Origin of the sequence: Sphingomonas sp., from assembly GCF_041661885.1 — a bacterium.
GTDB lineage: Bacteria > Pseudomonadota > Alphaproteobacteria > Sphingomonadales > Sphingomonadaceae > Sphingomonas.
The window spans coordinates 1-56633 of the sequence record NZ_JBAZTL010000002.1 but is presented as its reverse complement, the minus strand read 5'-3'; the positions used below and the strand labels follow the sequence as shown (position 1 = coordinate 56633).

The following is a 56633-nucleotide window of genomic DNA, read 5'->3' as shown; positions in this document are numbered from 1 at the left end:
CCGGCGCGACGCGCGGTTTCGAGGTTGGGGGTCAGCACCATCAACGGCACGCCCGGCCGCTCGCGCGCGACGCGGCGCGCGGTGGAGCCCGAGGCGGTGAAGCAGATGATCGCGGCGGCATCGACGGTGTGCGCGATGTTCTTGGCGGCTTCCGACAAGGCGTCGGCGGTGGTCGGGTCGGACCGGATTACCGTGAAGTGGATGCGCTCGCCATGCGTCGGGTCGCGTTCGACCGCCTCGCCGATCGCGTTCATCATCGCGACCGATTCGGTCGGCCACGCCCCCGCCGCGCTCTCCGCCGAGAGCATGATCGCGTCCGCCCCGTCATAGATGGCGGTGGCGACGTCGGACACTTCGGCGCGGGTGGGGGAGGGCGAGGTAATCATCGATTCGAGCATTTGCGTCGCCACCACCACCGGGCGCCCGAGGCGACGTGACACTTCGATGATGCGCTTCTGCAGTGGCGGCACGCTTTCAGGCGGCAATTCGACGCCGAGATCGCCGCGCGCGACCATCACGCCGTCGCACGCCTCGACGATTTCCTCGAGCCGGTCGATCGCCGAGGGCTTTTCGATCTTGGCGAGAAGGGCTGTCTTGCCGCCAATCAACTTGCGCGCCTCGGCCAGATCCTCGGGCCGCTGCACGAAACTCAAGGCGATCCAGTCGACCCCCTGGTCGACCGCAAAGGCGAGGTCGCTGCGGTCTTTCTCGGTCAGCGCCGCCATTGGCAGCACCACGTCGGGGACGTTCAGCCCCTTGCTGTTGGACAGCGCGCCCCCGACCACCACCTCGGTGACGATCGTGTCGGGGGTGTGGCTGGTGACGCGCAGCACCAATTTGCCGTCGTCGAGCAGCAGGCGCGCGCCGGGCTCGATCGCGGCGAAGATTTCCTTGTGCGGCAATTCGACCCGGGTCGCATCGCCGGGCGTCGTGTCGCGGTCGAGCGTGAAGGTCGCGCCCTTTTCGAGCGTGACGCGCCCGCCTTCGAATTTGCCGACGCGCAGCTTTGGCCCCTGCAGATCGGCAAGGATGGTCGATGGGCGGCGATATTGCTGCTCCAGCGCGCGGATCGCCTGGATCACCGCGACCTTCGATTGCTGGTCGCCGTGGCTCATATTGATGCGGAACGCGTCGGCGCCGGCTTCGAACAGCGCGGCGATCATTTCGGGGGTGCTGCTCGCGGGGCCGAGCGTCGCAAGGATGCGGACCTTACGCGAACGTGGGGCTATTGCCTGTATCATGTATTAATTCTCGCCCTGGGGATGGCTTGTGCGCGTGCTGCTCTAACCCCTATTTCGGGCCGATCAACCGTGGAGCGACGATAATGACCGATTTGGAGACTCTCGACGATGCTGTGGCGGCGGCGGCGTTCCGGCGGCTGGTGCGGCACCTGCGCCACCGCGACGACGCGCAAAACATTGATTTGATGGGGCTGGCCGGCTTCTGCCGCAATTGCCTGTCGGACTGGATCGAGGAAGCCGACGGCACGCTGACCAGGGATGCCGCGCGCGAGGTGATTTATGGGATGCCCTATGCGCAGTGGAAAGCCGAGCATCAGGGCGAGGCGACGCCCGAGCAGCTTGAGCGGATGCGCCAAAGCGTCGCGAAGAATGCGTGACGGCGGCCTTTCGCTGTCCTAAAGCGCCCGCCTTTCACTGATTCATATGCGGGGAACATTACCGTGAGCGACATCATCGCCGCCGACCAATTGCGCCTTCTGATCGAACGGATCGAACGCCTCGAAGAGGAAAAGAAGGGCATCGCCGACGACATCAAGGACGTGTACGGCGAAGCCAAATCAACCGGCTTCGACGTCAAGACCATGCGAGCCATTATTCGCCTGCGAAAGATGGAGAAGCATCATCGCGAAGAGGCGGAGATGATGATGGAAACCTACCTGGCCGCCCTTGGCATGAAATAGGACTATTGCTTCTGCTCCAGCGCGGCTTGATATGCCTCAATAGCATCCGGGTCGCCTGCGAGAAGTTGGTCGATAAAGGCTTTTGTTTCGACCAGAGCCAGATTGGTATTCGTCATGATATATTCGACGGTGGCCGCGAGCCAAGAAAGGCCCGAGGCGACGGCGTGCAACTCCTCATCGCTGACGTCCAAGTCGTTTTCGGGGCGTGGGTGCGTGATGCGGTTGCGGATCGAAACGGCGCGCCGAAAATTGGACCATCCTGTGCCAGTGAAATCTACGGCGAGTTCCGGGCAGATAATTTGAGTTTGGACAACGATTAACCGGACGGCGGTTGGTAATGGCACGCTTCGCGCTTGTGCAAGGAGCTTGCCGTTCTCAGTAACAACATAGGTCTGCTCGCTTAACGCGAAATCTGCCAAGGGTGATAGCTCGTCAAAATCTCGCAGGGCTTCCCGGACGTGTTCGCGTGCGAGCCATATCTCACCTTCGATGGCGGCCAGGCTTGCGCGGACTACGTCTCGGCGGGCGGTCTGTGTGTCGGCAAGGTTGAGGCGCTCGCGTGCCGCAATGACGTCCCCAATCAAGATCCTGATGAGGTGTATGGTGCGATTGCGCTCTTTTTCTTTCGACATATGATCGTCCCGTTACAAACCGTTGCGGATGGCAAGGGTTGCCGAACCGAACGACGACCGAGTATGGCGCGACATTCGCGATCGAGGACATAATGGCAGGCCATTCCAAATATAAGAACATCATGTACCGCAAGGGCGCGCAGGATAAGAAGCGCTCGGGCATGTTTTCCAAGCTCAGCCGCGAAATCACCGTGGCGGCCAAGATGGGCCTGCCCGATCCGGACATGAACCCGCGCCTGCGCATGGCGATCAACGCCGCCAAGGCGCAGTCGATGCCCAAGGACAATATTCAGCGCGCGGTCGACAAGGCATCGAAGGGCGATACCGAGAATTATGAGGAAATCCGCTATGAAGGCTTCGGCCCCGGCGGCGTTTCGCTCATTATCGAGGCGCTGACCGACAACCGCAACCGCACCGCCACCAACGTGCGCATCGGGATGACGCGCAACGGCGGCAACATGGGGGCGTCGGGCTCGGTCAGCCACGCATTCGACCGGATGGGGCTGATCAACTATCCGGCAAGTGCTGGCGATTCCGAAACCGTGTTCGAGGCCGCGCTCGAAGCCGGGGCGGAGGACGTGGCGTCGAGCGAGGACGGCCACGAGATCTGGACCGCGAGCGACCAGCTTCACGAAGTCGTTACAGCGCTTACCCCGGTGCTCGGCGAACCCGAGGGTGCCAAGCTCGCCTGGCGTCCGCAGACGATGGTGGAAGTCGGCGAGGAAGATGCCGAGACGCTGTTCAAGCTGATCGACGCGCTCGACGACGATGACGATGTGCAGACCGTGTGGGGCAATTACGAAGTGTCCGACGCGATTATGGAAAAGCTCGGATGACCGTCTTTCCCCTCCCGCTTGCGGGAGGGGCCAGGGGAGGGCATGGCTTGCCCGTGCTGAAACGCCCTCTCCTTACGTCATGCCGGGCTCGCCCCGGCATCCACCGTGCCGCTTATCCTGTGGCCGATGGTCTCGGCAATCAGTGGACCCCGGGACAAGCCCGGGGTGACGGCGCGCGCGTCGCAAGCGCCGCTTCTCCCCTTTCTTCTCCGCGCCTCCACGCCTCCGCGCGGACCAAACCTTGTTTCGCGCCTTCGCGCCTTCGCGCAGGCCCAAAACAATGCTGATCCTGGGTCTCGACCCAGGTCTCGGCATTACCGGCTGGGGTTTGATCCGCGCCGAGGGCAACCGGCTGAGCCATGTCGCCAATGGCAAGCTCAAGACCGACACCGCCGCCCCGCTCCCGCGCCGCCTCGCGCATCTCGACGCGATGCTGAGCGCATTGCTGATCGATCACGCGCCCGATGCGTGCGCGGTCGAGGAAGTGTTCGTCAACGCCAACCCGCAATCGACGCTGAAGCTCGGCCAGGCGCGCGGCGTGGTGTTGTGCGCGGGTGCGCGCGCCGGGCTGGAGGTCGGCGAATATGCCACGCGGCTCATCAAGAAAGCGGTAGTCGGCGTCGGGGGGGCTGAAAAGGTGCAGGTCCATGCGATGGTCGGCCGCTTGCTGCCCGGCGTGAAGATCGACGGGCCCGATGCGGCGGACGCGCTGGCGGTGGCGATCTGCCATGCGCACCATCTGGCGAGCGCGCGGCGCATCCCCTGATTGCGCTTCCCCCGATTTCGCTTTCCTACCCCGTCCTGTTCCGGTTACGTACCGGGCGTGCTCGTTCCTTTCGCCTCCCGCTCCGCACTGGCCCGGTCGCCGTCCGCCGCGCGCCCTGTAAAAACGTGCGGGGGAGCAAAAGAGGGGGACGTAGTGTGGACTTTGTGGACTTCCGCGTCGGCTTTGGCACCGCCCAGGCCATGAACGCGCCGTCGCGATGATCGCGCATCTCAAAGGCCGCCTGGATGCGACCGGGCTCGATCATGCCGTCGTCGATGTCGGCGGCGTCGGCTATCTCGTCGGCTGCTCGTCGCGCACGCTGAGCGCGATTGGCCCGGTCGGTGAGGCGGTGATGCTGCATACCGAGATGCTGGTCGCCGAGGATTTTATCCGCCTGGTCGGCTTCGCGACCGCGTCGGAGCGTGACTGGTTCCGCTTGTTGACCGGTGTGCAGGGCGTGGGCGCACGCGTCGCGCTGGCGATCCTGTCGGCGCTCGACCCCGCTGATCTGTCGCGCGCGATCGCCGCGCAGGACAAGGCGATGGTCGCCCGCGCCAATGGCGTGGGGCCAAAACTCGCCGAACGCATCGTGCGCGAATTGAAGGACAAGATCGGCGGCGTCGCCATCGGCAGCGCGGGGGTGACGGTCGCCCCGGTCGGTGCGGGCGCGGATGCGGTGTCGGCGCTGCTCAACCTCGGCTTCCGCCCCGCCGAAGCCAGCGGTGCCGTAGCGGCGGCGGAGGAGGAATTGGGCGGCGGTGCCACGCTCGATGCGCTGGTGCGGCTGGCCCTGCGCAAGGCGGCGAAGTGACCTCGCTGGACGCTGTCGGCGTGATGGACTATAACGAGAACATGGACCCGTTGAACCTGTCGCTGCCGACCGAGCTTCAAGCCTATGTCGATGCGCGCGTCGCTGCCGAGGGGTTTTCCGATTCCGCTGCGTTTCTTCGTGATTTGATCCGGCGCGACCAGGACGAACACGCCGCGGACGTTCGCCGGGTCCAGGCTTTGATCCAGGAAGGGATCGATTCAGGGATAGTGGACGCTGAGCCTGAAGACATTTTGGACGAGATCATCGCGGACCTTCATCGGCGGCATGGTTAGGCTTCGCGTCAGCGCGGGGGCGCGTCGCGACCTTGATCGGATCGGTGAAGTCGGGGTTCGTGACCACGGACTCGCCGCTTCTGCGGCATATGTTGAAGGTTTCCGACGCCTGTTTCGTCTTCTGCGCGAGCAGCCATTTGCGGGTCAGGAGCGGGTGGAACTCGGGCAAGGGGTGCGGTCCTTGTCATATCGTCCGCACCGCATCCTGTATCGGGTGGAGGGCGACACGGTCATCATCGACCGGATCATTCATCAAGCGCGCGACGTGGCACGAGCGTTGCGGGAGGACCAGTGACGTCGTGACTCGAAATAAACACATGAAAATTGGCCTCTTAATCTCGCTGTGCGTTGGCCTGCTCGTCGTCGGCACCCGTTATTTCATGAGCGACTACCTTAATGTTGATCGTTGTCTCGACGCTGGGGGTGCATGGCATGGGGTGACGTGCATCGGCGCTCGCCCATGACCGATAACCCCCTCCTCACCCCCGCCCGCACCGCCGAGGACGTCGACGCGGCACTTCGCCCGAAATCGCTCGACGATTTCGTCGGGCAGAAGGCGGCGCGAGAAAACCTCCGCATCTTCATCGCCGCCGCCCGCGCGCGCGGCGATGCGCTCGATCATGTGCTGTTCTTCGGGCCCCCCGGCCTTGGCAAGACCACGCTGGCGCAGATTGTCGCCCGCGAAATGGGCGTTGGATTCCGCGCCACCTCGGGCCCGGTAATCGCCAAATCGGGCGATCTCGCCGCCCTGCTCACCAATCTCGAAGATGGCGACGTGCTGTTCATCGACGAGATCCACCGGCTGCAACCGGCGGTCGAGGAAGTGCTCTACCCGGCTATGGAGGACCGCGCACTCGATTTGATGATCGGTGAGGGGCCAAGCGCGCGCAGCGTGCGGATCGATTTGCCGCGCTTCACGCTGATTGGCGCGACCACGCGGCAGGGCTTGCTGACCACCCCCTTGCGCGATCGTTTCGGTATTCCGGTGCGACTGTCTTTCTACACGGTCGAGGAATTGACCAGCGTGGTCACGCGTGCGGCGGGGCTGCTCGGCCTCGCCATTTCGTCCGATGGCGCGACCGAGGTGGCGCGCCGTTCGCGGGGAACGCCGCGCATCGCCGGGCGGCTGCTGCGGCGCGTGCGCGACTTTGCCCATGCGGCGGGGCACGATGTGGTCGATGCCCGCGCCGCCGACGCCGCGCTCAACCGGCTCGAAGTGGACCGGCTCGGGCTCGACGCGATGGACCGACGCTATCTGATGATGATCGCCGACATTTATCGCGGTGGTCCGGTCGGCGTCGAGACGCTTGCGGCGGGCTTGAGCGAACCGCGCGACACAATCGAGGAAGTGATCGAGCCGTATCTGATCCAGCTTGGGCTGGTGGCGCGGACGGCGCGTGGGCGCTGCCTCAATGCGGGGGGGTGGAAGCATCTCGGCCTCACCCCGCCCGAAGGCGCGCAGGAGAGTTTGTTCGATGTTTAGCACTCCCCTCCCGCACGCGAGTTCGAGGTCGGTCATGCCCCCGGCATGACCTGAACGATGCGGGGCATCGTTCACCTCGAACTGGGCTGGGGGAGGGCAGTGCGAAACCGCTGCGGTCCTTCCCAACCCCTCCCGCAAGCAGGAAGGGAATAAGAAAGCACACCCAAACAAAACTTGTGCGTCGCACGATAGCCAAGCCCCGCACCAATCTGTTAGCCCCGTCGCATGACCGCTGCTGCCTCCGCTCGCGAAATCCTCCGTCGTCTGCATGACGTGATGGCCTCGCGCACGCCCGCGCAGGCGAAGCTCAACGCCGTGGTCAACATTGTCGGCGAAGCGATGGCGAGCGAGGTGTGCTCGATCTACCTGCTGCGCGAGGGTGTGCTCGAACTTTACGCCACGCGCGGCCTGGCGCAGGAGGCGGTGCACGTCACCAAGCTCGCGCTCGGCGAGGGGTTGGTCGGCACGATCGCGCAAAATGTCGAAACGCTGAATTTGGACGAGGCGGCGAGCCACCCCGATTTCGTCCACAACCCCGAAACCGGCGAGGAGCGCTTCCGCAGCTTTGCCGGTGTGCCGATCATCCGGCGGGAACGCGCGGTGGGCGTGCTGTCGGTCCAGCATGTCGATCCGCGCAAATATGACGAGGTCGAGATCGAGGCCTTGCAAACCGTGGCGATGGTGCTGAGCGAACTCATCACCAATGCCGAACTGGTCGATGCCAGCGGGGCCGCGACGATGCGCCCGCAATCGACCGCGCCGATGCGCATTGCCGGCCTGAAGCTCGTCGATGGCATGGCGAGCGGTTATGCCGTGTTTCACCAGCCGCGCGTCCATGTCGAACATATCGTCGCCGAGGATACCGAGGCCGAGCGCCACCGCGTCTATGCCGCGTTCGACAAGATGCGCGAGCAGATCGAGCGGATCGCCGCGCAAGCCGAATTCGGCGTGGGCGGCGAGCATGAAGAGGTGCTCGAGACCTACAAAATGTTCGCCTATGACGAAGGCTGGGCGCGGCGCATCAACGAAGCGATCGATTCCGGGCTGACGGCGGAAGCCGCGATCGAGCGCGTGCAGCAACGCACACGGATGCGGATGCGCCAGATCGACGATCCCTTGCTGGCCGATCGGATGCACGATCTTGAGGATTTGTCCAACCGGCTGTTGCGAATCGTCTCGGGCCAGATGGGCACCGCCGCGCAAATGGGCTTGCGGCAGGACACCATCCTGATCGCGCGCAATTTGGGGCCAGCCGAATTGCTCGAATATGATAGGCGGCGGCTGAAAGGCGTGCTGCTCGAAGAAGGGTCGCTCACCGCGCACGTCACCATCGTCGCGCGGGCGATGGGGGTGCCGGTGCTTGGCCGCGTGCGCGACGTGCGGCGCTTGGTCGGCGAGGGCGATCTGCTCTTGCTCGATGTCACTGCGGGCAATGTCTTTGCGCGGCCATCGGCGGCGATGGAAGGGGCGTTCGAAGCCGCGCTCGAATTGCGGCAAAAGCGTCGCGCGGTGTTCGCCGCGCTCAAGAGCGAGGCACCCGTTACCAGGGACGGGCACCGGCTGGCGGTGTTGGTCAATGCGGGGCTGCGCGACGATGTGTCCGCGCTTGATGTGACGGGGGCCGACGGCATCGGGCTGTTTCGTACCGAATTCCAGTTCCTCGTCTCGGCCACCTTGCCCTCGCGCGAGCGCCAGCAGCGGCTGTACCGTGACGTGCTCGATGCGGCGGGCGATCGCCCGGTGGTGTTCCGCACGGTCGATATCGGTGGCGACAAGGCGCTGCCCTATCTCAACAAGGAAGATGCCGACGAGGAAAATCCGGCGATGGGCTGGCGCGCGCTGCGCCTGGCGCTGGAGCGCGGCGGGTTGATGAAGGTGCAGGCGCGCGCGCTGCTGGAGGCGGCGGCGGGGCGCACGCTCAACGTAATGTTTCCGATGGTGAGCGAGCCGTGGGAATTTGACGAAGCGCGCGCACTGTTCGAGGCGCAGCGCGACTGGCTCCGCACGCGTGGCAAGAAGCTGCCGACCGACATCCGCTATGGCGCGATGCTCGAAGTGCCGGCGCTGGCCGAACAGCTCGACTTGCTGCTGCCCAACATCTCCTTCCTATCGGTTGGCACCAACGATCTGACCCAATTTCTGTTTGCCGCCGATCGCGCCAATCCCAAGCTTGCCGAACGCTATGACTGGCTGAGCGCGGCGATCCTGCGCTTCCTGCTCAAACTGGTCGAACCGAGCCGCGCGGCGGGGGTACAGTTGACGGTTTGTGGTGAAATGGGCGGGCGTCCGCTTGAGGCGATGGCGTTGATCGGGCTCGGCATCGACCGGCTGTCGATCACTCCGGCGGCGGTCGGCCCGATCAAGGCGATGGTGCGCTCGCTCGATCGCGCCGGGTTGATGCGGCATATGACCGAGCTGTTGAAAGCACCGCCGCGCGACATGCGTGGTGCGCTTTTGGCCTGGGCGACCGAAAACGGCGTTGAACTGGCGTGATCGGGGGGCGGAGGACGCGACGGGCCGTTGACTTGTCCGCCCCCCTTTGTGAGACACGAACGCAGGGCAGGAGACAGATTGGGCCGCACCGATCCTGCCGGAGAGACGCATGACCGATCCGTTACCGTCCGAAGAGGCGACGCTGTTCCCCAAGACCGCCGGGGAAAAACTGCGTGAGGCGCGCGAGACACTAGGCCTGTCGCTGGCGGAGATTGCAGCGCGGACGCGCGTGCCGGTGCGCCAGCTTGAGGCGATCGAACTCGGCAATTACGCGGCGTTGCCATCGATCACGTATTCGGTCGGTTTCGCCAAGGCCTATGCGCGCGCGGTTGGCCTTGATGAAGTGGGAATCGCGCGCGAAGTGCGGGGTGCAAGCGATCAACCAAATGCGGTGCGGCGGACCGAATATGAGGCGTATGAGATCGACGAGCCGTCGCGCGTGCCGACGCGGGGCCTTGCTGTCGGTACGTTGATCGTCGCGGTGCTGCTGTTGATCGCGGTCGGAATATTCTATGGCACCACGCTCTTCCGTGGTGAGGAAAGCGTACCCGTCGTTCCCGCGCCCGAAGCGACCGCCCCGTTGGTCGCGGCTCCGGTCGCGACGTCGGCGCCCGCCATGCCGACCGGTGCGGTGGTGCTGACGGCGACCGACGAAGTGTGGCTGAAAGTGTATGACAAAGCAGGCAAGACGCTGTTCATCGGCACGCTGAAGGCGGGCGATACTTACGCCGTGCCCGGCGATGCGGTCGGCCCGATGATCAATGTCGGGCGACCCGATAAATTGCAGGTGACGGTTGGCGGAACGCCCGTCGCGCCGCTCGGCGATGGAAAGGTGGCGATCAAGGACGTGCCGGTCGATGCCGCGACTTTGGGGGCACGCGCTGCGCCACAGCCGGGGCAGACTCCCGCTGCCGTGCCCGCCCGTGCCGCATCGGTTACGCCACCGCGCGCGGCGGCGCTCAGTCACCGTGACCGCGCGGGGAGCAGCTCGGCGGCGCCGTTGAATATCGCGGCTCCGGCACCGATTGCGCCCGAGCCAAACGTTCCCGCGGCTGGCGCGACCCCGACACCATGACGGGCACGACGGCACTGTTCACAATACCATCGATTTTGTTTGCACCGGGGGGTGTTCCATGCGTTCGTATCTGATTTCTGCAATGCTTGTGGCTGGAGCCGTATCGGCGCCGCAGTCCGCCAATGCCCAACGTAGCGCAGGTGCCGCGATCGAGGGTCGGGTCGACCGGTTAGAGGGTGAGATGCGCGCGGTGCAGCGCAAGGTTTTCCCGGGCGGCGGCGGGCAATATGTCCAGCCCGACAACCAGCCTGCCAATCCCGAGACGATCCTGTCGGGTTCGCCGAGCAGCCCGGTCGTCAATCTCACGGCACGGGTTGATTCGCTGGAAACACAATTGAGCGGAATGACCGCGCAGATCGAAACCAACCAGCATCGCCTGCAATTGCTGGAAGGGCGGATCAAGACGCTCGAAGCTAATGCCGCGGCAGCGGCAGCGGCTGCTGCTGCGGCGGCCGCGGCTGCACCAGCACCGATTGAGGCACCCGGTGCCATCGATCGCCCGGCTCCAACGCGCCCCGTTGCGGATCGGCCCGCCGACAAGCCGGCGGCGGCCAAGCCGGTTGTGGCCAAGGGCGGGGTGACACCGCCGCCGGTGGTGCGCACCGTTGCCGCCAAGGATCCCGAACGGGGCGCGAAGCTCGCCGCGATCGATCGGCCCGAAACGGGGGACGCCGCCGAGGACACCTATCTCTTTGGCTACCGGCTGTGGGCGGCCAAACTCTACCCTGAGGCCGAGGCGCAATTCACGATCGTCACCACCAAATTCCCGACGCACAAGCGCGCGAGCTATGCCCAGAATTTGCTGGGTCGGTCGTATCTGGACGATGGCAAGCCGTCGCTCGCCAGCCTCGCCTTCTACGACAATTACAAGAAATGGCCCGACGGGGATCGCGCGCCCGAAAGCCTTTATTACCTCGCTCAGGCGCTGGTGAAGCTCGACAAACCCGCCGCGCAGGTGTGCAAGGTCTATACCGAGCTGACGCGGACCTATGGGGCCAAGGTTGAGGCCGACCCCAAGATGAAGGCAGGCGTCGCCAAGGGGCGCGCAGCCGCGAATTGTTCGTGAAATGAGCGCGCTCGACCGTGCCGCGGTCGAGCGTTTCGGCGGTGATCTGGCGCATGTGCTGGGCGGGATCGTCCCGCCCGATGCACCGATCGCGCTGGCAGTGTCGGGCGGGCCCGACAGCATGGCGATGCTCGCGCTCGCCGCTGCTGCCTTTCCGGGGCAAGTCCGCGCCGCCACGGTCGATCACCGCTTGCGCGCCGCCGCCGCCGCCGAGGCGCAGATGGTCGCCGATTGGTGCGCAACGGCCGGGGTGCCCCATAGCACGCTGGTAGTGGCAGAGCCGATCGGCGCTGCGTCGGTGCAGGCGCGCGCGCGGGCGCTGCGCTATGATCTGTTGGTGCGCTGGGCGGTGGAGGTGGGCGCGACCTGCCTTGCGACCGCACATCATGCCGACGATCAGGCCGAAACCTTCCTGATGCGCGCTGCGCGGGGCTCGGGTGTGGCCGGGCTGGCGGGCATCCGTGTCCGACAGCGCCGCGAAGGGGTTGACCTCGTTCGCCCGTTGCTCGGCTGGCGCGTGACGGAATTGCGCGCCTTGGCAATCGCGGCGGCGCTGCCCTTCGTCGATGACCCCAGCAATGCCGATCCGCATTATGACCGCACGCGGTTTCGCGCGCTGCTCCGCGATACGCCGTGGCTTGATCCCGCGCAGATCGCACGGTCGGCTGGTTATGTCGCCGAAGCCGATGCGACGCTGCAGGAGATCGAGGCGTGGCTGTGGACGACGCGAAAGGTTGTGCCCGAGGAGGTTGGGGCGCCTGATCTGCAAAGCTGGCTCGACCTGGCCGATCTGCCGCGCGAGCTGAAGCGGCGGATGTGCCGTTCCGCGATCCGCTCGGTCCGCGCGGTCAATGGCATCACCCGTCCGGTCTTTGACGACTCGACCAACATCGAACCGCTGCTCGACGCGCTCGCGGCGGGCAAGGCCGCGACTCAGGCCGGAATCATGGTGTCGGTGCGCGGAAAAGTGTGGCGTTTCGCCCCGCAACCGCCGCGTCGCGCACTCTGATCGACGAATTTGCTTGGCACATTCCATTGCCATTAATCCTCGCGCGCCTATCTTGAGAGATCGAGAAAGGTACGTTTCCGCATGAACGACAACGACAAGCAGCCCGGCTCCGACATTGGCGGGCCAAACCCGTGGATGAAGTCACTGCTCATCTGGGTTGGCATTCTGGTCGCGCTGGCATTGTTCGTCACGCTGATCGGCAATCGTGAGCCTGGCCCGGCGGCGGCGCAGATCCCCTATTCGGCGTTCCTCGACAAGGTCGAGAGCGGCGCGGTCCACGACGTCAACATCGCGGGCGAGGTCGTCACGGGCACGTATAACGACACCACCAAATTCCGTACCTACGCACCGCAGGACCCGCGCCTGACTGATCGCTTGCGTGGAAAGGGCGTAATCATCAGCGCCAAGCCCGAAGAAGGCGCGCCGATCTGGCAGATCCTGCTGGTCAATTCGCTGCCCTTCTTCCTGTTCCTGGGGCTTGGCTATTTCGTGATGCGCCAGATGCAGAAGAGCACCGGATCGGGCGCAATGGGCTTCGGCAAAAGCCGCGCCAAGATGCTGACGCAGAAGGAAGGCCGCGTGACCTTCGATGATGTTGCCGGCATCGACGAAGCGCGCGAGGAACTGCAGGAAATCGTCGAGTTCCTGAAGGACCCGACCAAGTTCGCGCGTCTCGGCGGCAAGATTCCCAAGGGCGCGTTGCTGGTCGGTTCGCCCGGCACCGGTAAGACGCTGCTCGCCCGCGCCATTGCGGGTGAGGCGGGCGTGCCGTTCTTCACCATTTCTGGGTCTGATTTCGTCGAGATGTTCGTCGGTGTCGGCGCGAGCCGCGTGCGCGACATGTTTGAACAAGCCAAAAAGTCGGCACCGTGCATTGTCTTCATCGACGAAATCGATGCGGTCGGCCGTCACCGTGGTGCGGGCCTCGGCAATGGTAATGACGAGCGCGAGCAGACGCTCAACCAGTTGCTGGTCGAGATGGATGGGTTCGAGGCGAACGAAGGCATCATCATCATCGCCGCCACCAACCGGCCCGACGTGCTTGATCCGGCCTTGCTGCGTCCGGGTCGGTTCGATCGCCAAGTTGTCGTGCCCCGGCCCGACATCGAAGGCCGCGTGAAAATCCTCCAGGTCCATATGAAGAAGGTGCCGTTGGCCCCCGATGTCGACGCGCGTGTCATCGCGCGCGGCACGCCCGGTTTTTCGGGTGCCGATCTTGCCAATCTCGTCAACGAGGCCGCTTTGCTGGCCGCGCGCAAGGGCAAGCGCTTGGTCGCGATGAGCGAGTTCGAAGAGGCCAAGGACAAGGTCATGATGGGCGCCGAGCGGCGCTCGATGGTGATGACCGACGAAGAAAAGCGCATGACCGCCTATCACGAGGCCGGCCATGCGATCGTGTCGATCCACGAAGCCGCGTCGGACCCGATCCACAAGGCGACGATTATCCCGCGTGGTCGGGCGCTTGGCATGGTGATGCGCCTGCCGGAGCGCGATTCGTACAGCTATCACCGCGACAAGATGTACGCCAACCTCGCCGTGTCGATGGGCGGGCGCGTCGCCGAGGAAGTGATCTTCGGCTATGACAAGGTGTCCTCGGGCGCGTCGTCGGACATTCAATATGCCACGGGTCTGGCGCGCGACATGGTCACCAAATGGGGCATGTCCGACAAGGTTGGCCCGGTCGAATATGCGCAGCCGGAAGGGGAATCGTTCCTCGGCTATTCCAACTCGCAGCCGGTGCGCATGTCCAACCAGACCGCGCAATTGATTGACGATGAGATCAAGGCAATCGTCCAGGGCGGGCTCGACCGCGCCAAGCATTTGCTGACCGAGCATATCGACCAGCTTCACCTGCTGGCGGGCGCTTTGCTCGAATATGAAACCTTGTCGGGCGATGAGATCCTGAAGCTTGTCGCCGAGGGCAGCATCAGCCGCGACGATGGCCCCAAATCACCATCGGTGCCCGGGGCTGGCACCTCGATCCCCAAGACGCGGCGGCCGCAAGGTGGCGGTGGCTTCGGTAATTCGGCACCTGCCGGGGCCTGAGGCGAGCCGCGATTGAGAAACAGCCGCGCCCCATCCGTCGGGGCGCGGCGTTCCTGAATGCGATAGCTTTTGCGGGAGGCACTCCGCTCGTGATACCGGCTGCGTTATGACCGATGCCACGATTCTGCTCGCCGACATGGCCACCCGCGCCCGTGCCGCGGCACGCACGCTGGCGACGCTGCCGACCGAGGCGAAGGCGCGGGCGTTGCGCGCGGCGGCGCAGGCGCTGCGCGAGGCCGCGCCGACGATCCTCGCCGCCAATGCCCGCGACATGGCCAAAGCAGACGACGCCGGCCTGTCGAACGCGATGCTCGACCGGCTCAAGCTCGACGAGGGGCGTGTCGCGGCGATGGCCGATGGCGTGGCGGCGGTGGCGGGGCTTGCCGATCCGGTCGGCGCGATCATCGATGAGAGCGAGCGCCCCAACGGCTTGCGTTTGCGCCGCGTGCGCGTGCCAATCGGGGTGATCGGCATCATCTATGAAAGCCGCCCCAATGTAACCGCCGATGCCGCCGCGCTTGCCGTGATGGCGGGCAATGCGGTGATTCTGCGCGGCGGATCGGAAGCCATTGAAAGCAACCGCGCGATCCACGCCGCCTTGGTGGCGGGGCTGGTGGGGGAGGGTATTCCCGCAGACGCGGCCCAGCTCGTTCTCACCACCGACCGCGCGGCGGTTGGAGCGATGCTCGCGGCGGACGGGTCTTCGGGCGCGGGTGCGATCGATCTGATCGTGCCGCGCGGCGGCAAGGGGTTGGTCGCGCGCGTCCAGGCCGAAGCACGCGTGCCCGTGCTCGCGCATCTCGATGGCATCAACCACATCTATGTCGATGCCTCGGCCGATCCGGCGATGGCGCGCGCGATCGTGGTCGATGCCAAGATGCGGCGCACCGGCGTGTGCGGCGCGATGGAAACCTTGTTGATCGATCGCGCTTATCCCGATCCGGCGGGTCTGGTCGCCGCGCTGGCCGATGCGGGCTGCGAAGTGCGCGGGGGGCCAGGCTTGCGCGCGCTGGTGCCGGGTCTCGTGCCGACGACCGACACCGATTGGGACACGGAGTATCTCGAGGCGATTGCTTCGGCAGGGCTGGTCGATGGGCTGGAGGGGGCGTTGCGCTTCATCGCCCGGCACAGTTCGCACCACACCGACGCGATCGTTGCGGAGGACGAAAGCGTGGCGACGCGCTTCCTGGCCGAAGTCGACAGCGCAATCGTATTGTGGAACGCCTCGACGCAATTTGCCGATGGTGGCGAATTTGGGCTTGGTGCCGAAATCGGCATCGCTACCGGGCGGCTGCACGCGCGCGGCCCGGTCGCGCTCGAAGGGCTGACGACGTATAAATGGGTCGGCTATGGCACCGGGCAGGTGCGCGGTTGAAGACGGCGACACGGACGCGCATCGGCATCCTTGGCGGTTCGTTCAATCCGGCACATGCGGGGCACCGCGCGATCAGCCTCGCCGCACTCGAGGCGCTCGCGCTTGACGAAGTGTGGTGGCTGGTGTCGCCCGGCAACCCGTTGAAGGAAAAGAGCAGCGACATGGCCCCGTTCGCCGCGCGCTTCGCCTCGGCCGCTCGGGTGGCGCGCCACGCGCCGATCCGGGTGAGCGCAATCGAGCAGCATCTCGGCACGCGCTACACCGTCGACACCGTCACCAAATTGCGACGGATCTACCCCAAGAAGCAGTTCATTTGGCTGATGGGCGCGGACAATCTGGCCCAATTCCATCAGTGGAAAGGGTGGCGCCGGATCGCGTGTGAGGTTCCGATTGCGGTTATCGCGCGTCCGGGGTATGAACATGCTGCTCTCGCGGCTCCCGCGATGGGCTGGTTGCGGCGCGCACGTCGGCCCGCACACCAGGCGAAGAACTGGACGCAGTGGAGATTGCCGGCACTCGTGCTGTTGCGCTTCCGCCCCGACCCGCACTCCGCGACGCAGCTTCGTGCTGCCGACCCCGCCTGGCAGCGGCATTTCCTGCCAGATGATCCGTCCCCACCTTCTGCATAGGAATCGTCTTGGCCTCATCTTCTCCTGTTTATCGCGCGTCCGAACCCGATGAGGTCGAGGCGCTGCATCGGCTCGTGCTCGCGTCGCTCGACGACGATCAGGCGGTCGACACCATCTCGATCCCGCTTGCCGGCAAATCGAGCATTGCGGATTACATGGTCATCGCCAGCGGGCGTTCGACTCGCCAGGTCGCGTCGATGGCGCAGAAGCTCGCCGAAAAGATCAAGGCCGAGCTTGGCCGCCCAACCCGCATCGAAGGCCTGCCGACCGCCGATTGGGTGTTGCTCGATGCTGGCGATGTGATCGTGCATCTGTTCCGCCCTGAAGTGCGCACCTTCTACAATCTGGAGCGGATGTGGGCGTTCGGCGATGCGCCGACGCCGCCGGTCGTGCCGACGATTGCGGATTGACCGCTTCATTTCCTGCTTCCCCGGCGAAGAGGTGGGTTAAGGCGTCTCGCAACGGAGTGAACAATGCTGCTCCACATCGTCGCCCGTGGTCGGATCGGGCGCGGGCCCGAGGCCGAACTGGTCGAGCGCTACGTCAAGCGGCTGGCCTGGCCGTATAAGATGACCGAATTGCCCGATGTCGGCGGCAAGATGCCGGCAGTCGAGCCCGGCACGCGCGTGGTGATGCTCGATGAAACGGGGCAAGTGCTACCCTCGCGTGATTTTGCGGCGATGCTGGAGAAATGGCGCGATGGCGGGGTGCGCGAGGCGCGCTTCCTGATTGGTGCCGCCGACGGCTTTGACGATGCACAGCGCGCGCAGGCTAACCTGTTGCTCAGCTTCGGGCGCGCGACCTGGCCGCATTTGCTGGCGCGCGCGATGCTCGCCGAACAATTGTGGCGCGCGACCAGCATTCTTGCCAATCACCCCTATCACCGCGAGGGGTAAGCGGATGCGGGGGCGGTCTTTCCTGATTGCGGCGGTGGCGGCGCTGGCTGGTGCGGGGGTGGCACCCGCCCAGGACACCGCTGACCAACGCCAGCGACTGGCCGAGGCCAAGGCGCAATCGGCCGCCGCCGCCGCGCGTTCGGTCGGGCTGGAACGCGCCGCCGCGATCGAACGCGACCAGGCCGCGCAGGCGCGCGCGCAAGAAGCTGCCGTCGCCGCGCGCATTCAACAGGCCGAAGCTGACATTGCCGCCGGGCAAGCGCGGATCGCGATCATTGACCGGTTGCTGGCCGATCAGCGCGCGCGGCTCGCCGTGAAGCAAGCGCCGGTCGCGCGCCTGATGGCGGCGCTGCAATCGCTCGCGCGGCGTCCCGCGGTCATCAGTATGGTTCAGCCTGGATCGGTCGATGATCTCGTTCATGTCCGCGCGGTGTTGTCGAGCACATTGCCGGTCATTCGAGCGCGCACCGCCGACGTTCGCGCCGATCTTGCGCGGACGCGCGCACTTCAGGAACAGGCCGCGTTGGCGACGCGGGCGCTGGCCGAAAGTCGTACGCGGCTGGAGGCGCAACGGTTGGCGCTCACCCGGTTGGAGGCGGAGCACCGTCTGCGCTCGCGTACGCTCGGGCGCGACGCGTTGTTCGAATCCGACCGGGCCATCGCGCTTGGCGAAAAAGCGCGCGATATCGTCGATCTGATGGATTCGATCGGCAATCAGGCGGCGACCCGCGAGAGCCTGCAATCGCTCCCGGGGCCGTTGCCGCGCCCGCCGCGACCGGGCGAAGTCGCCGCGCCGATCGACCCAATGCACTGGTCGCACGCGACCCCGCCGTATCGCCTGCCGGTTCGGGGCAGGGTCGTAACCGGCCTTGGCGAGGTGTCGGGCGCGGGCGTGCGATCGCGCGGGTTGACGATCGCGCCGCTCGCGGGTGCGCAAATCGTCGCCCCCGCCGCCGGGCGCATCGCCTTTGCCGGGCCGTTTCGCGATTATGGGGCGATCGTCATCATCGATCATGGCGGCGGCTGGACGTCGTTGGTGGCGGGGCTCGGCAGTGTCAGCGTGCGGATCGGCGAAGCGGTTGGGCAGGGCGCACCGATCGGCCAGGCCGCGCGCGGCGACGCTCCGCGCGTGACGGTTGAACTGCGCCGACGCGATCGTGCGGTCGACATGACCGCGCTGATCGGCTGAGTCACCTTCGGTTCAGGGCCACCATGCTTTGATCTGCGACGAAACCCCGCTACGGTGTGGCGATACCCTCTTGCTCGTATGAGTATCGAAACGATGTCGCGCTTCACCACCTCGCTGCTCCAGGCTTCCGCAATCGCTGCGGTGTTGGCGGTCGTCCCCATCGGCACCAGCGCGATGGCGGCGGTTGACACCGGCACCTATCGCGAAATGTCCGTGTTTCTGGATGTGTTCAACCGCGTGAAGGCGGAATATGTCGACAAGGTCGACGACAAGGTGCTGGTCAAGGGCGCGATCCAAGGGATGCTCGCCGCGCTCGATCCGCACAGCGCCTATGAAACCGGGCTCGATTACGACAATCTCAAGATCCAGACGCTTGGCAGCTATGGTGGTCTCGGGCTCACCGTCACGATGGAGGATGGCGCGGTCAAGGTGATGTCGCCGCAGCCCGATGCCCCCGGCGCGCGTGCCGGCATCAAGTCCGGCGACTATATCACCCATATCGACGGCAAATTGATCTTCGGCGATTCGCTCGACGAATCGATCCAGAAGATGCGCGGCGCGCCGGGCACCAAGGTTGCGCTCACACTGCTGCGCCCGGGCCGCGACAAGCCGATCGAGGTTATGCTGGTGCGCGAGAAGATCGTGCAGAAGCCCGTCAAATGGAGCGTCAAGGACGGCGTTGGCGTCATCACCCTTACCGCCTTTTCGGAACATACCGGGGAGGCGGTTACCGGCGCGATCCACGGGATCGTCAAGCAGCTTGGCCATGATCCGCTGGGGTATGTGATCGACTTGCGCGACAATGGCGGGGGCTTGCGCGACGAATCGATCGCGGTTGCCGACAATTTCCTCAGCACCGGCGAAATCGTCTCGCAGCGCGGGCGCGACAAGGCCGATATCGAGCCGTTCTACGCCGAATCCTATGTGAAGGGCGATCTGTCGCATGGCCTGCCGATCATCGTGCTGACCAACGCCGGAACGGCGTCCGCCTCGGAAATCGTTGCAGGCGCACTGCAGGATCATCACCGCGCGTTGGTGATGGGCGAGCGCTCGTTCGGCAAGGGATCGGTGCAGACGGTGATCGATCTGGGCGACAATGCCGCGCTGCGGCTGACCACCTCGCGTTATTATACCCCCTCGGGCCGGTCGGTGCAGGAAGGCGGGATCGAGCCCGATATTGCCGTGCCGCAGCTTTCCGACCCCGATTACAAATCGCGGCCGGTGTTCCGCGAGGATGATTTGCGGCGGCATCTCATCAACGAGGTAAAGGCCAATAACGGGGCGCTGGAGGAGGATGGCAAGGCCGATCCGCGCTTTGCCGCGACCGCCGAAGAGTTGAAAACCAAGGGGGTCGAGGATTTTCAGCTCAGCTATGCGTTGAAGACGCTCGCCCGGTTGTCCTCCACCCAACACACCGTCACGGCGGCGAAGTAAGTCATGATTCAGGACCGTTTCCGCGCCGCACGCTTGCTGGCGTTGCTCATTCCGGTGGCGTTGCTCGGCGGGGCGCTGGCCTTTCAATATATCGGCAAGCTCTATCCGTGCGAGATGTGCTGGTGGCAACGTTATCCGCACATCGCGGCATTGGTGCTGGCGGTGCTTGCGTTCGTCGTGCCCGGACGCGCGGCGCGGACCGCGTTCGTCGGGCTGGCGGCATTGGCGATTTTTGTGAGCGGCCTGATCGGCGTCTATCATGCCGGCGTCGAATATCATTGGTGGGCGGGCCTCACCGCCTGCACCTCCACGGTATCGGGGCCCATCACGCTCGACAGCATCATGAACGCGCCGATCATCCGGTGCGACGTGGCGCAGTGGACGTTGTTCCATGTTTCGCTCGCCGGGTACAATGCGCTCTTTTCGATCGCGGGCGCGCTCACCATCTTTGCCTTGATGCGAAAGAAGGCAGCATGACTCGCTGGAAACCCGGTGACCCGAAGCGCGCGACCGCAGCGATGGTGCGGGTCGATCAGGCAGGCGAATATGGCGCGACGCGTATCTATGCGGGGCAGCTCGCAGTGCTGGGCGACCGCAGCCCGGCGGCGCGCGCGATTGCCGGTATGGCCAATCAGGAAGAACGTCACCGTGCCTTCTTCGATGCGATGATGGCACGGCGCGGTGTGCGCCCGACCGTGCTGCAGCCGTTTTGGGATGTCGCTGGTTTCGCGCTCGGTGCGGTGACGGCGGCGATGGGCCCGGAAGCCGCGATGGCCTGCACCGCCGCCGTCGAAACCGAGATCGACAAACATTATGCCGAGCAACGCGATGTGCTAGGCGACAGCGATCCCGAGCTTTCGGCGGCGATCCGCGATTTTCAGGCCGAAGAGGTCGAGCATCGCGAAACGGCGCTGGCGGCGGGCGCGGAAAATGCGGTGGGATATCCGCTGCTCAGCGGGGTTATCCGGCTGGGGTGCAAGGTCGCCATCGCGACCGCGAAACGGATTTGACGGGAGACAGGATCATGGCGAACCTGACGACGAAGACAGTGCTGGCGGCGACATTGCTCACGGGAATCGGCATTGGGGGCATCGCGCCTGCACCGCTTGCGGCGCAGAATGTGCCGGTGCCGACCCTGGTGATCTACGGTACGCAAAAATGCCCGACCGATGCCGATGGTAATGAAATCGTGGTGTGCGTCCGCCGTAAGCCCGGCGAGCAGTTCCGTATCCCGAAGGAATTGCGCGAATTGAAGGTCACGCCCGAAAATGAGAGCTGGGCCGCCAAGGCCGCAGCCAATGATCGGGTCGGCGCATCGGGCATCGGCAGTTGCTCGACCGTCGGTGCAGGCGGGGCAAGCGGGTGTTTCGCGCAGGCAGGGCAGCGCTACAAGCGGGAAAAGCAGGAAGCCAAGGCCGATCAACGTGCGATCGAAGCGTCTTTGCCGTAATCGTTTGAACGGGCAAGTTCGCGAGATGGTATCCGGAGTTGGGCTGATGGGGAGTGCCCCTGCGCTTCCCCTTGGGCGCGTGCTTGGCCAATGGTTGTTCGCCTGATTCCATGAGCGAGCCTGATCCGACCGTTCGCGCACCCCATGCGGTGGCGCTCTTGCTGTTTTCGCTCGTCTGGCTGTCGTGCGTGTGGTTTGGCTCGTTCGAGTTCAACCCCAATAACGCGACGCGGCTGTTTGGCGCGCTCGCGCTGGTCGAACGTGGCGAGGCGACGATCGATCGCTATCAGACGTTGACGATCGACAAGGCGCAGTTCGCAACCAAGACGGGCACGCATTACTATATGGACAAGGCCCCCGGCATGACGCTGATGGCGGCCCCAATTGTGTGGGCGACCGATCACCTGGCGGGTGCACAATCCTATGACGAGGTGATCGACATCACCAATCCGCGCCTCGCGGATTTTCTGCGCCTGCGCTTGTGGTTGGCGGTGGCGTTCGGGTCGGCGGTGTTGACTGCGTTTGCGAGCGTGCTGCTGTTCGATCTTGGCACCGGTATTACCGGCAGCCCCGCCGCCGGGTTGTTTGCGGCGTTGGGCTACGCATTGGGTTCGGTGGTGTGGGGTTGGTCAACCACGATGTTCGGGCACGCCTCGGTCGCGGCGCTGTTGCTGATCGCGACCTGGGCAATCTGGCGCGGAACAGCGGGCGCGAAGGAACTTGGGCGGTGGCGCTATCCGGTGATGGCCGGGGTGGCACTCGGATGGGCGGTGGCGGTCGAATTTCAGGCGGCGTTGGGTGGCCTGGCGATCGGGCTGTGGGCGCTGTGGCGCAGTCGCTCGGCAGCTTGGCCGGTGCGTTGGCGGTTGTATTTGCTGGCGGTCGGCGCGGCGTTGATCGCGGTGCTGCCGATGCTGGCCTATAATCAATTCGCCTTCGGTACGCCGTTCATGACCGGGTATCGCGGCGTGGTTGGGTTCAGCGGCATGAACCAGGGTTTGTTTGGCCTGACCTACCCAAAGCCGGAAGCGCTCTTCGGCATCACGATCGAACCGCGACGCGGGTTGTTGTGGGTGGCTCCCGTGCTGACGCTGGGGCTGGTCGGGCTGGTGTATCTGGTGCTGGATCGCCGCACGCGCGATCTTGGCGTGGTGGCGGTCGCGGTGATCGTCATCGTGTTCTCGTTGAATGCGTCTTATGCCTATTGGGACGGCGGCGCCTCGACCGGGCCGCGCCATTCGGTGCCGGCCATTCCCTTCCTGGCGCTCGGTCTGGCGGTCTTTTACGCATCGCTGCGATCCGTGGTTGCAAAGCGCGCGGCGGCGGCGCTGCTGGGGCTGTCGATGGTCGTCAACCTCGTGATCGCGGCGACCGACATTTTCGCACCCGAAACCATGACGACCCCAGTGTGGACGCGCAATTTTGTCGGGCTGTTCGCACACGGCAAGCTCAACACGCTGCCCAATTTTTATTGGGGGTGGCAGCCGTGGTTCGGCTTTGCCTTGTATCTGGATATCGCGCTGCCGATGCTGGCGTTGATCCTGTGGTGGACGCGGCGGGCCGAGCAGGATCGACGGATCAAGCCGTCAGAATAAGCGGCCACCATTGGGCACGGGCAGACCGGGGTGGATCAGCACCACTTCACCATCCTCGTCGGGAAAGCCGAGCGTCAACACCTCGGACATAACGGGCCCGATTTGGCGTGGGGGAAAGTTGACCACCGCCGCAACCTGCCGTCCGGGCAATTCCTCCAGCGTATAGCGTTTGGTGATCTGCGCCGACGATCGCTTGATCCCGATTTCCGGCCCGAAATCGATCCGCAGCCGATACGCCGGCTTGCGGGCTTCGGGGAAGGGCAATGCCTCGATGATCGTCCCGACGCGAATGTCGAGCTTCAGGAAATCGTCGAAGGTGGCGCGCTCAGAAATCGACATCGTCATAGTGTTTTGGTGCGACGATGCCTTCCATCCGCTCGGACAGCAGCGGGCGGAAGCTCGGGCGGCTCTTGAACCCGCGATACCATTTGGCGGTCTGTTCGTGATTCTTCCAGTCGATCCCGCCAAGATAATCCGCGACCGAAATCTGCGCGGCGGCGGCAAGGTCGGCCAGACTCATCGTCGACCCCGCCATCCAGTTGTGATGGTCGAGCAGATAATCGGTATAATCGAGATGGCGTACCGCTGCCTTCATCGCGTCGCGCAGCTTGCGCGCGTCGGGCGGCTCCTTGGTGACCAGGCGTTTTTCCATCCGCTCGTGCAGCAGCGGCGCCACGATATCGGCGAAGAACTGTGAATCGAACCAGGCAACCAGACGGCGAATTTCGGCACGGTTGACCGCCGTGCCGTTGAGCATGGCGTTTTTTTCGACGGTTTCTTCAAGATATTCACAAATCGCCATCGAATCCATCAGGCGAATCCCGCGTTGCGGGTCGGTCATCACCGGCACTTGGCCGGCCGGGTTCATGTCGAGAAATTCGTCGCGTTGCTCCCACGGATTTTCGCGAACCAGTTCACACCCGACGCCCTTTTCGCCGAGCAGCAGGCGCACCTTGCGCGAAAACGGGCAGAGCGGGAATTGATAGAGTTGCCACATGTGGTCTGTCGTAGAAGCTGAGCGACGACGGGGGAAGATGGCTTGGCGCGGGATTCGCTCGGTCGATCCCGCTTGGGCCCAAGCACGGCGCCAGTTTTAGCGCAGCGAATCGATCTCGGCGCGGGTCTGGTCGAGCAGATGGCGAATCCGGTCGGACGTGCGCTTGAGTTCCGCGCTCATGCTTGCGACATCCTGCATTGCGCGACCCGTGGCGGCGACGGCACTGCGGGCGCTTTCGTGCAGATCCTTGCGGTAATTGGGGTTGGAGCGCGCGGCAAGATCGCCGATCGTCGTGTCGGGGCGAAGCTTGGCGCGCGGGTCCGCATAATGCGCCAGCGGGCCGACATGCGTTTGCAGCACCGCATCGGCAAATTCGTCGATGGTCGCGGCAATGCCTTCCTGGATCAACGGTGTCGACAAGGCGGAACCGACCTGTTGCGCATCCAGTGACGGAAGTCCGCCTGCGCGGTCCTGCGCCCAGGCAGGGCCCGCCAGACCGAGCGCAACCAAACCGATTACATACCGACGCATATCACCCTCGAACGGATCATCACTATGCTTCAATGTAGCATGATTGGCGTTACGCGTCGATCATTCGGCGGCAATTTGCTCCACGCGGTCGTCGAGCGGATGCGACAGGCGCGTCAGCATTTCCTTGGGCACCACTTGCCAGAAGCGGTCCACCACGCGGCCCCAATCGTCAAGCAACGCGCCTGACCATTTGCTGTCGGTCGCGGCATGGTGCGCGCGCACCAGGCCGAGCAATACCGCTTCCCAATGCAGCGAGGACAGGCGGTTCCAGGTGATGTTCTCGGGGTTGGCGCGGCGCGCGAAGCTGCCATCGGCGTCGTAGATGAACGCCATGCCCCCGGTCATCCCCGCACCGAAATTGGCACCGACCGGGCCGAGCACGACGGCGGTGCCGCCGGTCATATATTCGCAGCCATTGGCGCCGCAGCCCTCAACCACCACCGTTGCGCCCGAATTGCGCACCGCGAAGCGCTCGCCCGCCTGACCCGCCGCATAGAGGCTGCCCGAGGTCGCGCCGTAGAGCACGGTGTTGCCAACGATGGTATTGTTCTGGCTGGCGAGCGGTGAGCTGACCACCGGGCGGACGACGATGTTGCCGCCCGACAGACCCTTGCCGACATAGTCATTGGCATCGCCAAACACTTCGAGCGTGATGCCCTTGCACAGGAATGCGCCGAGGCTTTGCCCGGCGGAGCCGCGCAGGCGGACATGGACATGCCCATCGGCCAAAGCTGACATGCCGAAGGTGCGCGTGATCTCGCTCGACAGCCGCGTGCCGACCGCGCGGTGCGTGTTGCGCACCGAATAGGTCAATTGCATCTTCTCGCGCCGGGTGAACACCGCCGCAGCATCCTTTATCATCTGCGCATCGAGGCTGTCGGGCACTTCGTTGCGCCGCGTCTTCAGGCTGAAGCGGCGCTGATCGTCGGGTGCATCGACTTTGGCGAGGATCGGGTTCAAGTCGAGATCGTCGAGATGTTCCGCACCACGGCTGACCTGACGCAGCAATTCGGTGCGGCCGATCACTTCGTCGAGGCTGCGGAAACCGAGCCGGGCGAGGATGTCGCGCACTTCCTCGGCGATGAAGGTCATCAAATTGATGACCTTTTCGGGCGTGCCGCCGAACTTGGCGCGCAACGCGGCATCCTGCGTACACACGCCGACCGGGCAGGTGTTGGAATGGCATTGCCGCACCATGATGCAGCCCATCGCTACCAGCGACAAAGTGCCGATGCCAAATTCTTCCGCGCCCAAAATCGCGGCGATAACGATGTCGCGCCCGGTCTTGAGGCCGCCATCGGTGCGCAGCTTGATCCGCCCACGCAAGCCGTTGAGCGTCAGCGTCTGGTTGACCTCCGACAGGCCCATTTCCCACGGCGTGCCGGCATATTTGATGCTGGTCTGCGGCGAGGCCCCGGTGCCGCCATTATGCCCTGCGATCAGGATGACGTCGGCATGGGCCTTGGCCACGCCCGCCGCGACGGTGCCGATGCCGGCGGAGGAAACGAGCTTCACGCACACCCGCGCAACCGGATTGATCTGCTTCAGATCATAGATGAGCTGCGCCAGATCCTCGATCGAATAGATGTCGTGATGCGGCGGTGGCGAGATCAGCGTCACGCCCGGCGTCGCGTGGCGCAGCTTGGCGATGAACTCGGTCACCTTGAAGCCGGGCAATTGCCCGCCCTCGCCGGGCTTTGCCCCTTGCGCCACCTTGATTTCGATCTCGTCGCAGGCGTTGAGATATTCCGCCGTCACGCCGAAGCGGCCGCTGGCAATCTGCTTCACCCCTGAATTGGCGTTGTCGCCATTGGGATAGGGTTGATAGCGCGCACTGTCCTCGCCGCCTTCGCCCGACACCGCCTTGGCACCGATGCGGTTCATCGCGATGGCGAGCGTTTCATGCGCCTCGGGGCTGAGCGCGCCCAAAGACATGCCGGGCGTGACGAAACGCTTGCGGATTTCGGTGATCGCCTCGACCTGATCGACCGGCACGCCTTCGGCCGGAAAATTGAACTGCAGCAAGTCGCGCAGATAGATCGGCGGCAGCCCCTCCACCCCGCGCGAAAATTGCAGATAGGTCGAATAGCTGTCGGTCGCGACCGCCGTTTGCAGCAAGTGCATCAACTGCGCCGAATATGCGTGCGTCTCGCCGGTATGGCGCTGGCGATAGAAACCACCGATCGGCAGCGATACCACCGCTGCATCATAGGCTTTGTCGTGCCGCAACTGCGCGTTGAGGTGGAGCGAGGCATAACCCTCGCCCGAGATTTTCGCGGGCATCCCCGGGAACAGGTCGTTGACCAGCGCACGGCTGAGACCCACCGCCTCGAAATTATAGCCGCCGCGATAGCTGGAGATCACCGCGATCCCCATTTTCGACATGATCTTGAGCAGGCCCTCGTCGATCGCGATGCGATGCCGCGCGAGGCATTCGGTGAGCGTCAAATCCCCGAACAGGCCACGCGCATGGCGATCGGCAATCGCCGCCTCGGCGAGATAGGCGTGGACCGTGGTCGCGCCGACGCCGATCAGCACCGCATAATAATGCGTGTCGAGGCATTCCGCCGTCTGGATGTTGATGCTGGCATAGGAGCGCAGCCCCATGCGGACGAGGTGCGTGTGCACTGCGGCTGCCGCCAGCACGCCGGCAATGCCGATCCGGTCGGGGCCAATCGCCATATCGGTCAGGAACAATTCGCTCTTGCCCTGGCGTACCGCCGTCACCGCCTCCGCGCGGATGCGCGCGATTGCGGCGCGCAGCGTCTCGGGGCCGCCACCGGCTTCGAAGGTGCAGTCGATCTCGGCCGCCTGCGCGCCGAAATGCGCCTTCAATTGCGCCCAGGCGGTGCCGTCGAGCACCGGCGATTGCAGCACCAGCACGCCGTCGCGCCGATCCTCGGTGTCGAGGATGTTGGCGAGGTTGCCGAAGCGCGTCTTGAGCGACATCACATGGCGTTCACGAAGCGGATCGATCGGCGGGTTGGTGACCTGGCTGAAATTCTGCCGGAAGAACTGGCTGATGAGGCGCGGCTTATCGGAAATGACCGCGAGCGGGGTATCGTCGCCCATCGAGCCGATCGCTTCCTTGGCGCTTTCGACCATCGGCGCGAGGATCAGCTCCATGTCTTCGAGCGTCTGCCCGGCGGCGATTTGGCGGCGTGTCAGCTCGGCGCGTTCGAAATGCGCGATTGCGTCGCCTTCGGGCTGCGGCAGATCGTCGATCCGCTTGAACGCGCCGATCATCGCGGCATAGTCGGCCTCACCCGCGATGCGGTCCTTGATCGCGCGGTCGTGCAGCAGCACGCCTCCATCAAGGTCGATTGCGAGCATCTGCCCCGGCCCAAGCCGTCCCTTTTCGACCACGGTCGATTCGGGCACGACGACCATGCCGCTTTCGGAGCCCACGATCACCAGACCGTCGATGGTGCGGACATAGCGTAAGGGGCGCAGCGCGTTGCGGTCCATGCCCGCCACCGCCCAGCGGCCATCGGTCATCGCCAGCGCGGCGGGTCCGTCCCACGGCTCCATCACGCTCGCCAGATATTGATACATAGCGAGGTGTTCGGGCGGCATGTCGATCGTGTCGGCCATCGCCTCGGGCACCAGCATCAGCTTGGCGGTCGGCGCATCGCGACCAGAGCGACAAATCGCCTCGAACACCGCGTCGAGCGCGGCGGTGTCCGACGCGCCCGCCGGGATCACCGGCTTGATGTCTTCGGACTGCTCGCCGAACGAGAGGCTCGCCATCTTGATCTCGTGGCTGAGCATCCAGTTCTTGTTGCCGCGAATGGTGTTGATCTCACCATTATGTGCCAGCGTGCGGAACGGTTGCGCCAGCCACCATTGCGGGAAGGTGTTGGTCGAATAACGCTGATGGAAGATTGCGACGCGGCTCTCAAAGCGCGGATCGCGCAAATCGGGGTAGAAGATGGACAGCGATTCGGCGAGGAACAGCCCCTTGTAGATGATCGAGCGGCACGACAGCGAGCAGACGTAAAAGCCCTGAATCTGCGCGGCGATGACGCGCTTCTCGATCCGGCGGCGGACGAGATACAGGTTCTTTTCGAACTCGGCGGCGGTCTGTTCGTTGGGCAGGGGGCCCGCGATCATGATCTGTTCGATCTCGGGGCGGGTGGCTTGCGCCTTCTGGCCGATCACCGAAACATCGACCGGCACCTGCCGCCAACCATAGATGGTATAGCCTTCCTCGATGATCGCGCTTTCGACGATCGTGCGGCAGGCTTCCTGCGCGCCGAGATCGGTACGCGGCAGGAAGATCATGCCGACCGCCAGCCGATTGGGCAGCGGGCGGTGGCCCGAGGCGGCAATCGCATCGTCGAAGAATTTGAGCGGCAGATCGATGTGCAGGCCAGCACCATCGCCGGTCTTGCCATCGGCATCCACCGCGCCGCGATGCCATACGGCCTTCAGCGCATCGATCGCGGATTGCACGACCCGGCGCGAGGGCGTGCCATCGGTCGCCGCGACGAGGCCGACGCCGCAAGCGTCGCCTTCAAATTCGGGGCGGTACATGCCGTGTTCGGCGAGATAGGCGCGTTGGTCGATTGGCATCATTTTGATTGCTCCTTGGAGCGATAGTATTCGCGTGAGATACGGGTCGTGATTGCTTCCATTTTGGTCGCCACACGCTCGGATGCCGCGCTGGCCCAAGCCGATAGGGCGGGACGAAACTCTTCAGCAGCCTGCTTCCAGTGCTGGAGCAACTCTGGGCTCATGGCAGACTGAATATCTTGCTGTTCTGTCAAGGTCAGCAGCTTGGAAAGCGCTTCTCCAGCTTGCTCCTGGCTGACGACACCGTCCCTTATGGCAAGCGCATTTCGGTAGATGTAGGCCATGAACTTTCGACCGCCGCTCGTAGGCAGAAAAGCAACGAATTGGTCGAGTTCGTACTTTTGCATATGTGCTGCGAGAGATCGGCCTGCAGCAGCTACCGGGGGTTCCAGTCCGGCCCGCAGTTCACCTACATATTCGTCGCCTGCAGCCCTCACCAATTTTGCGCGCAGGTCCGGTTCGATTTTCGCCTGCGACCCGCGGGAGGAGCGATCGAACCCTTTCGCCACCGCCGTTTCGAAACTGCTGCGGTAAACAGCCAGAAGATCGGGCGAGTCGAGCATAAGCCTTGCGGCCTGTTGCGACTCTAACGTGATCGCTTGCGTTTGCTCGGGAGATGGTGCCGCAGGAAGCGTGCTTTGCGACAGAAACGTCGCCGCCAGCACCAAGGCGGGCAGGAGGCTCACGCCGCTTTCCTCCCCGTTTTGGCTTTCGCCTTCAAATACCGGTGCATGCTCGCCGCGACATCGCGGCCATCGCGGATCGCCCAGACGACGAGGCTCGCACCGCGCACGATGTCGCCCGCCGCGAACACGCCATCGAGCGAGGTCATCAGCGTCTTGTTGTCGACCAGCACCGTGCCCCAGCGGGTCGTGCCGAGTTCGGGCGCGTCGAACACTTTGGGCAAATCCTCGGCATCGAAACCGAGCGCCTTGATGACGAGATCGGCGGGCAGATCGAAGCCGCCCTCCGGGTCGATTTCGGGCGCGCGGCGGCCGCTTGCATCGGGCGCGCCGAGCCGCATCGCGCTGGCCTTCACGCCCGTCACAGTCTCGCCGCCGGTGAAGCTTTCGGGGGCGGAGAGCCAGACGAACTCGACGCCCTCCTCCTCGGCATTGTTCACTTCGCGCTGCGAGCCCGGCATGTTGGCGCGGTCGCGGCGATAGAGGCACTTTACCGACGCGGCATTCTGGCGGATCGCGGTGCGCACGCAATCCATCGCGGTATCGCCGCCGCCGATGACGACGACATGCTTGCCCGCCGCATTAAGGCTGCCATCATCGAACGCGGGCACGGCATCGCCGAAATTCTTGCGGTTGGAGGCGGTGAGGAAGGCGAGCGCGTCAACGACGCCGTTCTTGTCGACGCCCGCTGCCTTGATCGCGCGCGCGCGGTACACGCCGGTCGCGATCAGCACCGCATCATGGCGCTGGCGCAACTCGTCGAGCGTGGCATCGCGGCCAACCTCGAAATTTTCGTGGAAGACGATGCCACCGGCCTTGAGCCGATCGACCCGGCGCATGACGACAGGCTTTTCGAGCTTGAAGCCGGGGATGCCATAGGTCAGCAGCCCGCCTGCACGATCATACCGGTCATAGACATGCACGTCATAGCCGCCCGCGCGCAGATATTCGGCGGCGCTCAAGCCCGCTGGCCCCGCACCGATCACGCCGACCGATTGGCCGCGTGGGGCACCGGGCACGAGCGGCTCGACCCAGCCTTCTTCCCAGGCGGTATCGGTGATGAACTTCTCGACCGATCCGATCGTTACCGCGCCGTGGCCGGAAAATTCGATGACGCAATTGCCTTCGCACAGCCGGTCCTGCGGGCAGATGCGGCCGCAAATCTCGGGCATGGTCGAGGTGGAATTGCTCAGCTCATAGGCTTCGCGCAGGCGGCCCTCGGCGGTGAGGCGCAGCCAGTCGGGGATGTGGTTGTGCAGCGGGCAATGCACCGAGCAATAGGGCACGCCGCATTGCGAGCAGCGCCCGGCCTGATCTTCGGCTTCGGGCGCGGCATAGCGCTCGGCGATCTCGCGGAAATCCTCGGCACGGATCTCGGGCTCGCGCTTGGCTGGGTAAGCCTGCTCGCGATCGACGAACTTCAGTAGCAACGTGTCGGCCATCTGCGCCCCTTTCACAGGCGCAGATATCCCGGTGTTGTGCCAATGTCACGACGAAAACGGCATTTAGGTCAGCATATATGACCTATAAATCGGCATCTGCAAAGCAATTTTCGCATAGAATCGCGCCGCTGTTGCCTATTATGGCCGTATCGGACTTATAATGTCAAAAGCCACGCCAATGCGATGCTCCCCGCGACGATCCGATACCAGGCAAACGGCACGAAGCCGAATCGGGTGACGATGCCGACAAAGGCTTTCACCACGATCAGCGCGACGACGAAGGCGACCGCGAAGCCGAGCGCGATCGCAGCCAGCCCGACGCCGTGCCCGCTCACCAGCTCATGCCGGTTCTTGACCAGTTCGAGCGTGGTTGCCCCCAGCATGGTCGGGATGGCGAGGAAGAAGCTGAACTCGGCGGCGGTGCGCCGCTCCACCCCCAGCGCCAGCGCGCCGAGGATCGTCGCGCCCGAGCGGCTGACGCCCGGCACCATTGCCAGGCATTGCAGGAAACCAATGCCGATCACCTTGGGCAGCGGGATGTCGGCCACGCCGACGATATTGCTCTTGGGGGCGAAGCGTTCGACCGCGATGATGGCAAAGCCACCGACGATCAGCGCGATCGACACGACCTCGGCATTGCCGAGCAGCGCCTCGATCTGCTTGTGGATGGCAAGGCCGACGACGGCGGCGGGGATGAACGCTACCAGCACGTTGCGCACGAAACGGATCGATACCGGATCACGCCGGAGCAACCCCATGCCGACCGCCCAGAAGGTGCGCCAGTACAACACGACGATCGCCAGGATCGCGCCAAGCTGGATGACGATGTTGAACACCTCCCAGCGCGCCGCATCATAGCCGAGCAGCTTGGTCGCCAGGATCAGGTGTCCGGTCGAGGAGACGGGCAGAAACTCGGTCACCCCCTCGACAATGCCGAGCAGGATGATGTTGATAATCTCGTTCACGAAAACCCCCTGTTAGTCGGCGCTCAGGCCGACGCCGGCACCGTGAACCGTCCGCCCTTGCGATACTGCACCAGCCAGCCCGCAGCGATCGCGTCGAGCGGCGTTGGTGTGATGCCGAGCACGGATAGTCCGTTCTCGCCCGACACGACATTATCGTTTGCCAACATCTTCCACTGATCGGACGTAATCGGCGCGCCGGGCAGGAAGCCGAACGCCGCAATCGCGCCGCCGACCGCATCGGGCAATTCCACGATATGCGGCGTGCGGTGGACCGCCTTGGCGATCCAGCGGACCAACGCGCCCATCGACAGCGTGTCGGGGCCGCCGAGGTCCAGCGTCTTGCCCGCCGCCAGCGCCGGATTTTCCAGCGCGGCGACGACGGCGTCGGCGACATCGCCGACATAGACCGGCTGGAACTTGGTGCTGGCGCGCAACACCGGTACGACCGGCGCGCTCGCGACCATCGCGGCGAAGCGGTTGATGAATTGATCCTCGCGGCCAAACACGATCGACGGGCGCAGGATGGTTGCGTCGGCGAAGGCCGCGCGCACCGCCGCTTCGCCTTCGCCCTTGGAGCGGCCATAAGCCGAGGTGGAGGCAGGATCGGCTCCAATCGCCGAGATGTGCACCAGATGGCCAACGCCCGCAGCCTTTGCGGATTCGGCGACGATGCGCGCGCCCTCGACATGCACTCGTTGGAAATCCCCGCTCAGGATGCCGACCAGATTCACCACCGCATCTGACCCGGCGACCGCGCGCGCGATCGATTCGGGTTTGCCGAGGTCCGCCGCGACCAATTGCGTCTGGCCGAGTCCTCCCTGTGGCTTCAGGAAAAACGCCTGACGCGGATCGCGCTGCGCGATTCGCACGCGTGCGCCCCGTGCGAGCAAGGCTTGCGCGACATAGCGACCGAGGAAACCCCCGCCGCCGATCAGCGTAACCAGTGTGTCTTTCATGTGGTGCGCCTCGTAAATGCCGTCTGGACCGGTGATTTGTCCCTTGCCCCAGCAACGCCTGTGTTGACAAGGCCGACTCCGCTCCCCTAAGGGCCGCTCCCTACCCAGTGCCCGGATGGCGGAATTGGTAGACGCACCAGCTTCAGGTGCTGGCGCTCGCAAGGGCGTGGAGGTTCGAGTCCTCTTCCGGGCACCAACGACATTCCGGCAACGTCCGGGATCGTCCAGCAAGCGACTGGTTTTACAGCGTTTTTTCGGTGACAATCGCCAGCATAGAGTCCGGGCTGGTCCGCCGAAATCCGCGTGAAGACCATCACTTTTGATGGTCTTATTGATGGTTTCGGCCAGCCCCTTTGGAGCTGGAACCATCATGACCCTAACCCATCTCACCGTCTCGAACGCAAAGCCGCGGGCAAAGGCATACAAGCTGGCCGACGCGGATTCACTTTATCTCGTCGTCCAGCCGAGCGGCACCCGGCTGTGGCGCATGAATTATCGCTATCTCGGTAAGCAGAAGACGCTGCATCTTGGAGCGTGGCCTGCCGTCAGTATCGCCGCTGCGCGAGCGAATCGCGATGATGCACGTCAGAAGCTGGCTGCGGGGTTTGATCCCGCTGCCGAAAAGAAGGTCGCGCTGGCCGCCGCAAGGGTTGCTGCCAACAACACGTTCAAGGGGGTCGCCGAAGAATGGGTGATCAAAAATGAGCGTGAAGGTCGCGCAACGGTCACACTAGAGAAAATCCGCTGGCTCTTGAAAATGGCCTATCCGGTGATTGGCCATCTTCCGATCGCGCAGATCAGCCCGCAGGACGCCTTGAGCGTGTTGCGCAAGGTAGAGGCAACCGGTCGCTACGAAAGCGCGCGACGGATGCGAAGCGTTCTGAGCAGGGTATTCCGCTACGCGATCGCAACCGCCCGCGCCCAGCGCGACGTTGCTGGCGATCTGCGCGGTGCCTTGATCACACCGCGTGTCACGCACCTGGCGGCGATCACCACCCCGAAGGCAGCCGGTGAATTGCTTCGTGCGATCGATGGGTATTCGGGACACGAAATCACGGCGATCGCGCTGGAGCTGTCTCCGCACCTGTTTGTGCGACCAGGCGAGTTGCGAAGGGCCGAATGGGAAGAACTGGATATCACAAGGGCCACTTGGTCGATCCCAGCGGAGAAGATGAAGATGCGGCGACCGCATCGAGTTTCGCTTTCGCGACAAGTCATCGATCGGCTTGCCCGCTTGCGCGAACTGACTGGACATGGACGATACCTGTTCCCCTCCTTCCGATCCGCAGAACAGTGCATGTCGGAAAATACCGTCAACGCGGCGCTGCGTCGGCTCGGCTACAGCCAATCCGAAATGACGGCGCACGGGTTCCGCGCGATGGCGGCCACGCTGCTGAACGAGATGGGAATCTGGAACCCCGACGCGATCGAAAAGCAACTCGCGCACCTCGATGCCAGCGCGGTTCGACGCGCTTATACGAGGGGAGAATATTGGGAGGAACGCGTGCGTATGATGCAGCACTGGTCCGACTATCTCGACGAGTTGCGAGGAGGCGCGCAAATTCTTCGGCCAGATTTCGGTCGCCGCGGGGAATCACCCGGAGGTTAGGTACCCGTTAGCGTTCGGAGACTCTTGAAAGGGATGAGAGTGGACCGGCCCACCTTGACCGTTTCGAGGTCGCCAGATTGGATCAGCTCATACAACCGAGAGCGACTGATTCCTGTTAGTTGCACCGCAGTTGCGATGCGCACGGTCAATGGCTCGATTGTGCCGGACGCGGCGGGAGCCACTGCCGTCGCCCGCGACATGGTCATGATCTGGTACGGCCGCGAATGAATCCGCGGTCACTAGCCAGAAATGCCTCCAGCATATGCGGTATCAGTTCGGCGACCGGTTGATCGTCTCCGTAGGCTGCCTTGTAGACCGCCGCGTAATCGACGAGATCACGGTGCAAGTTAGGAGGGACGGCGATCGTCACCTTGACGGGAATGCGGTCTGGGAGGCGAGCCAGCTTGATGTCAGTCATGCTCAACTCCTATTCGCGCCACGGTGCGAGGATCAGGTCGCGGTGCACGACCAGCCGTACAGGAGCGCCGGGCCGTATCGTGATAGTCGGCTGGACCTGAAGATTGCGCGATGTGAGTTGATCGCCCGCGCGCGACGCATTCTGCTGTGTCGATTCACGGATCGCCTGGACGAGATCGCTTTCGCCGGTGAAGGTCAGGCTCGATCCAACCCCGAGGAGCGTCGACAGCACAACGCCCTTGAGCAGCGACCACGTGTGGAAATCCACCTTGTCGGCAAGTCCTGCATATCCTGACGGATCGGTCGCCGGCACATTGTCCAGCGCGAGCGAGCTGCCGTCGGGCAGGATGATGCGCTGCCAAACGACGAGCGCACGGCGCTGTCCGAACGCAACAACGCTATCGTAACTCCCGATAAGTCGCGCACCCTGCGGAACCAGCAAGATCCGACCAGTGGCGCTGTCGTACACGCGCTCCGTCACCTGCGCCGTCACCAACCCTGGCAGATCCGAGCGCAGGCCGGTGATGAGGCTTGCTGCGATCACGCTTCCGGCTGACAGCGTGTAAGGGGACGCGGCGGCCGTAAGGGCGTGGGGATTTGTCGGACCCTTCGCATCGTTCGTGCCCACGAAATCAAGCTTGCGTACCTGCGCGTTGGGATCGCGATCCGCGTCTAGAGATGGTTTCGTTGCTGCTGCTGCCTGGGGCTGGTTATCAGGTGCCGCCGCGGAGCCGGCGCCTGTTTCGGGCGCTGCGGATTTGACCATCAACCCGGATTGGCGGGCGGCCTTCAGTTGCGCCAGCTGTGCTTCGCGCTCGGCTGCTGCCGCTTGGTCGGCCGGGTCTGGCGACGTTGCCATCGGTGCCGAGAGAGGAGCCACACCGTTCTGCTGTTCGAGAATCGGGCGCCCAAGGTCTCCGGGGAGCGGTGGCCCGAGTTTCGGGGCATCGCCATAGCTCGACGGCAGACCGCTCAGCGCATCGCTGGGAGCCCGGCCGGTTTCGCCTCGATCATCGTTCTGGCCGATCAGATGGAAGGCGGTGGGGCGTAGTGCGACCCATGCCGTAGCGACGACGCTAACCGAAGCGAGCGCGGCGATCGCAACGACCACACCGCGCTTGAACCGGATTGCCCGCGCGGGCTTGGCGCGGAGGACGAGCGTTTCGGGGTCGACCTTCGGCGAGGTCAACACGTCATCGGGGACAGGATCAATCGGGTCGGTCACGATGCCCTCCGATTGGCTTTCGTGCCTCGGCGCGTGATCCGGACGATGTCTTGATGCTTCGTGCCGAGACGAAGTTCGGCGGTGTCGAACAGGCGATCGACAACGTAGAAGCGGCCGCGTAGCCGATAGTTGACCAGTTGGGCGTCGCCCTTGCGATCGACGAGGAACAGCGGTGGCGCCTCACCCACCGCCAGCGGCGCGGGAAATTCGATGAACGTCTGCCGCCCATCGTCGAAAGCACGCAACGGCCTCCAGTCTGGTTTGTCGCCGGTAATCGCGTAGCCGAAGCTGAGTTGTTCGATGTCGAGTCCGCTCGCCACCGGCGATGCCGCCGCACCCTCGGCAGAGGCGCGTTTCAACGCGATCAAGTCGTCCTGCGGATAGGTCCACGAAAGCGCAGCCATCGCGGTGCCGGCGTTGCTGCTCAGTGCGAGATGATAGGTGCGCCGGTCGGTCGTGATGATCAGACTCGTTGCCAGCCCCGCCGCAAACGGCTTGATCAGTATGTGGGTACGCTTGTCGGCACCGGCTCCGCTGGTAGTGTCGCCGATCACCCATCGCACCGTGTCGCCACTGGCGACAGACACTAATGCTTCGCCGGGCTGGAGCGCGATGTCGGTGATGCGCCCGGGCGCGGCATAGACCTGGAACAGCAATCCTTCGGCGAAGGGATAAACTTGCACGGCATTGATGAACGCCCGCGATGCCGGTTCGAGCGTTGCGGCCCGATTGGCCCGCGAAACGTCAGAGATCGGGCGCGTCGTGTTATGCCGTTCGCCCGTTCGCCGGTGGTGGCGTCTTGCCGCTAGTGCCGCGCTAGCGACCGACGCGGTCGGTGACGCCGATGGAATCTTGGCGGGCGGCGCGACCGCGCCGGTCAGAACGAAAGCCAAGACGGGTAATGCGGGCAGTAGATGCAGTCGGTTCATGGCCGAGGCTCCTGAGCTTGCGGGACGATGGGTTGGGCGGCGAGCCGGGGATCGAGCGGAGAACCAAGCGGAAGACTGCTTGTCGGTGCCGCATTCGGATTTGCCTGCTGCGCCGGCGCGGGCGGTTCGAGCTCGCGGCTCCAGTCGACGGCATCGACGAAGATGCCGAGCGGGTTCTTGCGAAGCGAGTCCGCCGACACCGGCGATCGCTGCTCGACCGTCAGGATGCCGGTCCAATGCGATGATCCCGCCTGGCTTCCGCGTTCGAACGCGGTCTCGGTCCACTTCACCTGGAATGACTTGTCGGACGCGCGAACGACGCTCGTCACCTGCACCGAAACCGTGCGCTCGCCGATTCCGGCAAATGGGTTGGCGGTCCGGGCATAGTCGCCAAGGAACTGCGCGCCGCGGCGGGTCGTGAAATCGTAGGCCGACAACCAGTCGCGCCGCATCAGCACCGGGTCGAGCGAAACCGAACGGACATTCTCGATGAACTTCGCGAGATGCCAGACGATCTGCGGATCGGTCGGCCGATAGCCAGCCTCGGCCTCCGTGATCGCGCGGGCCTCGCCGAGCCGGTCGACCTCGATGACATAGGGCGTCACATGGCTTTGCAACGATTGCCAGATCAGCGCACCTGACATTGCGCTCGACAATGCCAGCCCGCCGAATGCCATCAGCCGCCAGTTGCGCGCCTGCACGCGAGCCGAGCCGATGCGCTCGTCCCATAGCTGACCAGCCCGCTGGTAAGGCGTCGATGGTTCCGGCGTGCGGCCGTACCGTTGCAGGCTTCGCTTGAAGATTCCGGTGGTCATGGCGATCAATCATCCTTTTCCTTGATGTCGGGGATGGCGGAGCCGCCGCCGCGGTCGCCCTGTTTCAGGGCGTGCAGCGCAACCTGACGGTGATGTCGGGAATCCTGCTGGCGGCGCAGCGACTGCGCCCACTGCGGCGGCGCGCTCTCGTCACCCGCGGACGACTGCTGCCCCGACTTGGCACCGGTCAGCGCTGACCAGGCGCCGTCGCGCCCGCTCTTGGCAGCTTCGGAGAGACCAAGTGCGCTCGACGCCTTCTGGCGAAGCGCGCCGGCTGCGGCCTGGCCGACGCCGCGCAACCCCGCGCCGACGCTGCTGGAGCCGGCCGCCGATTGTCCGAGCTGATAGGATGCCGAGGCGGCCGAACCCATCGCGGTGCCGGCGCGAACAGCTCCGAGCGCGGCACTTCCTGCGGCACCGGCCGCGCCGACTGCGGCGCCTCCCGCAAGCGCGGTGATGCCAGCCGCGCCGGCTACGGTGCCGAGCGCGGCGCCAGCCCCGAGCTGGGGAGCGCCGGACACCAGACCGGCAGCGATGCCCGGCCCGAAGATGCCGAGGCCGAACAAAGTCAGCGACGCGAGCACGAGGCTCAACGCCTGCGCGAGGTCCGGCTCCTGTCCCTGCGATGCGGCCGTGAAGTCGGCGAAGAAGTTCGAACTGATGCCGATGATGACGGCGAGCACCATCACCTTGATGCCCGAACTGACGACGTTGCCGAGCACACGCTCGGCAAGGAAGCTGGTGCGGTTCCACAAGGCGAACGGGACCAGGACGAAGCCGGCGAGTGTCGTCAGCTTGAACTCGATGATGGTGACGAACACTTGCACCGCGAGGATGAAGAAGGTGATGATCGTCAGCGCCCAGGCTATCAGCAGCACGGCGATCGTCATGAAGTTCGTGAAAAACGCGACCGGGCCGGTCAGGTCGGAAATCTGCTGAAGGAGCGGCCATGCGGCCGAGAACCCGACGCCGGCAAGACGGCCAGGCTTTAGGAGATCGTCGGCCGACATGGTGCCGCCTCCCGCCGTCAGACCAGCGGCGGCGAACGATCGAAAGATGATGTCGGCGAGCGTCGAGAACTGATTGATGATGAACGCGAACGCGCCGATGTATAGAATCTTCTTGATGAAGCGGCCGATGACGTCCTGCTCGCCGCCCATCGCCCAGAACAGGCCGGCCAGCGTGATGTCGATGCCGATCAGTGTGGTGGTCAGGAAGCCGACGTCCCCGCCCAGCAGCCCGAACCCGCTGTCGATATAGCGGATGAAGGCGGCCATGAAGCGGTCGACGACATTGAGATCGTTCATGATCAGCTCGGCTGTTCGAGATTGATGAATTGCCGCGGGGCCCGGTCGTGGGGAGCGGGACCGGACCCCGCGGCGGCGACGGCGAAGGGGTGGTTCACCGCCGCCCGCGCACCGGTTCGGACCTAATGCCCAGGGGGCTGAGGCGTGTAGGCCGAACCGGAACCGAGAAACCTGTGGGCGGCGGCACGCGCGTCGGACTCGGCCTGATCGCGCCGCGCCTGCTCGATCGCTTCGGCGCGATACTGCGCGGCCATCAATTGCTGGATTTGGAATTGCTGCTTGGCGGTCAGTGCGAGCAACTGATTAGTGGCCTGACCGACGGCCAGCGCGCCTTCAGCACCTTGGCTGCGCGCCACGATGCCGTTCAGCGTCTGGGCATCGGACGACACATTTTCGACGATCTGCGACTGAACCGACATCGTCTGACGAAAGGCTGCGATCGACGCCTCCATCCGCGCGCGCGCCGCGGCTACCTGCGCGTTGAAACCCAGCGCCGGGTTCGTGGCTGACGGGAACATCTGCTGGAACTGCTGCTCGGTCGTAGCGACGCGGAACTGGATGCCCTGCGCCTGCCCCATCAGCTGATCGATCTGCTGGAGCTTCTGCGTGATCGCCTGAAGCTCGGGAAAGCTGACGGTGGTGAGGTTCTTCGCCTGATTGACCAGCATCGTCGCCTCGTTCTGAAGCGAGCGGATCTGGTTGTTGATCTGCTGCAGCGTGCGCGCGGCGGTCAGCACATTCTGCGAGAAGTTGGTCGGATCATAGACGGTGATCTGGGCGGACGCTGGCGAGACGTGCACCGCCATCGAGAGCGATGCGGTCGTTGCAGCCCCGAGCAGGGCGACGATGATCGTGCGGCGGCGCCGATCGCGGCGCATGGACGGTTGGGTAGGCACGGCTAATACTCCTTCTTTCAGGGTTGGGGGTCGGCGGGGAAGTCGGCGAGCAGTGTCGCGGCCCAGTCGAGGCCAGCGTCGCGCAGGAAATTTGCTGCGAAGGCATCGGCGCCGCTCTCGCCGAGCAGTGCGTCGATTTGTGCTTGCGCAGCGGGATCGGACGAGCCGCACAGGGCAAGCGCAATCGGTCCCAGACCGAGTTCGAACAGCCGATTGCCGCGGGCCGATTGCAGATAATAATGCCGCTTGGGCGTGGCCCGGGCGACCAGCTCGATCTGGCGCTCGTTCAATCCGAACCGTTCATAGGCCGCGCGCGACTGCGGCTCGATCGCGCGATCGTTGGGCAACAGGATGCGCTGCGGACAGCTTTCGATGATGGCGGGCGCAATGCTGCTGTCGGAGATGTCGGCGAGACTCTGCGTTGCGAATAGGACGGCAACGTTCTTCTTGCGCAGCGTCTTGAGCCATTCACGAATGCGCGCGGCGAACAGCGGATGATCGAGAAATATCCAGGCTTCGTCGAGGATCAACAGTGTAGGCCGCCCGTCGAACCGCTCTTCTAGACGGTGAAACAGGTAGGTCAGCACGGGCGCGACGACGCCGACCTGCCCCATCAGCGCTTCGGTCTCGAAACACTGGACATCGGCAAAGGCGACGTCCGGTTCAGCGGCATCGAGCAGACGGCCGTACGGGCCTTCGAGCGTGTAGGCGGTGAGCGCCGTCCGCAGCGCGTTCGACTGGAGAAGCAGTGCGAGACCGGTTAGCGTCCGCTCCTCGGGCGGTGCCGACGCCAGCGATTGGAGCGCCGACCAGACCGACTCCTTGACCTCGGGCGTCACCACCACCTTTTCGTGCGCGAGCAGCGCGGCAATCCATTCCGCGGCCCAGCTGCGCTCCTCATCGCGGTCGATTTGACGCAGCGGCTGGAAGGCGAGGCCGCCAGCCCCATCCGGGCCAGCATCGTTGCCGAGCCCCAGCGCGTGGTGCGCGCCGCCCATCGCCAGCACGGCGGCTCGCGCAGAGAAGCCCTTATCGAAGATGTAGACCTGTGCGCCGGTGTAGCGGCGGAACTGGAATGCGATCAGCGACAGCAGCACCGATTTGCCGGCGCCAGTCGGTCCGACGACGAGCATGTGGCCGACATCGCCGACATGCGTCGAAAGCCGGAACGGCGTCGATCCCCCGGTCTGCGCGTAGAATAGCGGCGGCGCCGCAAGGTGGCGATTCCCGACCGGGCCGGCCCAGACCGACGACAGCGGCATGAGGTGGGCGAGATTGAGCGTGTGGACGAGCGGGGTGCGGACATTGGCATAGGCATGCCCGGGGAGCGACGAAAGCCAGGCCTCGACCGCGTTGATGCCTTCGCGCTTGGCGGTGAAGCCGAGCCCGTTGACGATCCGCTCGACTGCGCGAACCTTCTCCTCGACGCGCGCTCGATCGGGGTCGGCGACGGTGATCGTGACCGTCAGATAGCCGAACGCGACATGATCGCCGCCGATCTCCTGCAGCGCGGCGTCGGCATCTACGACCTTGTTGTCCGCGTCACTGTCGAGCAGCTGCGTCGGCTGGTTGTACATCACCTCGCGCAGCAGCGCGGTGATCGACTTGCGCTTGTTGAACCACTGGCGGCGAACGCGGGTCAGCTGTTTGGTGGCGTCGGACTTGTCGAGCGCGACGAACCGTGTGACCCAGCGATAGCCAAAGTCGCACGTGTTGAGCGCGTCGAGGATGCCGGGCCGGCTTAGCGTCGGGAAGCCGAGCACGGTCAATGTGCGCAGATGCATTTCGCCGAGCATCGGTTCGAGACCGCCGGTCAGCGGCGTGTCGGCGAGCAGCCCATCAAGATACATCGGCGTTTCGGGAACGGCGACGGCGTGGCGGCGGGTCGAAATGGTGGCGTGAAGGAAGGTCAGCAGTTCGGCCGAGCCGAGCGCGCGGACCTCCGGCATGAATCCGGCAAACAGGTCGAGCACCCGTGCGGTCTCGGCGATGAACGACGCGAGCGCGCCGCGCCAGTCGCGCCCCTTCGCCTCAGCCTCGGGCCGCTCAACCAGCGACCGGCCGGCGGCGTCGCTGCTGTCGGCGGGCGGCAGCCAGGTCAGTGTCAGGTGAAACCGGCTCTCGAAATGCTGCCCCTCGGCCTCGAACGCCGCGCGCCGCTCCGCATCGATCAGCCACGATGCCGCGTCGGGAAAGCTGCTGTCCGGATAGCCGATCGCCTCGCGCCGTTCGGCCTCGAAGAACAGTGCCCAGCCACTCCCGAACCGTTTCAGCACGTTGTTGGCGCGGGCACAGGCCGAGATGAGTTCGGCTTCGGTCGCGCTCTCGAGATCGGGGCCGCGGAAGGAGAGCACCGACAGGAAGCTGCCGTCCTTGTTGAGGACGACGCCCGGCGCGACCAGCGCCGCCCATGGCAGGTGATCAGCGATGCGATCGGCGTGCGATCGATATTCGGCAAGGTTCAGCATCCCCAATAGCCTTTCTGGCGCAGGTGCCGGATCAGAACCGGGGCGAAATCGGGATCGCGGCGGGCGGCGAACACTGCGACGCTGTGGCCCGCAGCCCACAGGATCAGACCGATCAGCCATTGCTGGAGGCCGAGCCCGACCGCGGCGGCGATCGTGCCGTTGACGATCGCGAGCCCGCGCGGTGCGCCGCCGAGCAGGATCGGCGAGCCGAGACTGCCATGGATTGGCGCCTCGAACCCGGCGATGTGCTGGCCCGAACCGGATAGAGTCGTACTCATCCGATCAGCGCCCCGCCGCCGAAGCTGAAGAAGCTCAGGAAGAAGGACGAGGCGGCGAACGCGATCGACAGGCCGAACACGATCTGGATCAGCTTGCGAAAGCCGCCTGCGGTCTCGCCGAAGGCCAGCGTCAGGCCGGTGACGATGATGATCATTACCGCGACGATCTTGGCGACCGGCCCCTGGACCGACTCCAGCACCTTCTGGAGCGGCTCCTCCCATGGCATGCCCGAACCCGCGGCCCAGGCTTGCGCGGACATCATCGCGGTCATGGCGATCGCAGTGGCGGCGATCATCGGAGCGGTGCGGAAACACGAACGGATGGCGTGCATGGTCAATCTCCTTCGAGGGGTCAGGGTTGGTCGGTTGAAAGATCGACGAGCGCGTAGCCGCCGTCGGGATCGAGGCCGGCGACGCGCGCGAGCGCATCGATCCGCCGCGCGGTGCCGCGCCCGGAAATGAAAACGATCATGTCGATCGCTTCGGCAATGAGCCTCCGCGGCATGGTGACGACCGCTTCCTGAACGAGCTGCTCGATCCGGTAGAGCGCGGAGGCGGCACTGTTGGAGTGGACCGTGGCGATGCCGCCGGGATGGCCGGTGTTCCAGGCCTTGAGCATGTCCAGCGCCTCACCGCCGCGAACCTCGCCGACGATGATGCGGTCGGGGCGCAGCCGGAGCGTCGAGCGGACCAGATCGGCCATCGTCACCGCGCCGGCGCGGGTCCTCAGCGCGACGGTATCGCGCGCCGGCGACTGCAATTCGCGCGTGTCCTCGATCAGGATCACGCGCTCATCGAGATGCGCCATCTCGGCGAGCAGCGCATTGGCGAGCGTTGTCTTGCCCGAGCTCGTGCCGCCCGCGACAAGGATGTTGCGGCGATCGACAACCGCGAGCGACAGCAGCCGCGCGATATCTGCGGACATGATGCCGTCATTCACATAGTCGAGCAGCGTGTAGATGCGCGTCGCGGGCTTGCGGATCGAGAAGCACGGCGCGAGGCTGACGGGTGGCAGCACGCCTTCGAAGCGTTCGCCAGCTCCCTCGCCATGCGGCGGGAGCTCTGCCGAGACGATCGGCGACCCGGCATGGACTTCGGTGCGACCGTGGCTCGCGACCAGCCGGATGATCCGCTCGACCTGCGCCGGATCGTAACGGACCTGCGTGTCGGTGCGGCCCTCGCCCAATCGGTCGAGCCGCAGCACACCATCGGGGTTGACCATCACTTCGACCACCAGCGGGTCGGCGAGCGCTGCCGCGATCGTTGGTCCCATGGCGGTGCGGAGCATCGCCCGGCGGCGGCCGTCGGAGACGGTGTCGGGCCCGCCGGTCACGACCGCACCGCCTGATCGACGGGTGCACCGAGCGTCGGATGACCGCTGGCAAGCTGACGGCCGACCTGTCCCACGAACGCCTCGAACCGATCGCGGCCGATCGCCAGCGCGACCTTGTCGCCTTCCGGCAGCGGCGCGGTGACGGTGAGCTGGTAACGCACGAACAACGACAGGCTCTCGCGCATGACTTCACCGTCACGACGGATCGTGGCGAGTTCGCGCGACATGCGGTCGAGCCGCCCTTTCAGCAGATCGTCGACCTCCTTGGTCCCGCGCCGGGCAAGCCAGGCGGCGAGCGCGTCGTTGACAAGCCGGCTCTTGTTGCCGCCGGGACCGGAGGCGAGCGCTTCTAGCGCGTCGGCGATGGCGCGGTCGATGTAGAGGTTTTGGCGGACCTTCATCGCTTAGAGGCCCGGCAGCAGGTCGCGCCCGCTGCTTTCGTTGATGCCGTAGCCGCGCACGATCGTGCTCAACCCGCGCGCCTGATCCATCGTGCGCTTTTCGGCAGCGCCGTCCCCGTCGTCGTCGATCTGCAATTCGGGTTCGACCTGCTCGGTCTGTTTGCCGCCATTGTCATCGGCGATGCCCGGATGGCGCTGCTGCTGCATTCCGCCATCATCGTCACCAGTCTCGGTTTCGGTGACGCGCGCGAGACGGGCATCGGGAATGCGCGCGAAACTGCCCCAATCGTTGGAGCGTGGTTTGGGTCGGTCGGCATAGATGCCATCGGCCAGCTTCGGCGCGGCCGCGACACGCGAGGCGAAATTGGCGTCCGCGAAATAGCGCAGCTTCCTCGCCCGGATCGGTGCGAGGCCTGAGATCAGCACAAGCTCGTCGGTGGCGGGCAGTTGCATTACCTCGCCCGGCGTCAGCAGCTGGCGCGCGGTCTCCTGCCGGCTGACCATGACGTGGGCGAGCCAGGGCGCCAGCCGGTGGCCGGCATAGTTGCGCATCGCGCGCTGTTCGGTCGCGGTGCCGAGCGCGTCCGAAATGCGCTTGGCGGTGCGCTCGTCGTTGGTCGCGAACGCGACGCGGACGTGGCAATTGTCGAGGATCGAATTGTACTCGCCGTATGCCTTTTCGATCTGGTTGAGGCTCTGCGCGATCAGGAAGGCGCGGATGCCGTAGCCGGCCATGAAGGCGAGACTGGTCTCGAAGAAGTCGAGGCGGCCGAGCGCCGGGAATTCGTCGAGCATCATCAACAGCTGGTGACGGCGCGGCGCGTCGGCGGGCTGGTCGAGCCGCTCGGTCAGGCGGCGCCCGATCTGGTTGAGGACAAGACGGACGAGCGGCTTGGTGCGGCTGATGTCCGATGGTGGGATGACCAGGTAGAGCGAGGCTGGCCGTTCGCCCTCGATCAGGTCGGCGATCCGCCAGTCGCAGCGGGACGTGACCTCGGCCACGGTCGGGTCGCGGTAGAGCCCGAGGAACGACATCGCGGTCGACAGCACGCCGGAGCGCTCGTTCTCGCTCTTGTTGAGCAATTCGCGCGCGGCCGAAGCGACGACCGGGTGGACGCGCGGCGCTTCGACGGTGCCGAGATGGTTGGTCGACATCATCCGCTTGAGCGTCGCGACGAAGCTGCGCTGCGGGTCGGACAGGAAGGTCGCAACGCGGGCGAGCGTCTTGTCCTCTTCGGCATAGAGTATGTGGAGGATTGCCCCGACCAGCAGCGAGTGGCTGGTCTTCTCCCAGTGGTTGCGGCGTTCGAGCGCCCCTTCGGGATCGACCAGGATATCGGCGATGTTCTGCACGTCGCGCACCTCGTCGGCACCGCGACGCACTTCGAGCAGCGGATTATAGCGCGCCGAGCGCGCGTCGGTCGGGTTGAACAGCAGGCAATGCGAAAAGCGCGAACGCCAGCCGGCGGTCAGCGTCCAGTTCTCGCCCTTGATATCGTGGACGACGGTTGAACCGGTCCAGGAGAGCAAGGTCGGCACGACGAGGCCGACGCCCTTGCCCGAGCGCGTCGGCGCGAATGCCATCACATGCTCGGGGCCGTCATGCCGCAGATAGCGGCCGTGTAGGGAGCCAAGCAGCACCCCGGCATCTTGATGCAGACCTGCGGCCTGAACTTCGCGAGCACTGGCCCAGCGCGCCGAGCCATAGGTCGTGACGTTGTTCGACTGGCGCGCTCGCCACAGCGATCCACCGATCGCGGCGGCGCAGCCGATGAACCCGCTCGCCCCGGCCAGCATCCCGGCCCGGTCGAACACCGGCTCGGCATAGGCGCCGAAATGATACCACCACGCGAACAGCGCCCAAGGCCGATAAATCGGCAAACCGCCGACCACCGCCCATGGCGCGCCGAGTTCGGGCTGATAGGCGAGCATCGCCGCCGACCATTGCGTTGCCGCCCACACGCCGGCGATCACGATCGCGAAGACGATGAGGATCTGGCCGATCAGCAATTTGGTGGGCGTCATGGCGGCAGCTTTCCCCGCCGGACCAGCTAACGGTCGGGCTGAGGGCAAAGTCGCGGAAAGTGACGGAAAGCGGTATTACGCTGTTGAGTGAAAAAACGCCGGGACGCGCTAGCTTTGACTATGGCGCCAATAGATTCAGGCAATTTGCCTTTTGTCGATGCATTTGCACCAGCCGCGCCGTAGCGATCCCGACAGCACGATCAATTAGGCGCCCGCATCGCGGCGAAGTTCGTCCAATCGCTCGTGAGAAACCACTTGTACCGCATTGCGTAGCGATCTGACGGATGACGCAATCGCGGTTAGGTCTTCGGCGCTGATCTCGTAGCTCGCCGAATAGCGCGCCTCGACATACGCGCGTTTCAAAAGCTCGAACCGGCGGCGCTCGACCCGCGTTTCGCGAGGCCACGCGGAAATCAAGCGCGGCTCTTTATCTTCCGAGAGCGAGCGTAGGAATTTCACATTGTGCGAACGGGGAAAATACAGCGTGCGTACTAGCAGAAAGCAGATGTACGCCCGCTCGGTTGCTTGGTGGAGCATGAACGCCGCCTCTTTGCGCCAACCTGGGTTTTCGCCTCCTTCGCCCAGCTGCAATTCAACGGTACGAATGGAGCGATCGAGCTTAGAAAGCCAATCCTCAAAATAACTGTGTGCCATCTCATACGCATCGGCGGGAGTCAGCGGCATCGGCGTGGCGAGGGGATGACACGGCAGTTCGTAAAGGGCGATCCCATCCCGCGCGATATCAACCCAGAAATACTCGCCGCGCCCAAGTGCCTGATTCACTTCGTCAAGGGAGTGGACGATGATGTTCACCGGCCGGCCGATCTCCGCATCGCGCAGGATTTTGTCCTCGGCGACGTACCAATAATGCTCGATATCCGTTAAATCGCGGTGGCTGACCACAACGAGCAAATCGAAATCGGACTGGTATCCATTCTCCGGTTTATCGACCCAATCGTCTCGCGCGTAGCTGCCAAACAGGATGATCTTGTAGATTTTGCCATTTTTACGGGAGGTCGAGGTGGAACGCGAGACCGCCTCGCCGAACTCCTCCATTAGCATGTCCTGCACGCGCCGAAGCTCGTTTTGCTGAACTCCCGGCAGATGTTCTACATCGGTACGCATCGTGTTGATTCTCGGCACGTCCACTTCGTTTGGCAAGGGGCAACGACCGCTTAGCCTCGTCGTGATCCAGTTGGCAGTTGCACTGCCCGGCACGCCAGTCGTATCCAGTGCAGTTCAGTGGGCCGGGTTGCCGACGCGCATGTATGCCTTCGAGCAAAAGGCGCGGCCCGTGCTCAAGCACGTTTCCCCATCCCGGTTCCGCCGGACCGATCGTCGGTTGCGGTTCGAAGCCACGCCCTTATGATCGGCGGCAATTATGCGTATTCTAAGGGGGATTAATGCAAACCGAGATCGGCGCGGAAAGTGCGCGCAATGCGGCGCACGGCGATGCCGGTGCCAATCGTCTTTGCGCGTCAGAGTGCACCGGACGCGGGCAAAACCCCTGACCGTGGCCACAAAATCGTTTGAAACGGGAGGCCGAGATGAGGGCTCAGGGGTTGCAGTCGGCTACGAGACTGACCGCGGAGTTATGCTCCATGCGCGGATCGAAGATGCAATCGTGGGTGCACATCTTCAGGAGTACAAAGGCAAGGTAAATCTGATAGTTACGTCGCCGCCATTTCCGCTTGTCCGGAAAAAGCGATATGGCAACGAAACCGGCGAAGCATATCTTAAGTGGCTTGAAGCCCTCGCAACTCCGCTCGCTGAGTTATTGACTGACGATGGCTCGATCGTCATCGAAATCGGAAACGCCTGGGAAGAAGGCGCGCCGATAATGTCGACGCTGCCACTTGAGGCGCTTCTCGCATTCAAGCGCGCTGCCAAGCTCAATCTTTGTCAGCACGTCATTTGCCACAACCCGGCGCGCCTCCCTAGCCCGGCAGCTTGGGTCAATCTCAAGCGAGCCCGGCTAAAGGATTCCTTCACTCACGTCTGGTGGATGTCGAAAGCGGAATTTCCCAAAGCCGACAACCGCCGCGTGCTAAATCCGTACAGCAAGGACATGAAGAAACTGCTTGAGCGGCAGTCCTACAACGCGGGCACTCGCCCCTCCGGCCACGTAATCTCGAAAACCGGGTTTCTGACGGATCATGGCGGGTCGATCGGACCGAACGTCCTCGACCTAACCGGAGAACACTATCCAGAGTCGTTGCTGAAGTACACGGGGACTGGATGGGATGCGGGTTATCGTAGCTACTGCAAAGAGAAGGGCTTGCCGGCTCATCCGGCGCGGATGCAGTCGTCGTTGTCTGCCTTCTTTATTCAATTCTTGACGGACGAAAACGACCTCGTGCTTGATCCGTTCGGAGGGTCGAACACGACGGGCAGCGTCGCCGAAAGTCTCAATCGGCGCTGGATCGCTGTCGAAGCGGACCGGGGATATGTCGATGGATCGATGGGTCGATTTCCTGGCCTCACGCTCCAGGACCCGAGCAAGGTCGCGGGCTGACCGATGGTATCGCCGCCGCCCGACCAGTTGATCCGTTCGTGACCGAGGCTGCGCTGGATGGTGCATCGAACTACAGCGGGAATCTGGCCGCGCTTGATCTCGACACGGAATATCGGTCCCTCAAGGACGATCCGGTGGGCAACTTCTATGTCCGGTGCCTGAGAGAAGCATCGACCTACGATCGCGCAGTCGGATATTTTCGCTCTACGGTTTTCCTCGTTGTTGGACCCGCAGTCATCGAGTTCGCTCGGCGGGGCGGCACGATCCGCATGATATGCTCACCCGACCTCGACCACGAGGACGTCGAGCAAATCGCGGTCGGCTATGCGCAGCGCGGCGAAAGCGTCGCTGCCACGCTCATCGCCCAGTTCGACGCCCTTCTCGCCGATCGACGGACGGCTTTCGCCGCCCGCACCCTTGCGACTTTGATCTCAACGGGCGCGCTTGAAATCAAGATTGCCGAACGAAGGGACCGTAGAGGAATATATCACGAGAAAATCGGCATTTTCTCGGACGGCCTCGGCAACGAAGTTAGTTTTAAGGGATCGACGAACGAGACCTGGAGCGGGTGGCACAGCAAAGGCAATTTTGAATCGATTGAAGTTTTTTGCGGCTGGCGCGGTGGCCTCGAAGCAAAACGCGTTGCGCGGCACTCGCGACACTTCGAAACACTTTGGTCCCAGAAAGATCCCGACATTGAGGTTTCGGCGGTCCCGGCTACGGTCAAGGAATACATGCAGAGATATGCGGCAACCAAGTTGGACGAATTGATCACCGAACCCGCTCAGCGAGAACCGACACGACGCTCGCCGCTCCCCCACCAGGTGAGCGCGATCGACTCATGGAAGAAACAAGGGCGCCGCGGCGTTTTCGAGCATGCCACCGGGAGCGGGAAGACGTTTACCGCCATCATCGCGATCCGCGAACACTTGGCTGAGGGCAAGCCCGCCTTGGTCCTCGTGCCCAGCCGGTTGCTCTTGGAGCAATGGGCTAAGGAGCTCGCGGACGAAATTCCGGAAGCCGTCATGCTGCTTGCGGGTGCCGGCCACGGTCGGTGGAAAGGGTCAAGCCGCCTTCGCGGCATGACCGATTCCGATGCTTCGCTCGGACCCCGATTAATCGTGGCGATGATGCCGACCGCAGCGGGCGACGAATTTCGAAAAGGGATCTCCCAAGGCGACCATTTGCTCGTAGTTGCGGACGAGGTGCATCAAATCGGGAGCCCGCAGAATTCGCTCTTTCTGCAAGTCGAAGCCGGCGCGCGTCTGGGCCTCAGCGCGACGCCGCAGCGTTACGGCGACCCGGACGGCACTGCGAAGATTTTCAACTATTTCGGGGCAGTCGTTCCCCCTCCGATTACGCTCGCTGATGCGGTCGCCACCGGGAGGCTCGTCCCCTATGAATATCATCCTCACCCCATTCACCTGACGGCCACCGAAGCCGAAGAGTGGCTCAAGGAAACCAAGGCGATCCAGCTGGAGATCGCCCGCTCGAAAACCGACGAAGGCGGCGGCAAGATTCTAAGCGAGCGCGCTCGGATGATGCTTATCAAGCGCGCCCGTATCGCCAAGAAAGCGAGCGCCAAGATTAAATTGGCGGCCGATGTGCTCGAATCCGAGTTCGAGGCTGGCCAAAGCTGGCTGATCTACTGCGAAGACGGTGGCCAGCTGACCGACGTGCTCATCGCGCTACGCGAGAAAGGCATGAGCCCGATCGAATATCACTCAAACATGTCGGGCGATCGTGACGCCACAATGGACTGGTTTAAGTCCTACGGCGGCGTCCTCGTCTCGATCCGCTGTCTCGACGAAGGGGTGGATATTCCGGCGGTTTCGCATGCTTTGATCCTGGCCTCCTCGCAAAATCCCCGGCAGTTCATTCAACGGCGCGGGCGCGTGTTGCGGCAGGCGCCGGGCAAGGCACTGGCGGTCATTCACGATGCGATCGTGACGCCGGTCGACCCCGAAGACGAAAAGGATCAGCTGGGCCTGCTGCGGGCGGAGCTCGTTCGGTCAGTTGAGTTTGCAAATCATGCTCTGAACCGCATGGCTGGCGCGGAACTGCGCGAAATTGCAATTAATATGGGAATAGACCCGGACGACTTCGACGTACGGGAGGGGGACGAAGATGATGAGTGATAGCGATGATCTCGCGCTACAGACGCTGCTCGCGGTGCGCGCTGAGGTGGCACCGAATGTCGATGAGGCCCTGCTCCGCGCGTGTTACGCCGTCCAGCGTCGGCATCAGTTCAACAGCGACCGCGCCCAATCATCGGTCGCGATGGAAAGGCTGATCGACGAAGCGGTCGATGCCTCGACGCAAGGGGCAGCGTCGTAATGCGGCTTCACCAGCTCACCGCGACCAATTTCATGCCCTACCGGGAGACGATCACCGTCGATTTTCCGACCGAGGATCACCGGAACGTGATGGTGGTTTTCGGTGATAATATGCGAGGTAAGACCTCGCTGATGAACGCCCTCCGTTGGGGCTTTTACGGTCGCGCGCTCGGTCGACACTCCCGCCCGATCGCACTTCATGACGTCGTGAATAAAGACGGCGCGCGGATCGATGATTGGCATGTAGATGTCTTTCTGAAATTTGACGCCAATGGTCATCAATACGAGTTGCGCAGGACCGCCGATCGGCGTCCCCATGTCGCGACCCCTTCGCGGACCGAAGATTTCATCGTGGCGACCCACCTCTCGAAGGATGGCATCGTCATCGCTGGCGATCAGATCGAAGCGGAAATCAATCAGTTCGCGCCCGAACAGGTCGCGCGTTTCTTCCTTTTCGACGGTGAACTGCTCGGGGAATATGAAGAGCTTTTGATCGAGGGGAGCGAGCAAGGCCGACAGATAAAAGAAGCGATTGAGGAGGTTCTCGGTGTGCCGGCGCTCACCAACGGTCGCGCCGAACTCGGTGCGATGCTCAAATCCGCAACGAAGAAACAAAGCCAAGAAATGGCACATATAGCCGGGCTTGAACGATCCGCCGAGAATATGACCAAGCTGACGACACGTCTTGATACTCAGGACGCAGACCTCGCAAAATTGCAGGAAAAGCTGACGCAGACGCGAGCGGACAGGGCCGTGCTCGAAGACGAGCTGGAACAGGCGGCAACGGTATTGGCGTTGAAAGCGACCTTAGATGCGGCACGCGAAGCATCATCGGGATTTGACGTCACGCTTAAAAAGAAGCGTGGCGAGCGACATGGCCTGCTCGCGCTGGCCTGGAAGGACATGCTGGATTCCAAGTTGGAGGTTAAGCGGACTATCCTTCGGCAACGACAGGCAAAATCGACGGAATCGCTGAGGGCCCGTCTAAAGCTCGAGGAGAACATCAAGGGGGTCAAAAGCCTCCTCGAGACTCGCGAATGCCCCACTTGCCAACAGCCATTCCCCGAAAACGAGCGCGCCGCCCTGGGTGCGCAGCTTGGGAAACTCGAAGTCGAACTCGCAAGTTTGGAGGATGCGGCGACCGACTTTCAGGGGATTTCCTCAGAACTTTCGATTCTCGATGAAATTAAGGGCGTCAAAGCCCGCGACCGGCTTGTCGAGATCGACAAAGATATTCGAGCTGCCGAAGTGGGTCTCCAAAAGGCCGAGAACGATATCGAGCGGACAGAAGAAAAGATCGCAGGGCATGACACCGCGGAACTGGCAAGGAAGCGAGTGCTTCAACAGGAAAAACTGAAGGAGGAAGGACGGCTCACTGAATCGATCAAAGGCGCTCAGCGCGACATCGAGAAAACCAATGAGGAACTCTCTGTCGCCCGGAAGTCGATGGAGGGTCTTGCCGGTGCGCGGTCAAAGCGCAGCACGGTCAAGGTTGGTATCATCGGCGAGATCGAAGCGTGTTTTGCCGCGAGCGTCGAGCGCCTGCGGGACAAGCTGCGTGAACGGGTCGAAACACTAGCGAGCCAGTCATTCAAGGAAATGACGACGCAGAAGTCGTATCGCGGGCTTGAGATAAACAGCAACTATGGTCTGAGTATTGTCGATAGCACGGGGCGGCCAGTTTCGATCCGCAGTGCCGGTGCCGAACAGGTCGTCGCGTTGTCGCTCATCGACGGCCTCAATCGAACCGGTCGAGCCATCGGGCCTGTCGTAATGGACACGCCGTTCGGCCGACTGGATCCCAAGCATCGGGACAACATTCTGAAATATCTTCCGACAGTCACCAGCCAGTTCGTCTTGCTGGTGCATGGTGGCGAAATCCGGCCAGAAACCGATCTTGCGTCGATCAAGTCACGCATCGGTGCCGCCTACACGATCAAGGAAATCTCGGAGACCCAATCGACAATCGAGAGGACGGCGCTGTGAGCACGAACGACCTCATCAACGTAGGGCTTTCCGAAGCGGTCGATGACAAATTGGCTGAGCTCAAGGAAATGGGTGTCTTCGCCGACAAGATCGACGGCTACCGTTTTGGCGTGAGTTTGGCGATCGCGCACGGGGCGATCCCCGGCGAACTGGTCAAGCGGGTCAATCTCTACAATGTCGGGTCGCTCGATCCGGAGCAATCGCTCCGCCGATCGGTGGAAGCGCTGATGCCCGCCGCCCTGACCGACACCACCGTCTATCGCCTTATCGAGCGGCTTGCCGATTGGGGAGTCACTGAGCTCTATTCGCAAGCCAAGGCTGGCGAGATCGACTTCGTGGCGCTCATGGATCAGGCCAGCGCGAAGCCCGAATAGTCATGCCGACATCGCTACGCGCGTTCCTTATGCTTCGATCTGCTGTTGATGAATGGGACATCGAGGTCTTTCATTCACTCGAGGAAGTTTTGCGCGCATGGGAACAGCAGCGCGAGGAGCGGAAAACGGCGGTCCTCCATGTCGGATTCGAGCGACGTGTGGCAAAGTCGTTCGAGCAACTGGCATCGCAGTTTCCGGGTAGAGTCTTGCTCACTCCAAGCGCCAAAGGCGCCTTGCCTTCCTCGTTCGCAACGTCGAAAGGCGCTGTCGGCAATGTCGAAAGTGAGCCCATCTTCCTAGCGCTCGAAGGCTGGGGCTACGCAGAGCGTGAACCGAGCCCGCCATGCGCGGCACCGGCGGTCAATATGGCGGGATGGGTCAGATTGTTCGTCCTTGACCATCCGCAGCAAGTGGGCCCGCTGGCCAGCATAGGCATCATTGACGACGACACCTACCTCGATTTCGAAAACTCCCTAGAGCCCGAACTACGAACTCAGCTCGCCATATGTCGTTCTGCCTACCTCGTCGGTGATCAGGGAGACGATCCGACAATGCTCGCAAGGGCCGCGCCGCCTTGGCTCAGCTCGCTAGTTCTAAGCGAACTCGATCTCACAGTGCGCATCGGCAATGTCATTCGCGATCGATCGCTGAGCCGTGTGAGCGATATCGGGGCACTGACAGTAGCCGAGATGCTCAGGTTTCCGAACTTCGGGCGGACATCAATTCATCAGTTGGCTGACATTCTTCGCCGCGCGCTACTCGATGGTCCTCGGGGGGGCGAAGACGAGGTATCGCGTTCATCGGCAGGCAATTTGCTCGAAGCGGTGCGTCTTTCGCTCGCGACATGCGCGGACCGAGAGCGCGACATTCTCGTTCGGAGAATGGGCCTCGGCTGCCCCAACGAGACGCTCGCTGAGATTGGGGAGTCATACGGGATTACTCGAGAACGAATTCGCCAGATCGAGGCGAAGGTGGTTGACCGGCTTATCAGGCGGGAAGTCTGGGATGATTTGCTAGCCGCCAAACTTCATGTTTTGTTGGCTGATCGCGAATTTCCCCTGCCGCTGATCGGCGCCGAAGCGCTCGACCCTTGGTTTTCGGGTGTCGCCGCTCATCGCGACGCGGTTCGATACCTGATTGCGAACATGTGCAATGCTGCCGTTTCCCTCGTCGAGATCGATGGCGTCGAGTATTTGAGCTTTCTCAGCCAAGACTCCTGGCACGAGATTGTCGCGACGGCGCGACGACTCTTAGCGAGCGGCGTCGATCAGCGATGGACCGAGCAGGACTGCCAGCATCATGTTAAACTTCTCATCCCCGACGACGCACGCGAGTTTGGTGCGCTTCTTTGGGAAATATCCGCGAAATGGTGCCATTTTGCCGATGATGCGGAGGCGCGAACGCTGATTTCTTATGGCCGCGGCGTCGATCAGGTCGTGGAAGCGGTGCTCTTAGAGAGCGATACGCCGCTTCACTACAGCGACATCACAATCCAGGCGACCGCGCGCGCTGGACGGGATCTCGACGAACGCCGAGTCCATAATGCGGCGGCTGAGGTCGGATACTTGTTCGGCCCAGGTACGTACGGGATGCTTAAGCACGTCACGGCATCTCGGGCTATCTGGGAAGCGCTTGCCGATGAAGCGGCTGAAATTGTGATGGAAGCGACCGTCGATCGACAGTGGCACGCATCTGAATTGATCGATTTGCTGATCGGGCGTGGAGTGACTTTGCCGGATCATTTCGATAAATATCAGATGGATATTGCTTTGAAGCAGGTCGCTCAGCTCCATTCACTCGGACGAATGGTATGGACCAAATGCGAAGCCGCGAACGAGAACGTGCGCGTCGATATCCGCCAAGCCGTGATCGCGATCATGCAAAACGCCGGGGAGCCGCTATCCTCAACGGAGCTTCGACAGCGTTTAGTAGCGGTGCGTGGTATAAATCAGGGGATGCAATTTCAGGTGATTGATCCGTTGATCAAACTCAGCTCGCAGGTCTGGGCTCTCAACGACCGGGATCTGTCCATCAAGAGGCCTGATCAGCCCGCGTTTCTGGACTCAATCGTCACACAACTCCGGTCACGCCAGCGTCCAGTGCATATATCGGAGTGTGCCGAAATACTCGGCGATATCGTGCCGGCAAGGGCGGTATTCTGTTTGGCGGGGTTAGACCCGCGACTACAAGTCACTCAAGATCGATTTCTAACGCTGGTTGAGTGGAAATCTGCTGTTCAAGACGGCAAGCGCCAAGCCAATGCGGCGGCTTAGCTAAGTCGCGAGATTTAGAGGTCACGCAATAGCGAAGCGCTCTCGTTTGCCGGCAACGACCGCTTAGACCAAAGTTGGGCCGTACGCTCCATTACGATTAGCTCGTCCGGAAAACAGCGTTTCTGAAACGCAACGATGTCGTCAAAGCTGCCGTGCAACCATTGGTCGTACTGTAAGCGGGGTCTGACGGCCACCTTGCACGCCGGGCCTCCGCCGGGATGATTGCCGCTCTTTGAGCGGGGTGGCGGGTGTCGGACGAGATCGAAGATTCAGTGAGCGGTGCAGCGACTACTCATAG

General features: G+C 63.7%; 54 protein-coding genes and 1 tRNA gene (1 of these 55 running past the window's edge). 31 read left to right on the top strand and 24 right to left on the bottom strand.

Annotated elements, in window-relative coordinates:
- On the bottom strand, window positions 1-1241 hold the 5' portion of the coding sequence (gene pyk / locus WC704_RS04405) for a pyruvate kinase (RefSeq protein WP_372888782.1). The gene continues 214 nt to the left of window position 1, outside the view; only the first 1241 of its 1455 coding nucleotides appear in the window; it begins with the start codon at window positions 1239-1241; the stop codon falls past the left edge of the window.
- A gap of 83 nt (window positions 1242-1324) precedes the next feature.
- On the opposite strand from pyk, the gene WC704_RS04400 reads away from it, so the two are divergent.
- Together WC704_RS04400 and WC704_RS04395 are read left to right on the top strand one after the other, a co-directional pair.
- Window positions 1325-1618 carry a DUF1244 domain-containing protein gene (locus WC704_RS04400; protein ID WP_372888781.1) on the top strand — a complete coding sequence of 98 codons (294 nt, stop codon included), beginning with the start codon at window positions 1325-1327 and terminating at the stop codon, window positions 1616-1618.
- A 63-nt stretch (window positions 1619-1681) separates the two neighbouring features.
- Window positions 1682-1921 carry a DUF2312 domain-containing protein gene (locus WC704_RS04395; protein WP_372888780.1) on the top strand — a complete coding sequence of 80 codons (240 nt, stop codon included), beginning with the start codon at window positions 1682-1684 and terminating at the stop codon, window positions 1919-1921.
- A gap of 2 nt (window positions 1922-1923) precedes the next feature.
- Here the strand turns inward: WC704_RS04395 and WC704_RS04390 are convergent, their stop codons facing one another.
- On the bottom strand, window positions 1924-2553 hold the full coding sequence (locus WC704_RS04390) for a hypothetical protein (RefSeq protein WP_372888779.1): 630 nt from the start codon (window positions 2551-2553) through the stop codon (window positions 1924-1926).
- Window positions 2554-2645: 92 nt separating this feature from the next.
- Here WC704_RS04390 and WC704_RS04385 point away from each other — a divergent pair, with 92 nt between their 5' ends.
- The 21 genes from WC704_RS04385 (at window position 2646) to WC704_RS04285 (ending at window position 22999) form a co-directional block, all read left to right on the top strand.
- Window positions 2646-3389 carry a YebC/PmpR family DNA-binding transcriptional regulator gene (locus WC704_RS04385; RefSeq protein WP_372888778.1) on the top strand — a complete coding sequence of 248 codons (744 nt, stop codon included), beginning with the start codon at window positions 2646-2648 and terminating at the stop codon, window positions 3387-3389.
- 280 nt (window positions 3390-3669) lie between these two features.
- Complete coding sequence (gene ruvC, locus WC704_RS04380; protein ID WP_372888777.1) at window positions 3670-4155, top strand: crossover junction endodeoxyribonuclease RuvC; 486 nt, start codon at window positions 3670-3672, stop codon at window positions 4153-4155.
- Window positions 4156-4372: 217 nt separating this feature from the next.
- A complete protein-coding gene (ruvA, locus tag WC704_RS04375) occupies window positions 4373-4966 on the top strand; it encodes a Holliday junction branch migration protein RuvA (RefSeq protein ID WP_372888776.1) in 594 nt (197 codons plus the stop codon).
- Window positions 4963-5259, top strand: coding sequence for a type II toxin-antitoxin system ParD family antitoxin (locus WC704_RS04370; protein ID WP_372888775.1), 297 nt, complete (start codon window positions 4963-4965; stop codon window positions 5257-5259). Before ruvA ends, WC704_RS04370 begins: the two co-directional genes overlap by 4 nt.
- On the top strand, window positions 5252-5554 hold the full coding sequence (locus WC704_RS04365; protein ID WP_372888774.1) for a type II toxin-antitoxin system RelE/ParE family toxin: 303 nt from the start codon (window positions 5252-5254) through the stop codon (window positions 5552-5554). The genes WC704_RS04370 and WC704_RS04365 overlap by 8 nt, the downstream gene beginning before the upstream one ends.
- 165 nt (window positions 5555-5719) lie before the next feature.
- Window positions 5720-6742 (top strand): Holliday junction branch migration DNA helicase RuvB, encoded by a 1023-nt coding sequence (gene ruvB / locus WC704_RS04360; protein WP_372888773.1) that lies wholly within the window; start codon window positions 5720-5722, stop codon window positions 6740-6742.
- A 225-nt stretch (window positions 6743-6967) separates the two neighbouring features.
- Window positions 6968-9235: a phosphoenolpyruvate--protein phosphotransferase gene (gene ptsP, locus WC704_RS04355; RefSeq protein WP_372888772.1), complete on the top strand. Its 2268-nt coding sequence runs from the start codon at window positions 6968-6970 to the stop codon at window positions 9233-9235.
- Window positions 9236-9344: 109 nt separating this feature from the next.
- On the top strand, window positions 9345-10310 hold the full coding sequence (locus WC704_RS04350; RefSeq protein WP_372888771.1) for a RodZ domain-containing protein: 966 nt from the start codon (window positions 9345-9347) through the stop codon (window positions 10308-10310).
- Between the two features lie 58 nt (window positions 10311-10368).
- Window positions 10369-11376, top strand: coding sequence for a tol-pal system YbgF family protein (locus tag WC704_RS04345; RefSeq protein ID WP_372888770.1), 1008 nt, complete (start codon window positions 10369-10371; stop codon window positions 11374-11376).
- Between the two features lies 1 nt (window position 11377).
- Entirely contained in the window at window positions 11378-12385 is a 1008-nt protein-coding gene (tilS, locus tag WC704_RS04340) for a tRNA lysidine(34) synthetase TilS (RefSeq protein ID WP_372888769.1), read from the top strand.
- 81 nt (window positions 12386-12466) lie between these two features.
- Window positions 12467-14431, top strand: a complete 1965-nt coding sequence (gene ftsH, locus WC704_RS04335; protein ID WP_372888768.1) for an ATP-dependent zinc metalloprotease FtsH — start codon at window positions 12467-12469, stop codon at window positions 14429-14431.
- A gap of 106 nt (window positions 14432-14537) precedes the next feature.
- Window positions 14538-15806, top strand: a complete 1269-nt coding sequence (locus tag WC704_RS04330) for a glutamate-5-semialdehyde dehydrogenase (protein ID WP_372888767.1) — start codon at window positions 14538-14540, stop codon at window positions 15804-15806.
- Window positions 15770-16435, top strand: coding sequence for a nicotinate-nucleotide adenylyltransferase (locus WC704_RS04325; RefSeq protein ID WP_372888766.1), 666 nt, complete (start codon window positions 15770-15772; stop codon window positions 16433-16435). The genes WC704_RS04330 and WC704_RS04325 overlap by 37 nt, the downstream gene beginning before the upstream one ends.
- Before the next feature lie 8 nt (window positions 16436-16443).
- Window positions 16444-16845 (top strand): ribosome silencing factor, encoded by a 402-nt coding sequence (gene rsfS, locus WC704_RS04320; protein ID WP_372888765.1) that lies wholly within the window; start codon window positions 16444-16446, stop codon window positions 16843-16845.
- A 63-nt stretch (window positions 16846-16908) separates the two neighbouring features.
- Window positions 16909-17331 carry a 23S rRNA (pseudouridine(1915)-N(3))-methyltransferase RlmH gene (locus WC704_RS04315; protein WP_372888764.1) on the top strand — a complete coding sequence of 141 codons (423 nt, stop codon included), beginning with the start codon at window positions 16909-16911 and terminating at the stop codon, window positions 17329-17331.
- 4 nt (window positions 17332-17335) lie between these two features.
- Window positions 17336-18520 carry a murein hydrolase activator EnvC gene (locus WC704_RS04310; RefSeq protein ID WP_372888763.1) on the top strand — a complete coding sequence of 395 codons (1185 nt, stop codon included), beginning with the start codon at window positions 17336-17338 and terminating at the stop codon, window positions 18518-18520.
- A 93-nt stretch (window positions 18521-18613) separates the two neighbouring features.
- A complete protein-coding gene (locus tag WC704_RS04305) occupies window positions 18614-19954 on the top strand; it encodes a S41 family peptidase (RefSeq protein ID WP_372889094.1) in 1341 nt (446 codons plus the stop codon).
- Between the two features lie 3 nt (window positions 19955-19957).
- Window positions 19958-20431, top strand: a complete 474-nt coding sequence (locus WC704_RS04300; RefSeq protein WP_372888762.1) for a disulfide bond formation protein B — start codon at window positions 19958-19960, stop codon at window positions 20429-20431.
- The gene (locus WC704_RS04295) at window positions 20428-20964 is read left to right on the top strand and encodes a demethoxyubiquinone hydroxylase family protein (RefSeq protein WP_372888761.1); all 537 of its coding nucleotides are present in this window, start codon (window positions 20428-20430) and stop codon (window positions 20962-20964) included. The genes WC704_RS04300 and WC704_RS04295 overlap by 4 nt, the downstream gene beginning before the upstream one ends.
- Before the next feature lie 14 nt (window positions 20965-20978).
- Window positions 20979-21404, top strand: coding sequence for a hypothetical protein (locus tag WC704_RS04290; protein ID WP_372888760.1), 426 nt, complete (start codon window positions 20979-20981; stop codon window positions 21402-21404).
- A 110-nt stretch (window positions 21405-21514) separates the two neighbouring features.
- Window positions 21515-22999 carry a hypothetical protein gene (locus tag WC704_RS04285; protein WP_372888759.1) on the top strand — a complete coding sequence of 495 codons (1485 nt, stop codon included), beginning with the start codon at window positions 21515-21517 and terminating at the stop codon, window positions 22997-22999.
- Here WC704_RS04285 and WC704_RS04280 read toward each other — a convergent pair.
- From WC704_RS04280 to WC704_RS04245, 8 genes are all read right to left on the bottom strand, one after another.
- On the bottom strand, window positions 22991-23338 hold the full coding sequence (locus WC704_RS04280; RefSeq protein WP_372888758.1) for a tRNA-binding protein: 348 nt from the start codon (window positions 23336-23338) through the stop codon (window positions 22991-22993). The genes WC704_RS04285 and WC704_RS04280 overlap by 9 nt on opposite strands.
- Window positions 23325-23996: a glutathione S-transferase family protein gene (locus tag WC704_RS04275; RefSeq protein ID WP_372888757.1), complete on the bottom strand. Its 672-nt coding sequence runs from the start codon at window positions 23994-23996 to the stop codon at window positions 23325-23327. Before WC704_RS04275 ends, WC704_RS04280 begins: the two co-directional genes overlap by 14 nt.
- Window positions 23997-24092: 96 nt before the next feature.
- The gene (locus WC704_RS04270; protein WP_372888756.1) at window positions 24093-24527 is read right to left on the bottom strand and encodes a hypothetical protein; all 435 of its coding nucleotides are present in this window, start codon (window positions 24525-24527) and stop codon (window positions 24093-24095) included.
- A 60-nt stretch (window positions 24528-24587) separates the two neighbouring features.
- Window positions 24588-29105, bottom strand: coding sequence for a glutamate synthase large subunit (gltB, locus tag WC704_RS04265; protein WP_372888755.1), 4518 nt, complete (start codon window positions 29103-29105; stop codon window positions 24588-24590).
- Complete coding sequence (locus WC704_RS04260; RefSeq protein ID WP_372888754.1) at window positions 29102-29788, bottom strand: hypothetical protein; 687 nt, start codon at window positions 29786-29788, stop codon at window positions 29102-29104. The genes gltB and WC704_RS04260 overlap by 4 nt, the downstream gene beginning before the upstream one ends.
- Window positions 29785-31227 carry an NAD(P)-dependent oxidoreductase gene (locus WC704_RS04255; protein WP_372888753.1) on the bottom strand — a complete coding sequence of 481 codons (1443 nt, stop codon included), beginning with the start codon at window positions 31225-31227 and terminating at the stop codon, window positions 29785-29787. Before WC704_RS04255 ends, WC704_RS04260 begins: the two co-directional genes overlap by 4 nt.
- A gap of 155 nt (window positions 31228-31382) precedes the next feature.
- On the bottom strand, window positions 31383-32192 hold the full coding sequence (locus tag WC704_RS04250) for an undecaprenyl-diphosphate phosphatase (RefSeq protein WP_372888752.1): 810 nt from the start codon (window positions 32190-32192) through the stop codon (window positions 31383-31385).
- 23 nt (window positions 32193-32215) lie between these two features.
- A complete protein-coding gene (locus WC704_RS04245) occupies window positions 32216-33148 on the bottom strand; it encodes a complex I NDUFA9 subunit family protein (protein ID WP_372888751.1) in 933 nt (310 codons plus the stop codon).
- 109 nt (window positions 33149-33257) lie between these two features.
- Here WC704_RS04245 and WC704_RS04240 point away from each other — a divergent pair.
- Window positions 33258-33344 (top strand) — tRNA-Leu (locus tag WC704_RS04240).
- A 174-nt stretch (window positions 33345-33518) separates the two neighbouring features.
- Entirely contained in the window at window positions 33519-34757 is a 1239-nt protein-coding gene (locus tag WC704_RS04235) for a tyrosine-type recombinase/integrase (protein ID WP_372888750.1), read from the top strand.
- Here WC704_RS04235 and WC704_RS04230 read toward each other — a convergent pair.
- The 14 genes from WC704_RS04230 to WC704_RS04165 all read right to left on the bottom strand — a co-directional run bounded on the left by WC704_RS04230 (window position 34754) and on the right by WC704_RS04165 (window position 47976).
- Window positions 34754-34957: a helix-turn-helix domain-containing protein gene (locus WC704_RS04230; RefSeq protein WP_372888749.1), complete on the bottom strand. Its 204-nt coding sequence runs from the start codon at window positions 34955-34957 to the stop codon at window positions 34754-34756. The two genes, WC704_RS04235 and WC704_RS04230, sit on opposite strands and share 4 nt — an antisense overlap.
- Before the next feature lie 2 nt (window positions 34958-34959).
- On the bottom strand, window positions 34960-35175 hold the full coding sequence (locus tag WC704_RS04225; RefSeq protein ID WP_372888748.1) for a DUF2274 domain-containing protein: 216 nt from the start codon (window positions 35173-35175) through the stop codon (window positions 34960-34962).
- A 9-nt stretch (window positions 35176-35184) separates the two neighbouring features.
- Window positions 35185-36399, bottom strand: a complete 1215-nt coding sequence (locus WC704_RS04220) for a TrbI/VirB10 family protein (protein WP_372888747.1) — start codon at window positions 36397-36399, stop codon at window positions 35185-35187.
- Window positions 36396-37328, bottom strand: a complete 933-nt coding sequence (gene trbG, locus WC704_RS04215) for a P-type conjugative transfer protein TrbG (RefSeq protein ID WP_372888746.1) — start codon at window positions 37326-37328, stop codon at window positions 36396-36398. The genes WC704_RS04220 and trbG overlap by 4 nt, the downstream gene beginning before the upstream one ends.
- Complete coding sequence (trbF, locus tag WC704_RS04210; RefSeq protein ID WP_372888745.1) at window positions 37325-38143, bottom strand: conjugal transfer protein TrbF; 819 nt, start codon at window positions 38141-38143, stop codon at window positions 37325-37327. Before trbF ends, trbG begins: the two co-directional genes overlap by 4 nt.
- Window positions 38144-38148: 5 nt before the next feature.
- Window positions 38149-39450: a P-type conjugative transfer protein TrbL gene (gene trbL / locus WC704_RS04205; protein WP_372888744.1), complete on the bottom strand. Its 1302-nt coding sequence runs from the start codon at window positions 39448-39450 to the stop codon at window positions 38149-38151.
- Between the two features lie 122 nt (window positions 39451-39572).
- Complete coding sequence (gene trbJ, locus WC704_RS04200; RefSeq protein ID WP_372889093.1) at window positions 39573-40328, bottom strand: P-type conjugative transfer protein TrbJ; 756 nt, start codon at window positions 40326-40328, stop codon at window positions 39573-39575.
- Between the two features lie 35 nt (window positions 40329-40363).
- Window positions 40364-42814 (bottom strand): conjugal transfer protein TrbE, encoded by a 2451-nt coding sequence (gene trbE, locus WC704_RS04195; RefSeq protein WP_372888743.1) that lies wholly within the window; start codon window positions 42812-42814, stop codon window positions 40364-40366.
- Window positions 42808-43092 carry a VirB3 family type IV secretion system protein gene (locus tag WC704_RS04190; RefSeq protein ID WP_372888742.1) on the bottom strand — a complete coding sequence of 95 codons (285 nt, stop codon included), beginning with the start codon at window positions 43090-43092 and terminating at the stop codon, window positions 42808-42810. Before WC704_RS04190 ends, trbE begins: the two co-directional genes overlap by 7 nt.
- Entirely contained in the window at window positions 43089-43424 is a 336-nt protein-coding gene (locus tag WC704_RS04185; RefSeq protein ID WP_372888741.1) for a TrbC/VirB2 family protein, read from the bottom strand. Before WC704_RS04185 ends, WC704_RS04190 begins: the two co-directional genes overlap by 4 nt.
- Window positions 43425-43444: 20 nt before the next feature.
- Complete coding sequence (gene trbB / locus WC704_RS04180; protein WP_372889092.1) at window positions 43445-44380, bottom strand: P-type conjugative transfer ATPase TrbB; 936 nt, start codon at window positions 44378-44380, stop codon at window positions 43445-43447.
- A 41-nt stretch (window positions 44381-44421) separates the two neighbouring features.
- Window positions 44422-44826: a CopG family transcriptional regulator gene (locus tag WC704_RS04175; RefSeq protein WP_372888740.1), complete on the bottom strand. Its 405-nt coding sequence runs from the start codon at window positions 44824-44826 to the stop codon at window positions 44422-44424.
- A gap of 3 nt (window positions 44827-44829) precedes the next feature.
- Window positions 44830-46851, bottom strand: coding sequence for a conjugal transfer protein TraG (locus tag WC704_RS04170; protein ID WP_372888739.1), 2022 nt, complete (start codon window positions 46849-46851; stop codon window positions 44830-44832).
- A 204-nt stretch (window positions 46852-47055) separates the two neighbouring features.
- Window positions 47056-47976 (bottom strand): HEPN domain-containing protein, encoded by a 921-nt coding sequence (locus tag WC704_RS04165; RefSeq protein ID WP_372888738.1) that lies wholly within the window; start codon window positions 47974-47976, stop codon window positions 47056-47058.
- A gap of 499 nt (window positions 47977-48475) precedes the next feature.
- On the opposite strand from WC704_RS04165, the gene WC704_RS04160 reads away from it, so the two are divergent.
- Genes WC704_RS04160 through WC704_RS04135 form a run of 6 tightly spaced genes read left to right on the top strand, consistent with a single transcriptional unit; the run spans window position 48476 to window position 56335 of the window.
- The gene (locus WC704_RS04160) at window positions 48476-49366 is read left to right on the top strand and encodes a site-specific DNA-methyltransferase (RefSeq protein ID WP_372888737.1); all 891 of its coding nucleotides are present in this window, start codon (window positions 48476-48478) and stop codon (window positions 49364-49366) included.
- 38 nt (window positions 49367-49404) lie between these two features.
- On the top strand, window positions 49405-51504 hold the full coding sequence (locus tag WC704_RS04155; RefSeq protein ID WP_372888736.1) for a DEAD/DEAH box helicase family protein: 2100 nt from the start codon (window positions 49405-49407) through the stop codon (window positions 51502-51504).
- Window positions 51494-51703: a DNA modification system-associated small protein gene (locus WC704_RS04150; protein ID WP_372888735.1), complete on the top strand. Its 210-nt coding sequence runs from the start codon at window positions 51494-51496 to the stop codon at window positions 51701-51703. The genes WC704_RS04155 and WC704_RS04150 overlap by 11 nt, the downstream gene beginning before the upstream one ends.
- A complete protein-coding gene (locus WC704_RS04145) occupies window positions 51703-53688 on the top strand; it encodes an AAA family ATPase (protein WP_372888734.1) in 1986 nt (661 codons plus the stop codon). Before WC704_RS04150 ends, WC704_RS04145 begins: the two co-directional genes overlap by 1 nt.
- Window positions 53685-54062: a hypothetical protein gene (locus WC704_RS04140; protein WP_372888733.1), complete on the top strand. Its 378-nt coding sequence runs from the start codon at window positions 53685-53687 to the stop codon at window positions 54060-54062. The genes WC704_RS04145 and WC704_RS04140 overlap by 4 nt, the downstream gene beginning before the upstream one ends.
- A gap of 29 nt (window positions 54063-54091) precedes the next feature.
- Window positions 54092-56335 carry a sigma factor-like helix-turn-helix DNA-binding protein gene (locus WC704_RS04135; protein WP_372888732.1) on the top strand — a complete coding sequence of 748 codons (2244 nt, stop codon included), beginning with the start codon at window positions 54092-54094 and terminating at the stop codon, window positions 56333-56335.
- The last annotated feature ends 298 nt before the right edge of the window (window positions 56336-56633 follow it).

What these genes read in the sequence shown, in the direction of transcription:
- WC704_RS04400 (WP_372888781.1), top strand. Translation starts at nt 1,325, where the DNA reads ATGACCGATTTGGAGACTCTCGACGATGCTGTGGCGGCGGCGGCGTTC.
- WC704_RS04390 (WP_372888779.1), bottom strand. Translation starts at nt 2,553, where the DNA reads ATGTCGAAAGAAAAAGAGCGCAATCGCACCATACACCTCATCAGGATC.
- WC704_RS04385 (WP_372888778.1), top strand. Translation starts at nt 2,646, where the DNA reads ATGGCAGGCCATTCCAAATATAAGAACATCATGTACCGCAAGGGCGCG.
- ruvC (WP_372888777.1), top strand. Translation starts at nt 3,670, where the DNA reads ATGCTGATCCTGGGTCTCGACCCAGGTCTCGGCATTACCGGCTGGGGT.
- ruvA (WP_372888776.1), top strand. Translation starts at nt 4,373, where the DNA reads ATGATCGCGCATCTCAAAGGCCGCCTGGATGCGACCGGGCTCGATCAT.
- WC704_RS04365 (WP_372888774.1), top strand. Translation starts at nt 5,252, where the DNA reads ATGGTTAGGCTTCGCGTCAGCGCGGGGGCGCGTCGCGACCTTGATCGG.
- ruvB (WP_372888773.1), top strand. Translation starts at nt 5,720, where the DNA reads ATGACCGATAACCCCCTCCTCACCCCCGCCCGCACCGCCGAGGACGTC.
- ptsP (WP_372888772.1), top strand. Translation starts at nt 6,968, where the DNA reads ATGACCGCTGCTGCCTCCGCTCGCGAAATCCTCCGTCGTCTGCATGAC.
- WC704_RS04350 (WP_372888771.1), top strand. Translation starts at nt 9,345, where the DNA reads ATGACCGATCCGTTACCGTCCGAAGAGGCGACGCTGTTCCCCAAGACC.
- WC704_RS04345 (WP_372888770.1), top strand. Translation starts at nt 10,369, where the DNA reads ATGCGTTCGTATCTGATTTCTGCAATGCTTGTGGCTGGAGCCGTATCG.
- tilS (WP_372888769.1), top strand. Translation starts at nt 11,378, where the DNA reads ATGAGCGCGCTCGACCGTGCCGCGGTCGAGCGTTTCGGCGGTGATCTG.
- ftsH (WP_372888768.1), top strand. Translation starts at nt 12,467, where the DNA reads ATGAACGACAACGACAAGCAGCCCGGCTCCGACATTGGCGGGCCAAAC.
- WC704_RS04330 (WP_372888767.1), top strand. Translation starts at nt 14,538, where the DNA reads ATGACCGATGCCACGATTCTGCTCGCCGACATGGCCACCCGCGCCCGT.
- WC704_RS04325 (WP_372888766.1), top strand. Translation starts at nt 15,770, where the DNA reads ATGGGTCGGCTATGGCACCGGGCAGGTGCGCGGTTGAAGACGGCGACA.
- WC704_RS04315 (WP_372888764.1), top strand. Translation starts at nt 16,909, where the DNA reads ATGCTGCTCCACATCGTCGCCCGTGGTCGGATCGGGCGCGGGCCCGAG.
- WC704_RS04310 (WP_372888763.1), top strand. Translation starts at nt 17,336, where the DNA reads ATGCGGGGGCGGTCTTTCCTGATTGCGGCGGTGGCGGCGCTGGCTGGT.
- WC704_RS04305 (WP_372889094.1), top strand. Translation starts at nt 18,614, where the DNA reads ATGTCGCGCTTCACCACCTCGCTGCTCCAGGCTTCCGCAATCGCTGCG.
- WC704_RS04300 (WP_372888762.1), top strand. Translation starts at nt 19,958, where the DNA reads ATGATTCAGGACCGTTTCCGCGCCGCACGCTTGCTGGCGTTGCTCATT.
- WC704_RS04295 (WP_372888761.1), top strand. Translation starts at nt 20,428, where the DNA reads ATGACTCGCTGGAAACCCGGTGACCCGAAGCGCGCGACCGCAGCGATG.
- WC704_RS04290 (WP_372888760.1), top strand. Translation starts at nt 20,979, where the DNA reads ATGGCGAACCTGACGACGAAGACAGTGCTGGCGGCGACATTGCTCACG.
- WC704_RS04285 (WP_372888759.1), top strand. Translation starts at nt 21,515, where the DNA reads ATGAGCGAGCCTGATCCGACCGTTCGCGCACCCCATGCGGTGGCGCTC.
- WC704_RS04280 (WP_372888758.1), bottom strand. Translation starts at nt 23,338, where the DNA reads ATGTCGATTTCTGAGCGCGCCACCTTCGACGATTTCCTGAAGCTCGAC.
- WC704_RS04275 (WP_372888757.1), bottom strand. Translation starts at nt 23,996, where the DNA reads ATGTGGCAACTCTATCAATTCCCGCTCTGCCCGTTTTCGCGCAAGGTG.
- WC704_RS04270 (WP_372888756.1), bottom strand. Translation starts at nt 24,527, where the DNA reads ATGCGTCGGTATGTAATCGGTTTGGTTGCGCTCGGTCTGGCGGGCCCT.
- gltB (WP_372888755.1), bottom strand. Translation starts at nt 29,105, where the DNA reads ATGATGCCAATCGACCAACGCGCCTATCTCGCCGAACACGGCATGTAC.
- WC704_RS04255 (WP_372888753.1), bottom strand. Translation starts at nt 31,227, where the DNA reads ATGGCCGACACGTTGCTACTGAAGTTCGTCGATCGCGAGCAGGCTTAC.
- WC704_RS04245 (WP_372888751.1), bottom strand. Translation starts at nt 33,148, where the DNA reads ATGAAAGACACACTGGTTACGCTGATCGGCGGCGGGGGTTTCCTCGGT.
- WC704_RS04235 (WP_372888750.1), top strand. Translation starts at nt 33,519, where the DNA reads ATGACCCTAACCCATCTCACCGTCTCGAACGCAAAGCCGCGGGCAAAG.
- WC704_RS04230 (WP_372888749.1), bottom strand. Translation starts at nt 34,957, where the DNA reads ATGTCGCGGGCGACGGCAGTGGCTCCCGCCGCGTCCGGCACAATCGAG.
- WC704_RS04225 (WP_372888748.1), bottom strand. Translation starts at nt 35,175, where the DNA reads ATGACTGACATCAAGCTGGCTCGCCTCCCAGACCGCATTCCCGTCAAG.
- trbG (WP_372888746.1), bottom strand. Translation starts at nt 37,328, where the DNA reads ATGAACCGACTGCATCTACTGCCCGCATTACCCGTCTTGGCTTTCGTT.
- trbF (WP_372888745.1), bottom strand. Translation starts at nt 38,143, where the DNA reads ATGACCACCGGAATCTTCAAGCGAAGCCTGCAACGGTACGGCCGCACG.
- trbL (WP_372888744.1), bottom strand. Translation starts at nt 39,450, where the DNA reads ATGAACGATCTCAATGTCGTCGACCGCTTCATGGCCGCCTTCATCCGC.
- trbJ (WP_372889093.1), bottom strand. Translation starts at nt 40,328, where the DNA reads ATGCGCCGCGATCGGCGCCGCCGCACGATCATCGTCGCCCTGCTCGGG.
- trbE (WP_372888743.1), bottom strand. Translation starts at nt 42,814, where the DNA reads ATGCTGAACCTTGCCGAATATCGATCGCACGCCGATCGCATCGCTGAT.
- WC704_RS04190 (WP_372888742.1), bottom strand. Translation starts at nt 43,092, where the DNA reads ATGAGTACGACTCTATCCGGTTCGGGCCAGCACATCGCCGGGTTCGAG.
- WC704_RS04185 (WP_372888741.1), bottom strand. Translation starts at nt 43,424, where the DNA reads ATGCACGCCATCCGTTCGTGTTTCCGCACCGCTCCGATGATCGCCGCC.
- trbB (WP_372889092.1), bottom strand. Translation starts at nt 44,380, where the DNA reads ATGCTCCGCACCGCCATGGGACCAACGATCGCGGCAGCGCTCGCCGAC.
- WC704_RS04175 (WP_372888740.1), bottom strand. Translation starts at nt 44,826, where the DNA reads ATGAAGGTCCGCCAAAACCTCTACATCGACCGCGCCATCGCCGACGCG.
- WC704_RS04170 (WP_372888739.1), bottom strand. Translation starts at nt 46,851, where the DNA reads ATGACGCCCACCAAATTGCTGATCGGCCAGATCCTCATCGTCTTCGCG.
- WC704_RS04165 (WP_372888738.1), bottom strand. Translation starts at nt 47,976, where the DNA reads ATGCGTACCGATGTAGAACATCTGCCGGGAGTTCAGCAAAACGAGCTT.
- WC704_RS04150 (WP_372888735.1), top strand. Translation starts at nt 51,494, where the DNA reads ATGATGAGTGATAGCGATGATCTCGCGCTACAGACGCTGCTCGCGGTG.
- WC704_RS04145 (WP_372888734.1), top strand. Translation starts at nt 51,703, where the DNA reads ATGCGGCTTCACCAGCTCACCGCGACCAATTTCATGCCCTACCGGGAG.
- WC704_RS04135 (WP_372888732.1), top strand. Translation starts at nt 54,092, where the DNA reads ATGCTTCGATCTGCTGTTGATGAATGGGACATCGAGGTCTTTCATTCA.